Origin of the sequence: Corynebacterium sp. HMSC066C02 (assembly GCF_001814945.1) — a bacterium.
Taxonomy (GTDB): Bacteria; Actinomycetota; Actinomycetes; order Mycobacteriales; family Mycobacteriaceae; genus Corynebacterium; species Corynebacterium aurimucosum.
The window spans coordinates 53,029-108,533 of sequence record NZ_KV818450.1 but is presented as its reverse complement, the minus strand read 5'-3'; the positions used below and the strand labels follow the sequence as shown (position 1 = coordinate 108,533).

The window sequence follows — 55,505 nt, the reverse complement described above, 5'->3', positions numbered from 1 at the left end:
TCCAACGCACCGGAAACGAAAGCCTCCAAATGACGGCGCGCGGTCTCCGGAGCTCCATACTTCGCAGAAATCACCTCGCCCTGCTCAGTAATACGCACCGAACCCGAGACCGCGCCCTTCGGCTGCGCCAGAATCGCATCATACGTCGGGCCACCGCCGCGGCCCACCGCACCACCACGGCCATGCGCCAAACGCAGCTCCACGCCGTGGCGCTCACACAGCTCAACTAGGGCCAATTCGGCGTCGTACAGCGCCCAATTCGCCTGCAGATACCCGCCGTCCTTGTTGGAATCCGAATACCCCAACATAACCTCTTGCACATCCCCGCGCGAGCGCAGATGCTCGCGGTACACGGGCACCTGCCATAGCTTCTCCAGAATGCCAGCCCCCGCCTTCAAATCCTCGATGGTCTCAAACAGCGGCACCACATCTACCTGGCTCAGCCCCACCTCCTTGAGCAGCACCATCGGCTCCAAAATGTCGGAGACCGTTCCCGTCATAGAAATAATGCAGTGTGACACCGACTCCGACCCAAAGTCCCGCACAGCACGTGCCGCTGCACGGAAGATGCCCAGTTCCTTCGCGGTATCTTCGCTGAACGTCCCCTCCGATCCCGGGAAAAGCAGCGGGCGGTTGGTCTGCAACTCCCGCACGAGCAACGCAACCTTGTCTTCCTCCCCCAGCCCGCGGTAGTCCGGGGTGATGTTGGCCGCAGCGAAAACCTCGGTGAGGACGTTCTCAAAGGACTCCGAATTCTGGCGCATATCCAGCGTTGAGAGATGGAATCCAAACGTCGTCACCGCCGAACGCAGCCGTGCCAGACGGTCATCGGCGATGATGTCATCGTTGAACTGGCGCAGCGAGCGGTCGATCACATCCAGGTCCCGCTTGAGCTCCTCCGGAGACGCATAGGCGCTTGGCGACGCCTCCCCTTCCAACCTCGCCAGCACCTTCTTCCGGATGCCGAAGATGGCCCGGCGATAGGGCTCGTCGACGCGAGATTTTTCGTCGTTGTGGGCGGCGTCGGCAAGCGCGCCCAGCTCCTTGGAGCTGGAGGAATAGCGGTCTGATAGAGAGAGTTCGCGCTCCAGCTCGCCGAGCTCGTCGGCGTAGTACTGGAGCACCGTCGCCGCGGCTTTGCGGGTGGCATAGGTCAGGGTGTGCTCATTGACAAAGGGGTTGCCGTCATGGTCGCCGCCAATCCAAGAGCCAGGGCGGACGACGGGGGAATCGGGAAGCTGCTGGCCAAAGGTCTCACGCATGGCGTGACGGATAGCGCGGTTGAGGGCGGGGACCTGGTCGAGCAACGAAAGCTTGTAATAGCGCAGGCCGACGTCAATCTCGTCCTCAAGGGTGGGACGGGCGATGCGAATCAGCGCGGTCTGCCACAGTAGCGTCATGCGCAGGTACATTTCCTTCTCAATCGCCGCCATGTCGCCGCCGCGGTGTGCTTCCTTGAGGAGGTTCTTGATGCGGGTCTGGGTGTCGAAAACCGTGCGGCGGCGGGTTTCGGTGGGGTGTGCGGTGAGAACGGGGGCAACGTGCGCACCGCGGATGACGGAGGCGGCGTCGGCAGGTGCGACGCCTTCTTCTTTGAGCTTGGCGAATGTCTTGCGCAGGGAAACCGGCGCCTCGACGGACTCGTCATCCAAGTCCTCCGCTAGGTTCGCGATGAGCGCGAAATAGCTGAACGCTCGCGCCACGAGGTTGACTTTGGTGATGTCGAGGTCGCGGAAAATAGCGACGAGATCTTCCGGCTTGGCATCGCCGTGCGCGATGTCGAAGGCCATGCGGCGGGTGGATTCGACGAGCTCAAAGACGTCCTCGCCCTCCTGCTGCGCGATAACTCGGCCGAGCACCCGGCCGAGGAAGCGGATGTCTTCGCGGACTTGTTCTGGGGCGGGTGTGCTCACAGCGGACCTTTCTGGACGTGATCTGTTCAGCGTTTAGCCTTCAATGTAGCCCAGACCACTATCGAGCGATAGTTAAACGGCTAAATTAGCTGCCTCCGCCTAGAGCGACGCCAACCATGCGGCATGGAGACGGGAGTCTCCGTTCTCCTCTGGGTGGAAGCTCAGTGCAGTGACGGTGCCCTGTCGCACGCCCACCACCGCTTCGCCATCTTCCCGCGGCACGGTAGCGATAGCCTCCACACCTTCGCCCACACGGGTGACGATGGGCGCGCGGATGAAGCTCGCTTCAATGTTGAGAGTCTCGCTTCCCAGCGTGACGGGCACGGTACGTTCCTCGGAGAAGCGTTGGTTCCCGAAGGCGTTGCGGCGCACGGTGACGTCGATAAGCCCCAGCGTCTGCTGGCCCGACGCGGGGTTCTCCAGGTCGCGAGCGCTGTAGATGAGCCCCGCGCAGGTGGCAAGAACCGGCAGCCCGCCCTCGACGGCTCGGCGCAACGGCTCCGCGACGCCGAAGGAGCGCGCCAGCTTATCGATGGTGCTCGACTCTCTACCGGGCAGAATGATTCCGCCCAGCCCGTCGAGATCCTGCGGCAGGCGCACCCGGCGTGTTTCAGCGCCGAGGCTCTCCAACACGGAGAGATGTTCCTCCACACCACCCTGCAGGGCAAGCACGCCGACGAGCGGTCGCGCCGTGTCCGCCGCAGTCATTCCCTTTGCACGCTCTGTGTTCATTACGCGGTTCATTGCGCGGTTCATTACGCGCACCGCGTTTACCAGCCGCGCTCGGCCAGGCGGTGCGGGGCGGGGATGTCGTTGACGTTGATGCCCACCATGGCTTCGCCCAGGCCGCGGCTGATCTTGGCCAGCTCGGCCGGCTGGTCGTAGAGGGTGGCAGCCTTAACGATGGCTTCCGCGCGCTTCGCAGGCTCACCAGACTTGAAGATGCCGGAGCCGACGAAGACGCCTTCGGCGCCCATCTGGCGGACGAGCGCGGCGTCGGCAGGCGTGGCCACACCACCAGCGACAAACAGCACGACCGGCAGCTTGCCGGTCTCCGCAACCTCAGCAACAAGGTCATACGGTGCCTGCAGTTCCTTGGCTGCGACGTAGAGCTCGTCGCGATCCAGGTTCTGGAGGCGCGCGATTTCACCCTTGATGGTGCGCAGGTGCTTGACGGCCTCGGAGACGTCGCCAGTGCCAGCCTCGCCCTTGGAGCGAATCATGGCCGCACCTTCGGTGATGCGGCGCAGGGCCTCGCCCAGGTTCGTCGCGCCACACACGAAAGGAACGTCGAAATCCCACTTGTTGATGTGGTTAACGTAGTCGGCCGGGCTGAGCACCTCGGACTCATCGATGAAATCGACGCCCAGCTCACCGAGAATCTGCGCCTCGACGAAGTGACCGATGCGGGCCTTCGCCATCACCGGGATGTCCACGGCATTGACGATTCCCTCGATGAGGTCCGGGTCAGACATGCGAGCCACGCCGCCCTGAGCGCGGATATCGGCCGGTACGCGCTCGAGCGCCATGACGGCGGACGCACCCGCATCTTCAGCAATTCGAGCCTGCTCCGGGGTCACGACATCCATGATGACGCCGCCCTTGAGCATGTCAGCCAGTCCACGCTTGACGCGCGTCGTGGCGCGTCCCTGTTCAATCTTCTGTTCAGTCATGGCTCACATAGTGGACCAGGAAATTGGTCCAAGACAAGAGCCATTTTTAGAGTGTTGAATTAGACCACTTATGATGGGGTCGTGTCTTTCCGCCTCGATCCATCTGATACGCGCGCTCTGCCGGTGCAGATTGCCGAAGCCCTCCGCACCCAAGTCGCGGCGGGCATTCTGCTGCCCGGAGAGCAGGTTCCGTCAACCCGTTCGCTGGCGCGCGATTTGGGCATTTCCCGAGGCAGCGTGGTTACTGCCTACGAACAGCTCACCGCCGAGGGCTACCTCACTGCGTCGGTGGGCTCGGGCACCATCATCAACCCTCACCTACCCCACGGACGCACCCCACAGCCCGCCCCGGCACCGCGGCCCTCCCCTACCCCACCGCGCGTAGAGTTGACGCCGGGTTTGCCCGATACCGAAGGAATCATCACCCCCGAATGGAGGGCGGCGTGGCGCAAGGCCGCGGTGAATCCTTCCGGCGATCTCCCCCGCGAAGCGGCCGCGCACCTGCGCCACATGCGCGGGCTCACCGTCGACCCGGCCTACGTCGTCATCACCGCCGGCGCCCGCGACGGGCTGTCGGTGCTGCTGCGCGCGCTGGGCAGCCAGTTGCGCGTGGGCGTGGAGTCCCCCGGGTACCCCAGCCTGCGCCGCGTCCCCCAGGCTTTGGGCCACACGCTTGTCGACGTCCCCACCGACGCCCACGGCGTCACCGTCCCCACCGTTGACCTCGACGTTCTCATCGTCACCCCCTCCCACCAGCACCCTTATGGCGGTTCCCTGCCGGCGGCCCGGCGCGCGGAGCTCGTCGAATGGGCACGCAGCAACGACGTGCTCATCATCGAGGATGACTTCGATTCCGAGCTGCGCTACGTCGGCCAACCTCTTCCTGCCCTGGCCGCGCTCGCCCCAGAGCACACCGTCTTGCTGGGAACGTTTTCTTCGGTGATTTCGCCGTCGATTGCCTGCGGCTATCTGGTCGTGCCACCGAGCTTACGCTCGGCGGTGGATCGCGTGCGGGAGGTCTTCGGCCAGCCCGTCGGCGCAATTCCCCAGGCGGCGCTGGCGAACTATCTGGCCAGCGGTGCGCTGCGGCGGCATACCGGCCGGATGCGCCGCGCCTACAAGCGCCGCCGCGACCTCGTCCAAGCCGCGCTGGAAGACGCTCCCGCTACCCTTCTGCCCATCCACGGCGGACTCCATGCGGTGTTGCTATGCGACAACGCTGTGGTCGACCGCGCGGCTTCCCTAGGGCTGACGCTCACCCCGCTCAGCGATTACTGGGGCGGCGTGGCCGCCGAGGAAGGCGTGGTCTTGGGCTTCGGGCATTTGAGCGATGTTGAGCTCGCCGCCGCGCTGGAGCTGGTTAAGCAGGCCCTAGCGTAATAATCCGTGGCGCAGCCACTCTGCGCCACGCTAGCGTTGGCGGCATGAAGATTTCGTTACATGGACAATCCGCCGTGGCCGTCGAAGCGCCCCAGGGCCGCATCATCATCGATCCCGGTCCTCTTTCAGACCTCAGTTGCCTGGATAATGCCGGCGCGGTGCTGCTCACTCACGCACATGGCGACCACCTCGACGTCGACGCCGTGCGCGCGAGCGGCCTACCGGTGTGGGGGACGCAGGAAGCCGTAGACGCCATCGGTTCCGGGACCGCAGTCCAGACAGGCGAGGAGTTCGAAGTCCTGGGCCTGAGAATCCGCGCGGTGGGCGGGCTCCACGAGGAAATCCACCCCAACATCCCACGTCCGGAGAACCTGGGCTATTTCTTCAATGGAGTGCTGCACCCCGGCGACCAGTGGGTTACCTCGGAAGGACGCACGGTAGACGTCCTCCTGCTCCCCATCGCCGGGCCGTGGGTGCGCGGGGCGGATGCCGCGGATTACGCCATGCGCATCGGTGCGCGCGTGACAGTACCCATCCATGACGCCGTGCTGTCCGACGCCGGCAAGCAGATCACCGACGGCATGCTCCAACGCGCCGGCGTAACCGGCTACCAGCGCCTGCTCGTTGGGGAAAGCATCGACATCCAACAGCGGCCTTGAGCCTTCGCACTGCATGGAGATCTACAGCACACACAGGCCTCCAAACCAACCGCTCGGTCTATTTTTATTCTCGGGCTTGCCTGCGGTTTCTAGAAAGCCACTAACAGCACTGAACCGCTTGGTCTAGCCTTTTGTGACATGAGCACCAAATACGATAATTCCGCAGTCAACGAGTGGTCCTTTGCCACCCGCGCCCTCCACGCCGGCCAGAACCTGGACGGCTCCACCAACGCACGCAACGTGCCGATTTACCAGACCACGTCCTACGTCTTCAACGACGCCGAGCACGCCGCCAACCGCTTTAACCTCTCGGATGCCGGCCCGATTTATACCCGCCTGACCAACCCCACGCAGGATGCGCTCGAGGAGCGCCTCGCTTCCCTCGAGGGCGGCGTCGCCGCCGTAGCTTTTGCTTCCGGCCAAGCCGCCGAAACCGCCGCCATTTTGAACCTGGCCTCCGCCGGCGACCACATTGTTACTTCCCCGCGCCTTTACGGCGGCACCTCCACCCTCTTTACCGTTACCTTGAAGCGCCTCGGCATCGACGTCACCCTCGTCGAGAACCCGGATGACCCAGCCTCCTGGCAGGACGCCGTCCAACCGAACACCAAGGCCTTCTACGGCGAGACCTTCGGCAACCCAGTCGCCGATGTCCTCGACATCCCCGCCATCGCCGAGGTTGCGCACAAGAACCAGGTCCCGCTCATCGTGGACAACACCATCGCCACCGGCGCACTCGCCCGCCCGCTGGAGCTGGGCGCGGATATCGTCGTCGTCTCCACCACCAAGTTCTACAGCGGCAACGGCTCCGCCATCGGCGGTGCCATCATCGATGGCGGCTCCTTCGATTGGACCGTCGAGCGCGACGGCGAGCCGGTCTTCCCCTACTTCGTTACCCCAGACGAGGCTTACCACGGCCTCAAGTACGCCGACCTGGGCGCACCAGCCTTCGCTGTCAAGGCGCGCGCGGGCCTGTTGCGCGATACGGGTGCCGCCATCTCCCCCTTCAACGCCTGGCTGACGCTGAATGGTATTGAGACGTTGCAGTTGCGCGTCGAGAAGCACAATGCCAACGCTCAGGCCGTGGCCGAGTACTTGGAGTCCCACGCCAAGGTCACCACCGTCAACTACGCCGGCCTGGACTCCTCCCCATACAAGCAAGTCAAGGAGAAGTTGGGCTACGACTACACCGGCTCCGTGCTCTCCTTCGACATCGACGGCGGCCGCGAAGAGGCCTGGGCGTTCATCGATGCGCTGAAGCTGCACTCCAACCTGGCCAACATCGGCGATACCCGCTCGCTGGTGGTGCACCCGGCTACCACCACGCACTCCCAGTCCGACGAGACCGCTCTCAAGGCCGCGGGCATTACCCAGGCCACGGTGCGCCTGTCGGTGGGCATCGAGGATGTCAACGACATCATCGCCGACCTCGAGCGTGGGTTCTCGGCCATTGGTTAGCCCGATTCCGGAACTCGCGCCCGAAGGCGAGCTCGCCGTCGTCCCCATCGGTGACTTCACCACGGAAGCAGGCGCCGTGCTTGCCGACGCCCACGTGGCCTACCAACGCTGGGGTGCTTTCGCCGGCGACCCCGACGGCGTCAACAACGTCTTGGTGGTTGAGCACGCGCTGACCGGTGATTCCAACGTGGTGGATTGGTGGTCCGACCTGGTCGGCCCCGGCAAGGCCCTAGATACGACGCGCTGGTGCGTTATAGCCACCAATGCGCTCGGCGGCTGCAACGGATCGACGGGGCCGAAATCGTTGCACCCGGATGGCAAGCCGTGGGGCGGGCGCTTCCCGGCGCTGTCGATTCGGGACTTGGTGGAGGCTGAGCACGACTGCCTGAAGCAGTTGGGTATTTCGCGTGTGCACGCGGTACTCGGCGGCTCGATGGGCGGTGCGCGCACGCTGGAGTGGAGCTTGTTGCACCCAGAAAGCGTGTCGGCGGTGTGCGTGATTGCGGTATCGGCTCGGGCTTCGGGGTGGCAGATTGGTATCCAATCGGCGCAGATTTCCGCCATTGAGCGCGACCCGTTCTGGCACGGCGGAAATTACTACCTCACCGATAAGTCGCCGCGGGATGGTCTGGCGGCGGCGCGCCGCATTGCGCACCTGACGTATCGCGGCGAGCAGGAGATCGATGAACGCTTTGGTGCCCAGCCACAGCAGGGCGAAAACCCTTTGGGCCCGCACCGAGAGCTCAACCAGCGTTTCGCGGTGAACTCCTACCTGGATTACCAGGGGGCGAAACTCACCGAGCGCTTCGATGCAGGTTCCTATGTGGTGCTCACGGAGGCGTTGAACCGGCACGACGTCGGCCGCGGACGCGGTGGGCTCATCAAAGCACTGGCGGCATCGCAAGTGCCGACGATGGTCGTGGGCGTGGACACCGATATCCTCTACCCCTATCACCAACAGGAGCACATCTCCCGCAACGTTAACCACCTGCTGGCGATGGCCAAGATTGTCTCGCCCGTAGGGCACGACGCCTTCTTAACGGAGACTCGGCAGATGAATCGCATCCTGCGCAACTTCTTGTTGCTCTCCGCGCCGAATGGCCTTGATGTGGGCCCTGCCTACGTCGGCGACGAATACTATATCTAAAGAGCCGTGTGGCTCTTTTCAGGAGCCACACGCATCACGATCCCAGCGCGTCACGATCCCAGCGCGTCAATGGAAAAAGCCAAGAACGCCATCGCCGCGCCCAAGATGCCGGTAAACCAGGCATCGAAGCGCCGGGAGCGTACCGCAAGCACGCCGACTCGCGAGGAATCACACGTCAGGCGCACCACCGTAAGCCACACCAGCGCCCCGCCCAACAGCAGCGTGGCGCGGCGCCAGTGCTCAAACACGGCATAAAAACCCGAGACCGCGACCGCCACCACGAACAGTCCAATGGCCACCCACTGCACCGCCGGCGGCAGCGCCGAAGGTTTCAGGTGCGCGTCGTGGGGATTGGACAGGGATACCGGCGGCACAGCTTTCCCGCGGGCCTGGTTGGCTCCACGGTTGCGCACGCGGCTGGGGGCTTGGCCCTGAGCCGAGGGCCGGGGAACTCGTCGCGCTTGGCGCTGCGGGGTCGCCTGTGACTGTGCAGGTTGATCCGTCATTCTTGCTACTCACATGCTCAAGTTAGACGTGTGTTTACAGTGCACGTTCTTATAGTGAACGTTATTCAGCGGCGAGCTTTTCGGCGCGCTCGACGATATTGCTGACCAGGAACGCACGGGTCAGCGGACCCACGCCACCCGGGTTCGGGGAGACGTAGCCAGCCTTCTCCCAGACGTCCTCAGCCACATCGCCGGCGAGTTTGCCGTCGACGCGGGATACGCCGACGTCGAGAACCGCAGCGCCTTCCTTGACCATATCGGCGGTGAGCATGTGCGCCTTGCCTGCGGCCGCGATAATGACATCGGCCTCACGGGTTTCTGCGGCGAGGTCCTTGGTGCCGGTATGACACAGCGTCACCGTGGAGTTCTCGGTGCGGCGGGTGAGCATCAGGCCGATCGGGCGGCCCACGGTCACACCGCGGCCAATGACCACGACCTTCGCGCCATCGAGCTCTACCCCAAAGCGGCGCAGCAGGTGGATGCAGCCATTCGGCGTGCACGGCAGCGGCGCTTCCTCGTTGAGCACCAGCTTGCCCAGGTTGATCGGGTGCAGACCATCGGCATCCTTGGCTGGGTCGATGAGCTCCAGCACGCGGTTTTCATCCAGGTGCTTCGGCAAGGGCAGCTGCACGATGTAGCCGGTGCAGGCGTCATCATTGTTGAGCTCTGAGATGACGCGCTCCAGCTCCTCCTGGGAGACGTCGCCAGGCAGATCCTTGCGAATCGAGTTGATCCCGAGCTTCTCGCAGTCGCGGTGCTTCATCTTCACGTAGGAATGCGAACCCGGATCATCGCCCACCAGGACTGTGGCTAGGCCCGGGGTAATCCCCTTCTCCTTGAGGGCGGCCACGCGCTGGGCTAGGTCCTCGAAAATCTCGTCGCGGTACAGGTTGCCATCTAGTTTGGTAGCGCTCATGCACACCATCCTAGACTGATGCCTATGAGCAGCTTGCACATTGTCTTCGACAACCCCGTGATCCCCACCAACACCGGCAACGCTATCCGCACCGCCGCCGTCACGGGCGCGAGCCTGCACCTCATCGAGCCGCTCGGCTTCAACTTCGAGGACAAGCACCTCAAGCGCGCAGGCTTGGACTACCACGACCTGGCAGACCTCAAGATCCACAAAGATTTCGATGCCTGCATGGAGGCCCTGCCCGGCGCGCGCGTTTTCGCGTTCACCACCCACACTGATAAGTGGTTTACCGACGTGGAGTACCAAGAAGGCGATGTCCTCCTCTTCGGCACCGAGCCGACCGGCCTGCCGGAGGAGCATGCCTTCCACCCCCGGGTAACGGAGCGCGTGCGGATCCCAATGATGCCGGCACGACGTTCGATGAATCTCTCCAACGCGGCCTCAACTGCCGTGTATGAGGCTTGGCGCCAGCTCGGCTTCCGTGGCGCGGTCTAACAAGTCGCGGCACAATATGGGTGGACTTTCACATCGAAGGAGACACCGTGCCTAGCCTGCGCCCACTGCTTGATTCCCTCATTACCCGCGTCGAAGCTTCGTCTGCCGCCCACGCCGCGCAGATAGCGCGCGTGGATCCCGTCCACCGCCCCGGCGCGGTCAACCTCGTGCGTTATATGGAATTGCGTTCCCAGGACGCCGTCGAACTGCAGGAAGGCCTCACGGCCTTGGGTGCTACGAGCCTGAGCCACCCGGAGCCCGCGGTGCTAGAGCGCCTCCACGCCGCGCGCAATGTGCTCGACGCCTTCGACGGCCAGGCGCCGATCTACCCCGTGCAGCCCATCGCCTCGGCGTATGCAGACGCCGACGATATCCTCGACGCCAACACCGAGGCCCTCCTCGGCCCCACCCAGGAGGACACGCACGCGCGCATCATGGTGACCCTGCCCACCGAGGCTGCGGAGGATTATGAGCTGGTCCTCGGTTTCGCCCGCGCGGGCATGGAATTAGCCCGCATCAACTGCGCCCACGATGACCAAGCAGCCTGGGCAAAGATGGTGGAGCACGTCCACCGCGCCGCTGAAGAGGTGGGGCGCGAGATTCTGATTTCCTGCGATATTGCTGGCCCCAAGGTCCGCACCGGCACCATCGAGCCGGGCCCGCAGGTCATCCGCGTGCGCGGCGAGCGCACCGCAGCAGGCGAACTGCTGAGTCCGGCAACGCTCGTGCTTCACGACGCCCCCTCCACCGCCCGCGCCCACGGGGTGGCGGGGGAGGCGTCGCCAAGCGCGGCACGCCCAGCGGTAGCGCTAGAGGTAGAAGGTAAGTGGCTAGCAGGGCTTCAGCCCGGCAGCGAGGTCCGCTTCACCGAAGCGCGCGGGCGCTCGCGTGTGTTCACCGTGGAGAGCGTAGAGGCAGGCGTGGCCGTGCTGCACGGGGAGCGCAACTGCTACCTCGCCGAAGGCACGGTGCTCAACCACGGCGGGGAGATCACCCGGGTGCATGGGGTTCCGCCCCTCGAGCAAAAGATTCGCCTGCACCGCGGCGAGGAATTGGTGCTCAGCACATCCGCAGAGCCGGCGCGCATCGCGGAGGGTGAGGTGACCACTATTGGGTGTACGCTGCCGGAGGTGGTCGGTGCGCTCGAGGTGGGCGACCGGGTGATTTTCGATGACGGCGCCATCTCCGGTCGTGTCCGCGAAGTGCGGGTGAATGGTGCGGCGCGCGAGGCCGTCATCACCGTGGAACATGCCGGGCCTACCGGCACCAACCTGGCGGCATATAAGGGAATCAATGTGCCGGATACTGACGTCCCGCTGCCCAGCCTCACCGAGGAGGACATCGAGGCGCTGCGTTTTGTGGCCACGCACTGCGATATCGCGGCGGTCTCCTTCATCCGCACGCCCTCTGATGTGTCCTTCCTCTACGACACACTCGAGGCGATTGCCGCTGAGCAGGACTCGGAAGAGATGGCACAGCGTGTGCGTGACCTGGGCATCGTGCTCAAGATTGAGACGGTTCCCGCCTATGAGCAGCTGGGAAGCGTGCTGCTGGAGGGCATGCGGCATGCCAAGTTCGGCATCATGATTGCGCGTGGTGACTTGGCTGTGGAGCTGGGATTTGAGCAGATGGTCCAGGTACCGGGGCGCATCATGAAGGTCGCGGAGGCGGCTCATATCCCAGTCATCATGGCCACCCAAGTTCTGGAGACCCTGGCCAAGACCGGGCTTCCCTCCCGCGCGGAAATCACGGACGCTGGCTATGCGCTGCGCGCGGAGTGCGTCATGCTCAACAAAGGCCCGCACATCACGGAGGCCATCCAGATTCTGGACCGCATGTCCCGCAAGCTGGGCCAATCACGACTGAAGAATCACCAGCGACTACGCCAGGTGAGCAGCTGGTCCACTCCAAACGCTTAATGCGCCGCGTGGTGAGGATCACCTAAGACAAGTCGCCGAAAACTAGACACACCTATCTTTACTAAGGGTAACCTATATCGGTAGTGCTGATCGAGAAAGAGAGCCCACCGTGACGTTGCCTGAATGTCCACGACAAACCGCCGACGCTATCCCCATGGGATGCACCATCACCTTGGGGAAAGAGTGCATTTCCTGCACCTGTGACGCCGCGCTAGCGCTGCGCCTCGGCGAGCTGGGAATCCGCCCCGGCGCCACGTTGACCATGGGCCCGCGCGTCGCCGGCGGCGCGCGGGTGGTGTCGGTGGGCAGCTGCCGCTACGCCATCGACAAGGCAACACTGCAAGCCATCGAGGTCTAAACCATGGCCACCACGAAACCCAGCTGTCACGGCAATCCGGGCGGCGCGGTCGCCCCTGCCGGAGCACCCATCATCGCACTCGTCGGCTCCCCGAATTCCGGCAAGTCCACGCTCTTTAATGCCCTGACCGGTGCGAAGGCGCAGACCGGCAATTGGCCGGGAACTACGGTTGAGGTCAGCCGCGGCGCCTGGAAGCTGGGTGAATCCACCGCCGATCTCATCGACTTCCCCGGCACCTACTCGCTCGACCCGCTCAGCCCCGATGAGGCGCTCACCCGCGCCATGCTCATCGATTGCCCCGCAGATGAGCGCCCCGACGCCGTCGTCGTGGTCGTCGATGCCAGCGCCGTCGCGCGCGGCCTCAACGTCGCCCTCCAGTTGGCGGAGCAGCCCTACCGCCTCATCATCGCGCTGACGAAGACCGACGTGGCGCTCAACCAGGGACAGGTCGTCGACGCCTCTGCTTTGGCCGAGGCCACCTCCATCCCGGTGGTGGAGGTTGATGGGCGCAGGAGGGAGGGCGTCGAGAAGCTGCGCGAGGTTGTAATGGAATCTTTGGCAACTGAGCCCGTGCAGCTGCGCGAGAATGCTGGTTTGGAGGACCGCTTCGCCGAGCTCGACGCCGCCGCAAAGGCCTCGGTGAGCGAGGTCGAGCACGCCACGCCCCTCTCCCACCGCCTCGATGCGGTAGCCCTTCACCCGGTAGCCGGGCCGTTGCTGTTCTTGGCCGTGATGTGGGTGGTCTTCCAGATCACCACCACCGTGGCCGCTCCCCTGCAGGATGGCTTGGAGGCGCTGGTCTCCGGCCCGTTGAGCGACTGGGCGCGGGCGGGGCTAGAAACCATCGGCTTAGGCCACCCCCTCGTGATGGGCCTGCTTGTCGACGGCCTCATCGGCGGCGTCGGCATGGTCCTCACCTTCGCCCCACTCATGGCGCTAATGTTCTTGTGTTTGGCGGTGTTGGAGGATTCCGGCTATATGGCGCGTGCGGCGGTGGTCACGGATCGCCTTATGCGGGCCATCGGCCTGCCGGGCAAGGCGTTCATCCCCATTGTTGTGGGCTTCGGCTGCAACGTGCCAGCGATTTCGGCCACCCGTGTGCTGGGCAGCCCGCGGCATCGCATCATGACCGCGCTGCTCATCCCGTTTACCTCGTGTTCGGCGCGTTTGGTGGTCTTCGTCATGCTCTCGGCTACGTTCTTCCCGGAGCATGCCGGCAGCGTGGTGTTCATTATGTACGTCATTTCCATCGCGCTGCTCGTGCTGGTGGGGCTAGCCCTGCGCAGGACTCTGTGGCGCGCGGTTCCGGAAGAAGCACTCGTTATTGACCTGCCGACGTATCAGCTACCCACGGTGCGCTTGGCGCTCAGCGTGATGTGGACGCGCCTGAAGGGCTTCTTGCAGACGGCTGGCGGCATCATCGTGAGTACCGTGGTTGTGGTGTGGCTGCTCATGGCCATCCCGGTTGGCGCTGCGGCGCAGGATTCTTCGTGGGGTGAACCACCAGCCCCGGAGGATTCAGCCTATGGCGCGGTCGCGCACGCTATCGCCCCGGCCTTTGCACCGGCCGGCTTCGATTCTTGGTCCCTGACCGGCCCGCTGGTGACCGGTTTCGTGGCCAAGGAGGCGCTGATTTCTACATGGGCACAGACCTACGCGGTCGAGGACGTCACCGATGCCTCCGCGGAAGAGCAGTCGCACAGCGCGCTCAGCGATCACGTGCGGGCTGACTTCGAGCAGGCTTCCGGCGGTCACCCGCTCGCCGCGGTGTGGGCCTACATGCTCTTCCTGCTGGCCTATACTCCCTGCGTGGCCACGATTGCCGCGCAGCGCCGCGAGATTGGCTGGCGCTGGACGTTCTTCGGCTTCGGCGTCCAGCTGGCCACCGCGTGGGTGCTGGCCGTGGCGGCCTTCCAGGTGTTGAAGGTGTTTATCTAATGCCTGCCTCCCCCATCCAGGCGGTGCAGGAAGCCATCGAGGCCGGCGTTCGCTCGCGCGTGGGCCTCGTGGCGAAGACAGGGCTGGAGCCCGGGACGGTCGATGTCATCCTGGATCACCTCACCGCCAGAGGGGTCCTCGATATGGAGCCGCTCGACTCCTGTCCCGCAGGCGGATGCGGGTCCTGTTCGGCCGCCTCGGCGTGTGCCGGCCCTAGCAGCACCCGCGGACCGGTGCTGCTTAAGCTTCGTCGCCGGGCGTAAGTTCCTGCGACCCACGGCTCACACCGTCGCGAGAATTGTTACGCGGATTGTTGCGTAGGTCTTGGTGGAGCCCTCTCTGCAGTTTGCCGTTCGGTTCATTGCTCTGCTCCAGCGCTGCGTCCAGGGATGGCAAGGGGCGGGAGCGCAAGCGGGTGAGGAGTTCGGAGGCGTCGGCAGGCGTGAGGTCTTGACCCGCCATCTTCACGGGGCCGGCCACGAGATCGAAGCGCACTGTGCGCACGCCTGCAAGGTGACCCAGCGGCCCCACCTTGAGAGTGAGCTCCTGGATGTGCGGAGTTCCAATCACCATGACGCGGCGGTTGATGCGGCCGCGGTGCACGATGGTCACGGGAAGCGGGGAATCCACCAGTGTCACCGACTGCTGTTTGCGGTCGATGGGGCTAATCCAGGTAGCCCGGCGCGGGGAGGTATAGGTGGGCTGGGTGTGGCCCTCGGGGCGTGCGTAACCCTCAATCTGCGCGCGGTCCAGATCGGAGATGAGCTCTAAAAGCTCCAGCGCCTGCTCGCGGGTGCCCACCGGTAGGATGCGCGTAGAACCAGATTGCTTGCCGCTGCCCTTAGCGCCGTAGCCGGCCACCGACACATTCACTTCGTACCAGCCCAAACGCCGCCACAGGAAAGGCTGGCTCACCCGCACGCCGTGGATGCGGCTGATGCGGATAGTTTGGCGGCGGCGGTCGGCAAGGCCGTAGGAGACGTTGAGGGCGTTGGTGGGGGCGTCGTGAAGCGCGGTGAATTTCCAGGAAGAATCCACCAAACCCCACACACTTCCCACGTAACCCACGATGATGGGCAACAGCGCGGTCCACATGCCCGGAATGAAGAGCAAACCGCCAATAACGAGCGCGCTAATCAGCGTGGGCAGACGCAGCGCCTCGGCAGCAATCGTGCGCAGAATGGGAATTTCCGGGATCAGGGCGGTGGCTTCCTCCGCTTCTGGTGCTGGCTCACTGGTAGGACCTTTATTCGTGCGCCGCAGCAACTCCGCGCGTAATTCTTCCGCCTTCGCCTTGGACAAGTACTCAATTTTGATGACGGAAGAGGTGCCACCCGCGGTCTCCACGCGCACTGCTGCCAGCCCCAACAGGCGCGCGATGACGGATTCCACAACGTCTACCGCTTGAATGCGCTCGTAGCGCGCAGAGCGGAAAGACGTAGAGATGACCCCATGGCGCAGAGCGATTTCATCCTCGGTGAGCTTGTAGCCCAGCTTGCGCCACCAGATTCCTGACATCAGCCAAATCACCGCGCACACGAGCACGAAGCCGCCGGCACCCAGCAGAGTGCCGCGGCCGATCTCGCCCAAGTGCCCGCTCTGCAGGTAAGACAGAACATCAGAAATCATGGAGGCGTTGATGTTCACCGCAAAAATGGCGAGCAGCGCCAGAATCAGCGACCAAAAGCGCAGCAGCGGGGTGAGGCGGTGGACGCGGGTGTAGCCGTCGACGTCGACAAGCGCGCGGTCCTTCACAGCCCACTCATCCTCTCGCGGGCCTTGACGGCGAGGCGCTCGCGCAGGGCGTCGGCGTCTGCGGCAAGGAGGCCGGGAATGGTGGCGTCGCTGCTGGGCGACGCCGTGTGCAACTGCACCTTCTTCAGCCCCATCGCGCGCTCGATAGGGCCGGCGGTGACGTCGACGAATTGGATGCGGCCATAGGGCACGACGGTGAAGGTGTGCCAGATTTTGCCGCGCGTAACCAAGAGTTCGTCGGCGGTTTCCTGCCAGCCTAAGTTCCTGACTTGCGCGGGGATGAGCCAGAGTTCGTAGAGCGCCCACACGATGAGCGCGCCGGCGACCCAATAGAGCCAATCCCACCAGAAATACGCTGCGGCGGCAGCGAGGGCGGCGAGGATAATGTCCCAGCTCAAATTCGTGATGTAGCGGGCTTTCGTGAGTGACGGGGATACGGGGTTCATGCCAACACACTAACATGAACCCTTGACAAGTTGTTGGGTTTATACAACACTGTGGTGCATGTCCCCAAAGAAAAAGCCAACCCGCCCACTATTTAACCGGGTCCGCGTGCTTCGCGTTGAACGGGACATGACGCGCGCACAGCTTGCCGACACCATCGGGGTCAACCCCCAAACCATCGGCGCACTTGAGCGCGGCGACCACTCCCCAAGCCTGGATCTCGCCTTCAATATCTGCGAGGTCTTTAACTTACCCGTGGAAGCCGTGTTCTCCCGGACCGAATTCACTCCCATGTCCTCCGAAATCTACCGAAAGGACTAACTCGCTCATGTCCGCCGTCACCATTCCCGATTCCGTTAAGACCCGCAAGCGCTACATCACCCTGGCCGATCTCTCCTCCTGCCTCATCATCCTGTCCCTCCCCCTGCAGTTCTGGGACTCCTTTACCTCACTCATGGTGGCCTGCCTCGGAACGCTGCTCACCGCGCTGCTGACCGCCCGCCTGCGCGGAGCGATAGGTGCCGCAGACCTGCCCACGACGGAGCTCGATGAGTACCAAATGCAGCAGCACGTCGAAGCCCGCGACGACGGCCTCAAGTTCTCCCTCGCAGCACTCGTCATCTTGCTGCCAGTGACTGGCCTTATCGCCTGGGGTGCCCGAACCATGCCCATCATGGACGGCGTGTTCGTGTCCCAGCTCTACCTCAAGATCATCCTGCTGCTCATGGTGTGGGTGCCGTTCTCGGTGGCCCGTTCCCTGGCGGGAAAGATGAACCGCGACGAGCTCATCTCAAAAGAATAAACCTCTTAGCGGAAATCCCGCGAGCCGCGCGAAAGGGCCTCGCCGAAGGCCAGCGGCTCCAGCTGGTCCGCGGCAACGGTGACCGCCCCGGAGGCATTCTGCACGATGCCGCGCACGATGAGCGCGGGCGCCGTCCGAGCCGTCACCTTATCCCGAGCCCACAGGCCGGGCGTAACCATCACGTTCATCAGCCCGGTCTCATCCTCTAGGCCGAAGAAGACCACACCGGCCGCGGTCTGTGGTCGCTGGCGGTGCGTGACCACCCCGGCGATGCGCACGCGGGTGCCATCCTCCACGCCCGGCAAATCCGCCGCCGATAGGATGCCGCGGGCCTGCAATTCCCCACGAACCTGCTCCATCGGCTGCTGGTTGTGGGTCACGCCGGTGCTCGCCACGTCCGCCGCCATGAGCTCAAAAGCGCTCATCCCCGGCAAGGACGGCGCCTCAATCGCAGACAGCCCCGGCAGCATCCCTGCCCGTTCCGTTGCGGCCACGCCCGCCTGCCACAGTGCTTGGCGGCGGTCCACCCCAAAGACATCCAAGGCCCCCGCCACCGCGAGGGCCTCCACGTGATCGACAGTGAGATCGGCGCGGCGGGAGAGATCGGGGACGTCGGCAAACGGCGCGGCCGCCTCAATGCGGTCAGCGGCTTTATTACCCAAGCCTTTGATGAGGTTAAGGCCCAGGCGAATGCTTACCTCACCGTCCGTGCCCACCACCACGCGCGCCTCCCGACCCGACTCGTTGACGCTGACCGGCAGCACCTCCACGCCGTGGCGGCGCGCATCCTGAATGAGGGACTGCGGCGAGTAGAAACCCATTGGCTGCGCGCGCAACAGGCCCACACAAAACTGCGCCGGATAATAGCGCTTAAACCACGCCGAAAAGTACACCAAGGAGGCAAAAGACTGCGAGTGCGACTCCGGGAAGCCATAGGCGGCGAAGGCCACGATCTTGGCCCACAGCTTGTCCGCGATTTCCCCGGTAATCCCGTTGGTTTCCTCCAAGCCCTCATAGAAGCGCTGCTTGAGCGCTGCCATCTTGGCCGGCGAGCGTTTCGAGCCCATCGCGCGCCGCAGGTCATCCGCCTCCGCACCGCTGAACCCGGCGGCATCGACTGCAATCTGCATGAGCTGTTCCTGAAAGAGCGGAATTCCCAGTGTCTTGCCCAGGGACTTCTCTAGCACCGGGTGGTCATAGGTGACCGGCTCCTTACCATCGCGGCGGCGCAGATAAGGGTGCACCGACCCACCCTGAATGGGACCCGGGCGGATGAGCGCGACCTCCACCACGAGGTCGAAGAAGACCCGCGGCTTGAGCCTCGGCAGCGTGCTCAGCTGCGCGCGCGATTCCACCTGGAACACGCCCACCGCATCCGCGCGGCAGAGCATGTCATAGACTTCCACGTCAGCCAGATCCAACTCCCACAGGTTGACCACCCGGCCAGTACTCTCCTCCACCAAGTCCATCATGTGGTGCAGAGCTTCGAGCATGCCCAGGCCCAGCAGGTCGAACTTCACCAGCCCAGCTGCGGCGCAATCATCCTTATCCCACTGCAGAACCGAGCGGTTTTCCATGCGCGCCCACTCCACGGGCACGACATCCGCAATCGGCCGGTCGCACAACACCATGCCGCCGGAGTGAATACCCAGGTGGCGCGGCTGGCCCAGGAACTGCTCAGCCAAGGTTTCAACATCCGAAGGCGCGGGCGCCACGCCCTTCGACCACGCATCGGCCGAGCCTTGCGGGTAGCCCAACGCCCGGGCGGCATCCCGCAACGCACCTTTGCGGCGGTACGTAATCACGTTGGCCACCTGCGCCGCCCTCTCACGGCCATGCTTGGCATAGACGTACTGGATAACCTCCTCGCGCCGGCCTGATTCAATATCAATGTCGATATCCGGCGGGCCATCACGGTCCGGGGAGAGGAAGCGCTCAAAAAGTAGGCCCGCGGAAATCGGCTCCGCATTCGTAATCCCCAGCGCGAAGCACACCGCCGAATTCGCCGCCGACCCGCGTCCCTGACACAGGATGTTTTCCCGTTTACAAAAGTCCACCAGATCGCACACGATGAGGAAGTAGCCGGGAAATCCCAGCTGCTTGACCACACCCAGCTCATAGCGCATCTGCTCCCACGCCCTGCGCCGAATCTCCTCAGGGCGCGTGGCATAGCGAACTGCCGCGCGCTCGAAGGTGAGGTGCTCCAGCCAGGACATCTCGGTATGCCCTTCCGGCACGTCGAAGTCAGGCAGGTTCGGGGCCAGCGCCTCCCAGGTAAAACTGCATTCTTCGAGGACGCGAACGGTTTCCGCAATCAGCTCGGGGCGCTCAGGCAGCAGGCACGCCATCTGTTCCCCGGAGCGCAGCCAGGACGAGCCCATGGGGTGGGAGTTGGGGGAGGCGTCGGCAAGCGCGAGGCGTCTGGACAGGGCTTGTTTGGCCTCGGCCAAGCGCGCGCGATCCCGCGTGGCGGCAGCCGGGTGGGCAGTAGCGATGGCGCGTGGAACCGGCAAGGAGTCCAGCAGTAGGTGGTGGTCCGCGTCCTCTGGGAGCTGGGTACATGCGTACTCCAAAACCATGCTGTCTATTTTTATTCCATCGACCAGATGATCGAAATGTTCCGACCACTCCCAGCCCACCAGGAAGAGGCACTCATCCTGCAGCAGCGCACCAATCTCCGGCAGTGAAGGATAGGACACGACCCCCTTCTCCCCCGCCCCCATGTGGGCGCGGGCAATGAGCCGGGATAGACGCCGGTACCCCTCCGGTGTGCGCGCCAGGACAGTCAGCGGGGCCGGGTCGAGGCTAAGCTCCGCACCAAAGACCGCGGGCAGACCCACCTTGGCGGCAGCCTCCGCAAACTTCATAAGGCCATAGAATCCATCCCGATCTACCAGCGCAATCCCCCGCAAGCCCAGCTCGACGGCGCGTGCCACAAGTCCCTCCGGCTCGGAGGCGCCATGCAGAAAGCTATAGGAACTTACCGCGTGCAGCTCCGCGAAAGGCACGGAAGAATGCCCTACTTTCGGCGCGTCCGTGGCCTGCGGCAGATGATCTACCGAGATCGGGACGGGGCCCGGGCGACCAGAGAGGATCCTCTCCACCCGGGACCACGGCAGCGCCTTGCCCCCATTAAACCTCATAGCCTCACACAGTAGATTCGAACACAGGTTCCCGTCAAGGTTGTCGTTGAACAATTCCCTGAATAGACAAAGCGGTTCAATCGTTGCTAGTTTTTCCTGCAGTGCAAACTCCTGCGGTGACACGACTTGCCGCACAAACCAAGAAGGGACACTAGAACCCACCATGAGCATCCGTCGCGTACTTGCCGCCACCTCGGCAGCCGTCATCGCTGCAACCGGCCTGGTTGCTTGCTCCTCCGATTCCTCGGACTCCGCTGAGTCCAAGGAATCCGGCGAGGCCATTACCAAGGACTCCACCATCACCATCGGCACCACTGACGCCAACATGGAAGAGTGGGCCGTATTCCAGGACCTGGCCAAAGAAGCCGGTTTCGACGTCAAGTTGGAGAACTTCGCCGACTACAACACCCCGAACCAGGCTCTGGACCAGGGCAAGCTGACGACGAACAAGTTCCAGCACCTGAAGTTCCTGGCTGAGTACAACAAGGGCAACGGCACCGACCTGGTCCCGCTGGCCGCCACCGAGATCTACCCGCTGGCCATCTACTGGAAGGACCACAAGGACCTCGCTGACATCGAGGGCCAGGAAGTCGCCATTCCGAACGACTCCACCAACCAGGGCCGCGCCATCGGCCTGCTGGTTCAGGAAGGCCTGGTCACTCTCAAGGAAGGTAGCCCGCTGACCCCCACCCCGCTGGACATCGATGAAAAGAAGTCCAAGGTCAAGGTCACCCCGGTGGATGCCGCCCAGACCCCGGCCGCGTATGGCGAGGGCAAGCCGGCTGTCATCAACAACTCCTTCCTCGAGCGCGCTGGCATTGACCCGCAGTCTGCCGTCGCTCAGGATGACCCGGACTCCACCGAGGCTGAGCCTTACATCAACGTCTGGGCTGTGCGCGCAGACGACGCCGATAACGAAACCCTCCACGAACTGGCTGAGCTGTGGAAGGACCAGAAGGTCACCGACGCCGTTCTGAAGTCCTCCGGCGACACCGCCGTGGCCGTCGACCGCTCCCAGGAGGAGCTCCAGGAGATCCTGGACCGCCTCGAAGAGCAGGTCTAAACAAACCCACCACCGACTAGTAAAGGACGAATCATGCGCATCCGCCGTCTCGTAGCAGCCGCCGCTAGCCTGCTTGCTGCTACCAGCTTGGTCGCCTGCTCGTCTGCAAGCTCCGATTTCGCCGCCGGCACCGCCGAAGATCCCATCATCGTCGGCACCACCGACGCCGAACTTCCGGAGTGGGGCGTGCTCAAGGAACTCGCTGCCGAGGAAGGCATCGAAATCGAGATGAAGAGCTTCACCGACTACGCCACCCCCAACCAGTCCCTGGCAGAGGGCAGCACGGATACCAACAAGTTTCAGCACTTAAAGTTCCTCGCTGAGTACAACGTGGGCAACGGCACGAACCTCGTTCCGGTGGCCTCCACGCAGGTCTACCCCATGCCGCTGTTCTGGAAGGGCCACGACAGCATCGACGGCATCGAGGGCCAGGACATCGCCATTCCCAATGACGCTACCAACCAGGGCCGCGCCATCAACCTGCTGGCCGCCAACGGTTTGCTGGTGCTCAAGGAAGAGGGCAAGCTCACCCCGGACCCCGCCGACATCGACGAGGCCGCATCCAAGGTGAGCGTCACCCCGGTCGATGCTTCCCAGACCCCGTCCGCCTTCGGCGAGGGCAAGCCCGCCATCATCACCAACTCCTTCTTCAAGCGTGCGGGTATCAACCCGGCCGACGCCGTGCTTTACGACGACCCGGAAAACCCCAACGCCGACCCGAAGATCCTGTTCGACCCCTACGTCAACGTGTGGGCTGTGCAGGAAAAGGACAAGGACAACGAGAAGGTCAAGAAGCTGGCCGAGCTCTACCTCTCCGACGAGGTGAAGGCCGCAGTGCAAGACACCACGGGTGGAACCACTATCTTTGTGGATAAACCGCAGGCAGAGCTTCAGGAGATTCTGGAGCGGCTGGAAGAAGAAGCCTCCTCTAGCTAAGCAAATCTCCCCCTCCCCCGCGCTCACGCTGGTTTGCGTGACCCGGGGGATTTTGCCCGTTACTCCCTCCTCACTCATCACACGGACACGTACAAAGGAAAACCACGTGACTGAACACCAAGGCGCCCACCGGGGCACCCGGATTGAATTCCGCAATATCACCAAAGTCTTTAAAAACAAGAAAACCACCACGAAAGCGCTTGATGATGTCTCTTTGACCGTCGAGCCCGGTGAGATCATCGGCATCATCGGCTTCTCCGGTGCCGGCAAGTCCACGCTGGTGCGCATGATCAACGGACTGGATAAGCCAACCTCGGGGCAGCTGCTTCTCGACGGCACCGATGTCGTCCCCCTGCCCGAATCCAAGTTGCGGGGCATTCGCCGCAACATCGGCATGATCTTCCAGCAGTTCAACCTCATGTCCTCGCGCACCGCGGCGGGCAATATTGAGTACCCGCTGAAGCTGCAGGGCGTCGACAAGCAGGAGCGTCAACAGCGCGTCCAGGAGCTGCTAGAATTCGTCGGCCTGGCGGACAAGGGCGATAACTACCCAGAGCAGCTCTCCGGTGGCCAGAAGCAGCGCGTCGGCATCGCCCGTGCCCTGGCTAATAACCCTTCCCTGCTGCTGGCGGATGAAGCCACCTCGGCGCTCGACCCCACCACCACCCACGAGGTGCTCGACCTGCTGCGCAAGGTCAACCGCGACCTCGGCATCACCATCGTGGTCATCACCCACGAGATGGACGTCGTGCGCTCCATCGCCGACAAGGTAGCCGTCATGGAAAACGGCCACGTCATCGAGGCCGGCAGCGTCTATGAGGTCTTTTCTAATCCGCAGACCAAGGTGGCGGAGAAGTTCGTGGCCACCTCGCTGCGCAATACCCCGGACGTCGTTGAGGCCGATGACCTGCTGGCCCACGAGGGCCGCCTGTTCACCATCAACCTGACGGAAAAGTCGGGCTTCTTCGACGCCGCCGGCAAGCTCGCGGACAAGGGCGTGTCCATTGCCGTGGTCCACGGTGGCATCACCACCTTGCAGAAGCACTCCTTTGGCAAGATCACCGTGCGCCTCAACGGGCCGGAAGCGGCCATTGAAGATTTCTACGCACACATGCAACGCACCACCGATATTGAGGAGATCCAACGATGAACGTCACCTACCTCGCGCAGGCCAATTGGGATCGACTGGGCGGCACGCTTGTCGACGCCATCAAGGACACCCTCATCATGGTCGCCACCACCCTGGTGGTCGCCGGCATCATCGGTCTCGTGCTGGGCATCCTGCTCTACACCACGCGCCCAGGCGGCATCCTGCAGAACAAGCCTATCCACTTCGTCATCAATATCCTGGTGAACTTTATTCGCCCGATTCCGTTCATTATCTTGCTGGCCTTTGTGCAGCCGCTGACGGTGGCGGTGCTGGGCAGCTCCATCGGCCGCGAACCGGCCACGTTCGTCATGGTTATCGCGGCTACCTTCGCGGTGGCGCGCATCGTCGAGCAGAACCTCGTGGCGCTGGATCCGGGCGTGATTGAAGCAGCCCGCGCGATGGGTGCTTCGCCGTGGAAGATCATCACCACGGTCATCATTCCGGAAGCACTCGGCCCGCTGGTGCTGGGCTACACCTTCCTGTTCATCGGCATCGTCGACATGTCCGCGATGGCGGGCTATGTCGGTGGCGGTGGCTTGGGTGACTTCGCCATTGTCTACGGCTACCGCGCCTTCGAGTGGGAGGTCACCGTGGTGGCCACCCTCATCATCATTGTGCTGGTCCAGGCAGCTCAGTTCTTCGGCAACTGGCTCTCGGCCAAGATTATGCGCCGCTAGCCGCGTCGCGCCTGCGCATGGCTCGGCGCGGTTTAGAGTGCCACGCCCGTACTCTAAGCGCCGCGTTCGTATCTTATGCGCCGCGTCCTTATCCTACGTGCCGCGTCGCAAGACGCGGCGCATAGCAAAGTAGGAAGAGGTCTTCGGCTCGTCTCCACAGGAAGAGACGACGCCGGAGGCCTCTTTTTCTTCGAGCTCTACGTCCCATGCGCGGCCGTCGCGGTGGCGCACAACGACGCTATTCTTCGCGGCGGGGGTTTCCGCCGCGTCGACGGTGAGGTCGCCGTAGTGGAGGGGCTCGGAGGCGTCGAGAAGCTGGCGGGCTACCGCAAGCTCCGCTACCTGGCCTTGGGGCGTGTGAAGACCGGAACCTCTGTTGGCGGGGTAAAAATACTCGCCGTGCAGTGCCTTGCCCACGAGTTCGCGGCCGGCTTCCACGTTGAGGCGGCCAAAGGAATATCCCCAGGGCATCAGCAACACCGACGGCGCGAAGCGGTGCCCTTTGGTGTGGGAGGTTTCCCACACGGTCTCCTCAAATTCGCACGCCAGGGAGGCGGCAAGCGGGCGCCCCTTGATAGCGCAGCAGGCGTCACGCTTGGCGTGGGTACATACGAGCACCAGGGGCAGGCAGGTTCCGGTGGGATGCTCAAGATCGAGTTCAAGGATGTCCTCTGGGCCGGTCAGGACGTAGTCCTGCACCAGTCCCTCTCGCGCCCACACGACGAAACAGCGGAAGTGCCCCGTGCCCCGCTCGTGCCCGGCACGCCCAGGGCGGCGAATGAGTTGCAGGCCCGCCACGCCTTTGAGCTTGGCCTTGAGCTTCGCAGTCAAGCCGGGGCCAAAGGTACGTCCGTCAAGCACGTCACGAGACCAGGCCGTGGGCCACTCAAAGAGGACGTACACAGATTCTTGTTTTGCGGTACCGGCCAGGGGCTCGACCTGGACGTCGGAGCAGAAGGTCATGGCGCCATCTTAACTGGCATCACTTTCTTCACAACAATGTGGTTACGATGCTTAGCTCGATGCATATAATTCCCCGTAGTGCCACTACGCTCGAAGTCATGCCGAAACATAACCTCTTGCGCACAGCCGCCCCAGTGGCCGCACTCGTTGTCTCGGGTGCACTCGCGCTTCAGGGATGCGCTCCGTCTTCCGCTCCGGACGGCAGCTCCGACGGCCCCACGAAGACTCTCGACGCCACCCTGTCCGGCGCCTCCACCTCCACGGCTACCGTTACTCCCACTGCCCCCTCCCCCGCCGCACCGGCTGGGCTGACCCCGCTGGGCGACGCCAACATGGAGATGAAAACCCTCCGTCCACCAGCTCCCTCGGAACTGGTGGTGACCGATGTCCGCGTGGGCAAGCATGAAGGTTTTGACCGCGTGGTCTTCGAGTTTGTCGGGGACGGTTCACCGGGCTGGTTCATCGATTACACCGATTCCCCCGCCCAGCAGGGCTCCGGCAACCCGATTGCTTACAACGGTTCCACCGCGCTCGACGTCAGCATCGACGGCACCGCCTACCCTTTCCAACTTGATATGGAAGACCCGAATATCGGTACCGTGAAGGGCGCCGGCGGGCTGGTGACCCAGGTGGTCAGCAGCGGCACCTTCGAGGCCCGCTCGCAGTTTGTCATCGGGCTTGATGGGCGCCACCCATACTCGGTTCAGGTGCTCAAGGCACCGACGCGCCTGGTTATCGACATTCTGAACTAAACAGTTCAGGCATAGGTTGCCTCCACCGACCAGCGTCCGCCTGCCCACACGAGGAGCCAGGCGCGCTGGCCTTTCTCGTTTTCCCCGACGACTTGCAGGCGCGCGCAGCGCTGCGCCGCACCTGCTTCCCACCACTCAGAGTCCACGGGCCACGGGCCAGCCCAACCGGTCACCCGGTAGCGGTGGCGCCCCCACCCCAGGCCCGCCGGCTCCCCGGAGAGGAGGGCCTCGGCGGTGACGATGATGTCTTTCGATGAGGCGTCGATAAGCCGGATCCGCGCGGCCGGGTGCGCCAGGCTTGCCGGGAGCGGCGCGGGGATGCGCCCGGGCCAGGTGCCCTCCGGCTGCGGGTCACGCTGTTCGCCGTAGGGGACGTACTCGATGCGCTCGGCCACCCCACGCCCGCCCGCCGGGCGGGGCTGCAGCACGCGATCTACCCCCAGCTGGGATTGCACCCGCGCGATGACGCGCTTGGCCTGCTCCGCGGATTCGCCCGCGCCCCACAGGAGCCCATCCCCCGGCGGGGTAACCTCCACCGGCTCCAACGCCAGCTTGACGATGCCCCCTCCCTCACCCGGCGCACTACCCGCCCGCGCAGCACTCAACCAACCATCGAGCTGCCAGCGCACGCGGTCCGCTGTAGCGGCCTCGCTGAGCGCTTCCTGGATACGCCAGATCCGCTCCAGGCGCTCGCCCCCCTCGAACTCCGCGGCAACGCACAGCCGCAGGCACACCACGCCGGCCTCATCGAGTAGCACGTGCAGGCGCGCCGCGAGCTGACGCGCGGCAAAGGCCGCAGCATCCACGCGCTCCAAGGGTTCTTCGAAGCCCTGCTCCACGCCTAAGTCGGGGCGCACAAGCTCCGGCGCCACGCGCCGATCCGGTGCCGCCGCAGCCACCGCGTGGCATCGCCGTCCAGCCTCGCCGAAACGGGTGGTGACTTGGCGCAGCGACAAGCTCGCCAACTCCCCTAACGTGCGCACGCCCAGCTGCTCTAAGGCATGCACCACGTCCGCCGTGCATCCCAGCGCCACCTCCGCGGCCAATACCCCCACCGGCTGCTGAGCCAGAAAGCTACGCGAGCCGCCTGCCGGGACTACCGCGCCCAGGTTGTGGTGGCGCGCGGCAATCAGCGCGGTGGCGATCTCATCAGCGACGCCGACGGTGGCGTCGAGGTGGGATCTGGCGGTGGCGTCGACAAGCATCTCCACTGCTTTCTCCTCGCTGCCGTGGAAACGCCCGGCCGCGCCCGCATCCACGATGACCAGGCCCGGACGCAGCACCTCCACCGAGGAGGCCACCGCGTCCAGCCCCGCGGCAATCTCCGCGAAGACCACGCCGTCTCGGTCCGGGTTGGCCTCCTCCACGCGCAGCTCCGGTAGGAGAGCTTGGGCCTGGCGCACGCGCATCCCGCGGCGCACCCCCGCCCGGCGCGCCGCCGCGTTGCACACCGCCACGCGGTGCTGGGCAGCGATAGCGCATGCTGCCCTGTCTGCGTCCTGCAGCGCCTGGATAGGCCAATCCGGGAACCACAGCGCCGCGACCCTCACACGACCTCCAAGTGCGGGCGCGCGTCCGGACGCTGCCCACATGTGAGCACTCCACGGCGCGGGCGCATGCTTGCCGACGCCACCCGCACCCCTATATCAACCCCCCGAATCCGCCCGCTGCCCCGGCCCACGCCATGCACAGCGATAACTTCCGCGCCTATCTCCACGGCTGTGCCCGGCAGCCGGGTTCCCACGGTAAGCAGGGCCGCCTGCCCAGCCCGCACTTTTGCCAGCACGGGGCGCGCCCGCGTGGGGCTCAGCACGCCTGTGCCTTTGTGCACGACTAGATCCAGCCCCTCGCACAGCACGCCGGTCACCGCCCAGGGCTCTACGCCTGGATCGGGCACCGTGATAACCCGGGAGACATCACCCTCCTCGGCCACTTGTGCGAGTAGGAGATCGGGCCAACCCACCACCCCGACGTGTCCGCCTGCCGCGCTAACATGGGATATCAGCTCCACCACGAGCGCAGCACATTCCGCACAGGCGGTTGCCTGCTTGCGGGGCAGACCACCACCCGGGAGCAGCTCAGATAGCTTTTCAGGGACTCCGAGGAGCTCCGCCTCCGGCTGCACCTGCGCAGAATCATCCGGGGTTTCCAGGCGTTGAATCTGGGTGCGCAGAACCGCAATCTGGTCAGCCCGGGAGCCACCCGCTACACGAACACCTGTTTGATTCATGGCTCCTATTATGAACCTCTCTCCGGACGCGCGCAATTGCGCTGGTAGCGTTAGGCGCCATGAATCCCCTCCGCGCGCACACCACCCCTATCCCCACTCCGCCGTGGGTACGCCTCGGTGCCTCGCTGCTAGCTGGCGCTGCCGTGGCGGCAGGTAGCAGCCGCATCCACTTCGGCCTCGCGCTAGGACTCAGCCTGCTCTTCCTCATCGCCGCCTGCGCGCTCGTATTCCTGCACCCCTACCGTGCTGATCTGCGCGATTATGCCCAGCGCCACAACGTCACCATGCTGCCCAACGCCGCACAGCTCATCCCGCTTATGGCGCTGTGGCTGATGGTCATGTTCTCCCCGCTCCTCGCGCTTCCTGCCTGGGGCAGCGCGCTGGTGTGGGTGCTCGTTTCAGGCGCGGCCTTCTTGCTCTTCCCCCACGTTGACGGCTCCCGCAAGCTCGCCTACGCGCCCCCTGCCTAACCCCGCCGGACTAACTGCGTGAGCGGCGACCACCTCCACCGGCCCCCGATCCTGGTTTGTGCGGGGCTGTCTGCGCCAGCGCCTTTGCCAACCCGCCTCGGCCGGGCGTCTAAGCCAGGTCGCGCGAGGTGGCCCAGCGCGTGAGCTGATGGCGGTTGGACTGCTGCGTCTTGCGCAAAATATTGGAGGCGTGCGTTTCCACCGTCTTCACCGAAATGAACAGCTGCTTGCCAATCTCGCGGTACGTATAGCCGCGCGCAAGCAGCCGCAAGACCTCCAGCTCGCGCCGCGTGAGCGCATCCACCGCTGGGTCGTGCCCCTCCTCCGACTCCGGGGCGGGCGAACCGGAGGCAAAAGCATCAAGGACAAAACCCGCCAGGCGCGGCGAGAAATACGCATCCCCGCTGTGCACCTGCACCACCGCCTCGGCCAGGTCCGGGCCGGAAATATTCTTCGTCACATACCCGCGCGCGCCCGCCCGAATCAGCGCAATCACATCCTCCGCCGCATCCGACACGCTCAGCGCCAAAAACACCGGCCGCGCCGGCTGATGTGCCGTCCCATTAATAACGGCGAGGCCGCCGCCGTCGGGCATGTGGACATCAAGAAGCACCACGTCCGGGGAGGTCCGCGCAATGCCCTCCAGCGCCTCCGCGACAGTGCCAGCATCACCCACAATCTCAATCTCCGGGGCCGCCGCCAGCTCCGCGCGAACGCCTGCGCGAAAGACGGAGTGATCATCAACCAAAAAGACCTTCACCATGCTCATAACGCTACCGCCAGCTCCACCTCGGTGCCTTCCCCCGGGGTCGAAGAAATCCGCACGCACCCACCTGATCCCTCTACGCGCGCGCGAATACTGTCACGAATCCCGTGCCTATCAGCGGGAATATCCTCCACATCGAAACCCACCCCGCGATCGCGCACAAAGATACTCAGCTCGCCCGCCAACAACTCCGCGTAGACATCCACCACGTCCACGCTTGCGTGCTTGCCGGCATTCACCATGGCCTCGCGCGCTGCCTGGATAAGCAGCTTCGCGGATTCCGTTAGCTCCGCGTCTTCGCCCACCGTCACCGCGGATACCCGCATATCAAAGAGATCCTCCACTTCCCCGCACGCCGCTTCGAGAGCACCAAAGCAGGTGGTGGGGGTGGCAGAGGGGGCGTCGAAAAGCCAGGCGCGCAGCTCCCTTTCCTGGGCGCGCGCCAAACGCGTCACCTCACGCGAATCCCCCGCCCTCTTCTGAATCAGCGCCAGCGTCTGCAGCACCGAATCGTGCAGGCGGGCGGCAATCTCGGCGCGCTCCTCCGAAACCGCCTTCGCCGCCTGCTCCTGCGACAGCGAACGCCAGAGCTTCAGCACCAGCGGCACCACCAGCGCCCCAAAGCCCACCAGCGTCAGCGCCGTGGCCAGGATCGCCGAGCCCGATCCGCTTTCCCACGTCACCGCCGCCACCACGACGCCACCGATGACCAGGACGGCACCCGCCGCCACGGCAACCAGACCCACCGGCGTGTTCAAGCCGCGGTCATAGGCCAACCACGCCAACACCGCGCCGATGGCCACCACCGCCAACGGCACCGCCGCGCTTAACGACGCCCCCGAAACCCCCAACACGCCCACCGCGCTACCCGCCAGCGCCAAGAGCACCAGCACGAGGGAGAGGGGGCTGCGGCGGGTGGAGGGGGCGTCGTCAAGCGCGGGCGTGAAAATCCACAGACCGGCATAGGCCATCGCCCCCACCCCGCCCAGCAAGGTCAACGCGGTCAAAACGATGCGCACGGAGAGCGCCGAGACCCCAAGATTCTGCGCCAATCCCGCCGCCACGCCGGCGACCACGCGGCCAGACTGGGGGCGCGACATCATGGGATAAGGCGCCGCGTTTTCTGCGGGCACATAGGGCGAAGTCATACTAGCTATGGTCCCACGCCCCATCCTCGGGCACATCAGGGACAACCCTGAGGCCGAAAAACCAGGGCGATTACCGATACCGCCACGCGGCCCCACGCGGCACCATAAAAGTATGACGAAGAACAGCACGCTCAACCAGATGTGGACGACCCGCCCCGTCCGCCTTCCCAAGAAACAGGGCGGCGACGCGCAGATCGCTGGTGTCTGCGAAGGCATCGCGGTGCGCTACCTGCTCGACCCCACGATCGTGCGCGTGGCCTTCGTGGTCGCGTCACTCGCCTTCGGCGGTGGCATCGCCGCCTACCTCGCCGCGTGGGCGCTCATGCCGCGCTTTGGCTCGCCCTACTGCCCGCTCGATGCGGCCTTGGGCAAGGATGGTGTCAAGGAGGAACAAGAGCTCGGCTGGATTCTGATTGTCGGTGTTCTTCTTACTTTTAGCTCCGGCCCACTGTTCCTCAGCGGACAATTCCTCGCCGGACTTCCGCCCGCTGTGTTGACCTTCGGACTGTTGGCGCTGGCGTGGTACGCCCTTCACCAACGCGAACCGCTACCGCCCAGCGGGCTATTGGCCGCCGAGCAGCCGGTGCGCGAGGAACCTGTCAACCTCAACCCTTATACCCCGGCAGACGGCCACCCCTTCCCGCCAGGGCGTAGGACTCCGCCGTCTTGGGATCCACTCGGCGTGGTGCCCGATGCCTGGGACCTGCCGGAGCCGGGCCCGCGGGAGGAACCGACAAAGAAGCGCGGTTCGCAGTGGGTCGAGGGCGCGATTGCCCTCGGCGCTGTGGGAGCGGCCCTGACGATTGCCTTCCTTGGAGTCACCTTCGTCGCCGAGGCCGACGAGGAGTCCGGTTTCAGCTTCCGCTTTAACGCCGGTGAACAGCACTTTGCCCCCACCCATGAAGAGGAGCTTAAGGAATACTACGACCTGGGCATCGGCGAATCGACGGTAGACTTCAGCCAGCTCCACGGCCTGAAAGACGAGCACGATGTCACCGTCGACGCCGGCATCGGTGCCGTCGAGGTCATCCTCCCGAAGGACATCCCTGTCTCGCTGACCTGCGATGACGGCCTGGGTGAGAGTAACTGCACCGAACGTCAGGACCCTGATGCACTGTTGAAGATTCACATCGACGCAGGTATCGGCGAGCTTACCGTCACCGGCTAAACTGGCCCACCATGATTCACTTCGGCAACGACTACCACCGCTCCGCTCACCCCCGCGTCCTTGATGCCATCGCGGGGGCAGGCGGGGCTTATGCCGGCTACGGCACCGACGAGCTTTGCAACACGGCCGCTGCGCGCATCCGCGCTGCCTGCCAGGCACCGAACGCCGAGGTGCATTTCATGGTCGGTGGCACGCAGGCCAACGCCACCATCATCGCCCACCGGCTGCGCCCCTGGGAAGGTGTTATTGCGGCGGATAGCGGGCACATCGCCACCCATGAGACGGGTGCTATCGAGCACACCGGGCACAAGGTCATCACGCTGCCAAACCAGCTGGGAAAGATCACCGCCGCACAGGTCCGCGCGTGCATGGATGAGTACCGCGCCTCCGGGGTGGAAGAGCACATGCCGGAGCCGGCGCTGGTCTATATCACCCAACCCACTGAGTTTGGCACCGCCTACTCCCGCGCCGAACTCGTGGCCCTGCGCGCGGTCTGCGATGAGTACGGGTTGGGCCTGTTTGTCGACGGCGCCCGCCTCGGCTACGGTCTGTCCGCTTCAGATATCACCCTGCCGGACCTGGCCGCGCTTGTCGACGTCTTCACCATCGGCGGCACCAAATGCGGCGCCCTCTTCGGCGAAGCCATCGTCTTCCCCGCGGGTGCGCCGCGCTTTCGCAATGCCATGAAACAAAACGGTGGCCTGCTGGCTAAGGGCTGGTTGCTCGGCGCGCAATTCGCTGCCCTCTTCAGCGCCCCACCTAATGCCCCCACCGACGCGTTAACTGGAGCAAACGCAACCTGCACTCGCGCTCAAGCAGCCACCCCGGGCAATGAGGTAAACAGCGCGGCAGCAACCACCCTCTACGAACAGATCTGCGCCCGCGCCAACGCCCAGGCCCAGCGCATCGCCGAGGCATTCCGCGCCGCAGGCATCGACATGCTCTTTGACTCTCCCACCAATCAGCAGTTCGCTCTGCTAACCCGCGAGCAGGAAGACAAACTCTCGCAGGACTTCGTGTGCCAATTCTTCGAAGAACACGAAGGCCTGCGGGTGGTGCGTTTTTGTACGGCGTGGTCGACGGAAGAGGGGGACGTCGATAAGCTCTGCGCTGCGATTTCTGCGCTCAAGTAGCGTGGTTCCCCGGCCTGGTTTAGGCTGTGGGCTATGCAACTGGGGGGTTACATTCAAGCACTAGCGCGCGGGCTGGACGTCGTCGAGCAATGCGCCGGTGTTACGCGCGCGCAGCTGGTTCAGATGGGTGCGCGACCAGATTTCGCGGAGAAGCTGCTGAATCTGCACGCGGTGTATTTCGGGGACACGATGTTCCGCTCCCGGCAGCGCAAGGCACGCCGTACGGGCCACGACGTGTTCACGCTCCTTGAGATTGAGCGCTACTGTTCCAAGCTTAAAGCCCGCAGGGCCTGGGAGCTGCGCCAACTACTGGCTGCTACCCCGCGGGAGAAAATCCCCATGGTGGCGAAGGCCAAGCTCAAAGAATGGCGTCCGCCGAAGGACCCTGCACCGGGCGTGCGGGTGACGCGGCGCGCGGGCCGCAACCACACGCTGAGCATTACGGATTCCTCGCTCAATATTTCCAAGCTGTTGGCCGTGCTCAAGTCCACGGATCAAGATTTGCTCACCGCAGCGCATACCGTGTTCCGCGGCGGCGGTGGTTCCGGCCAGACGCTGCAGTCGAACGTCATCGTGCGCTTGGATGAGCTGGACCGCATCGTCGATGGTGATGGTGAAGAGATCGAACTGCAGCTGACGAATGGCGCGACGATGACGGGTGCGGAGTTCGTGCGCGAAAAGCTTGCCGACGTCGGCCTCATCACCCTCGTCCATCCCCATCACGGCCCCGTGAATCTGTACATGGCGAGCCGCTTTGCCAATTTAAAGCAGCGGCTCGCCTTGTCTGCGGAGCACCCGACGTGCGCGTGGCCGGGATGCAACGCACCCGCCGAGGACTCACAGATTCATCACCTCACCCGCTTCCAAGATGGCGGGCCGACGAATATGACCAACTTGGTGCCGTTGTGCGCCTACCACAATGCGGTCAATGACGATGACCCGGAAAAGCCCACCGGCCGCGGGCACCTCGACCGCATCGATGGCCGCGTGCACTACCTGCCGCCGTGGGCGGGGCCGCCAATTCCCATCGAAAGCCCGGCTCACCCGCCGCATGCTACTAAACGTACAGCTAATCATGCTCCAGAGAGTAGGGCTGCTCGAACATCCACGGATCCGCCGACATACGGCTCGCCCGGACCGCCTTACGGCTCCGGCCCTGGGGCGCCGCCGCGTGACTCCGGCGAGCCTCCGAACCGCCCAACGAGCTCCTCCGGCCCGTAGAGCCTCGCCCCTGGGCTCGGGGGCGATACTGCTCCGCAGGCTCACCAGTCCCCGACACGCTGCGTCACACAGCCGCTTTAACCAGCCGCTCGCTGAGAAAACCCACTCGGCGTGCGGCTACTCGCGCGCGCGTTATAGAGGTATGCGTATTAGTGCTGTGCGACGTACAGGCTGGAGCTTGTAGCGGTCAACCTGGAGGGTACGCAGGAGCCTAGCACCCCCATCTGCGCCAATCCGCAGCGTTGAATGCTAGGGCCGAAACGGGGAACGCGGCCGCGCCCCGTTGGTTAGAGGCACGGCCGCGCTACGCAGCGTCGGGGAGTTTGCTTCCCTTCGCGCTTTGAGCACTACGCTATCTCGCTGAGAACGCCGCTGCACTGATGCAGTGCTTGTTCCAGTATCTTTCGGCAGTGTTTATTCCCACTCGATGGTTCCCGGCGGCTTCGAGGTTACGTCGAGCACCACGCGGTTGACTTCCTTGACCTCGTTGGTGATGCGGGTGGAGATCTTCTCCAGCACGTCGTACGGCAGGCGGGTCCAGTCCGCGGTCATGGCGTCCTCGGAGGACACTGGGCGCAGGACGATCGGGTGGCCATAGGTGCGGCCGTCGCCTTGGACGCCGACGGAGCGGACGTCGGCAAGCAGCACCACCGGGCACTGCCAGATCTCGCCGTCCAGGCCAGCGTTGGTCAGCTCGGTACGCGCGATGAGGTCCGCCTGGCGCAGCGTCTCCAGACGCTCCTCGGTGACCTCGCCGATGATGCGGATGCCCAGGCCCGGGCCCGGGAAAGGCTGGCGCGCCACAATTTCCTCCGGCAGGCCCAGCTCACGGCCAACCGCACGGACCTCATCCTTGAAGAGCAGGCGCAGCGGCTCGACGAGCTCGAACTCGACATCATCAGGCAAGCCGCCCACATTGTGGTGGGACTTAATATTCGCAGTACCGTCACCGCCACCGGACTCCACGACGTCCGGGTACAGCGTGCCCTGCACCAAGAACGCGGCATCCTGGCCGTCCAGAGCCTGGTCGACGGCGCGCTCGAAGGAACGGATGAACTCCGCACCGATGGCCTTACGCTTGGCCTCCGGCTCGGTCACACCGGCCAGCTTGTTGAGGAAGGCCTCGCGCTCATCCACGGTGATGAGCTTGGCGCCAGTCGACGCCACGAAGTCCTTCTCCACCTGCTCACGCTCACCCGCGCGCAGCAGGCCGTGGTCAACGAAGACACAGGTCAAACGGTCACCGATAGCGCGCTGCACGAGGGCTGCGGCTACGGCGGAATCCACGCCACCAGACAGGCCGCAGATTGCACGGCCTTCCTCACCGATCTGCTCGCGCACATCGTTAATGAGCTGCTCCGCAATGTTCTCTGCGGTCCAGTTCTGCTCCAAGCCTGCTACCTCAGTCAAAAATCGCGTGAGCACCTCCTGGCCGTGCGGCGAGTGAAGAACTTCCGGGTGGTACTGCACACCGGCCATCTGCTTGGACAGGCACTCGAAGGCTGCCACGGGAGCGCCTTCCGACGACGCGGTCACCTCAAAGCCCTCCGGGGCTTCAGTGACCGAATCGCCGTGAGACATCCACACCTTGTGGGTGTCCTCCAGGCCCTTGTGCAGCACGCCGCCGGACACGGTCATGTCCGTGCGGCCGTACTCGCGGGCACCAGTGGAGGCCACGGTGCCGCCCAAGGCTTGGGTCATGGACTGGAAGCCGTAGCAGATACCAAAGACCGGGATGCCGAGCTCGAGCAGCTCCGGCTTCAGAGCAGGGGCGCCGTCCGCGTATACGGAGGACGGGCCACCGGAGAGGATCAGCGCGGCCGGGTTCTTGGCCTTGATGTCCTCCACGGAGGCAGAGTTGGGGACAACCTCGGAGTAGATGTTGGCCTCACGCACGCGCCGGGCGATGAGCTGCGCGTACTGGGCGCCAAAGTCCACCACGAGGACAGGACGCGGGGTTGCATTTGGGTTAGTCACGGTCATCAGTTTAACGCAAGAACCCGCGCCCTAGACCGCAGGGAGAGGTCCAAAATCTTTAGCGGTGGCAGCCGCCTTGCCCAATGCCGCCCGAAACGCCCGCAGAGCGGGGTGCCCCTCGCGTCCAGCACGCACCGCTGTGTAGAGCGTGCGGGTGGGATTACCAGGCAAAGCAACCACACGTACGCCTTCGATCTCCTCAAGAAAAAGGTCCGAAATCACCGCCACCGCGTGGCCCGTGCGCACCAAGTGCGCGTGCAAGAAGGGATCCGGGGTTTCATAGAGCACGCTGGGGTTAAAACCATGCCGGCGGCACAGACGGTGGACGAAGCGCCCCAATAAAAACTCCTCCGGGTCCATGGCAAAAGGGATTTCGCCATCGAACGCTGCAAAATCCTCTAAGCGCAGTGTGTTCCAGGGGCCGGTGAGTGGGGTGATGAGGCGTAGGGGGTCGTCGAGAAGCAGCTCCCGGTGGGTGTGCTCATCCGTGGCGGGCATGTCCGACTCATACTCTTCACCCAGGATGAGGTCCACCTCCCGGCGCGCCAGCAGCTCCATCGCGCCATCGGCTTCGCGCTGGATGATCTGCACGCGCAGGTCCGGGTACTCCCTGGCTAGCTCCGTCAGCGCCCGCGGGACCAGCGAGGACATGATGGTCTGAAACGTCGTGACCTTGATCGTGCCACGCACCGCGTTGGTGGATGCAATGACCTGTGACTCGGCCTCATCCGCCAAGGCGAGCATCCGCTCAGCATAAGACGCGAGGATTTTCCCCTGCTCCGTCAAACGCACTCGCCGGCCGACTTTCTCATAGAGCGCCACGCCGACGTCTTTTTCACACTGTGCCAGTTGTTGGGAGATGGCCGAGTGCGTATAGCGCAGCGATTCCGCCACGGCAGTGACGGTGCCGAGGCGTTGCAGCTCGGAGAGAATGCGCAGGCGATGAAGATCCAACATGACAGAATGCCTAACAGGTACGTGTTAAAAACTGTAGATAGACTAACAGTTCTTCCCACCCCACAATGGACTGCATGACCAATCCCCTTGCCGTTCTGTGCGTCATCGGCTCGTGCATTTCAATCCAGCTCGGAGCGAGCCTCGCCATCCAGCTTTTCCCCATCGGCGGGCCCTGGGGCACCGCTTCGCTGCGTTTGCTCTTCGCCGCCGTGATCCTGCTCGCCATTGCGCGACCGCGCGTGCGCACGTGGAGCCGTGAGAAGTGGATCTCCGCGAGCATTTTCGGCCTCACGCTGGGTCTGATGAATGGATTCTTCTATGCCGGCATCGAGCTTGTTGCGCTAGGTCCTGCCGTGACCATCGAGTTCCTCGGCCCGCTACTGCTGGCGGCGTGCCTCTCACGCTCGCCTCGCGACGCCACCTGCGTCGCCCTCGCTCTTCTCGGTATGGGTTTGATGGGCCTGGACTCTTTCAACGGAGATCCCCTCGACCTGCGAGGTGTGTTCTTCTTGCTGTGCGCCGGCGCGATGTGGGCTGCTTACATCCTGGCCAGCAAGAAGGCCGGCGCGCTCTTTAGCGGCCAAGACGGTTTGGCCGTGGCTTTCCTCATCGGTGGCTTGGTGCTCCTGCCAGTGGGTGGGCGCGGGGCGATGGCTCTAGCGAGCGATCCTTCGCTACTGCTGCTTGCTCTGGGCACGGGCGTGCTGGCTTCTCTCATCCCCTACTCGTTGGAATTCCTTGCGCTGCGCAGGCTTGCCCCCAACGTCTTTTCCATCCTGATCGCTTTGGAGCCCGTCTTCGCCGCACTCTTTGGCTGGCTCCTGCTCTCCCAGAACGTGTCCCAGCTCAAGCTGGCGGCCATCGGGCTGGTCGTGGTGGCCTCGGTGCTGCAAACCATGGCACCGGTGCGCGGGCGCGTGGTTTTCCGCAAAGTGGCACTGCGCCCACGCCGCCTGAAAAAGCCCCGCCTGCTGTTGTTTCAGAAGCCGCGCAACTGCAGCTGCAACTCCAACGTGGAAGCACCATCGGTGCTCAACCCCGCAGAGCGCTAAGCCAGGACACGAGCCGCCAAGACAGCGAAGTAGATCGAAGCTTTGTCGATCACCGCAGTGTTCCTCCGGCAGTCGGCTGCCCCGACGGGTAGCCGCACCTACAGGCAGCCGCTCCCGCCGGTGGCCGCGCGTACGGGCAGCCGCGCCTGCGCACAGCTGCGTCCGCAGCACTAACGGACGGCCAGACCAACCTTCTGGAAGGACTTCAAATCCGTGTAGCCGCACTTTGCCATGGCGCGCTTGAGTCCACCGACCAAGTTGAGCTCACCCAGCGGCTCGTTGGACGGGCCATGGAGCACGACCTCCAAGGAAGGCGCACCCGCTGAGGCATCCTCGGCGGCGCCAGAAGTTGCGTTGCCAGAAACGTCGGTGCCCGAAACATCGGCGCCAAAAGTGCCGGTGCCCAGGAGGGAATTGGCCACGCCAATCGGCTCAATGAGGCCGCGCGGGAAACGCGGGTGGCCGGCCGTGGACGGCCAGTACCAGCCCTTGCCACCAGCCTCCGCCGCGCGAGCCAGGACTGGCCCGAGCACGACCCCATCAGCGCCACAGGCAATGGCCTTGGCGATGTCTGCGGAGGTGAAGATGTCGCCGTCGGCAAGCACGTGCACGTAGCGGCCCTCGGTCTCATCCAGGTAGTCGCGGCGTGCGGCCGCAACATCCGCGATGGTCGTCGCCATGGGGATATCAATACCTACGGTCTCCGGGTTGGTGTTCACACCGGCGCCGACGATGATGCCCGCAGCGCCCGCGCGCATGAGGTGCAGCGCCGTGGTGTAATCCGCCACGCCACCGGCCACCACCGGGGTATCCAGCGAGCCGATGAACTCCTTCAAGTTGAGCGGCTCGCCGCCAGTCTGCACGTGCTCGGCGGAAATCAAAGTGCCGTGGATGAACAGCAACTCCGCGCCGGCCTTAATAACCACGGGCGCCAGCTCGCGGGCGTGCTGCGGGGAGACGCGCACGGCCACGGTCACGCCGGAATCGCGCACCTGCGCGATGCGCTCTGCCAGCAACTCCTCATTCAGGGGTGCTGCGTGCAGCTCCTGCAGCGTGGACAGGTCGCCGAAGTTCTCCGTCACGCGGGCAATCGCGCCTTCCAAATCCTCGTGACGGCCCCACAGGCCTTCGGCATTGATGACGCCTAGACCGCCCTGTTTGCCCATCTCGATAACAAATTCGGGTGTGGCCAGCGCATCAGTCGGCGCCGAAACGAACGGAACGTCGAAGGTGTAGGCATCGATGTGCCATGAGGTGTCCACGTCCTTGGAGGAACGGGTGCGGCGAGTCGGCACCAGGGAAATCTGGTTCAAGTCATAGGTGCGGCGGGCCTCGCGGCCCACGCCGATTTCTACGTAATCGCGCATTCTTAGTCCTTAGCGGTAGTTCGGAGCTTCGACGATCTGCTGAAGGTGGTGCGGGTGAGACTCCTTAAGGCCCGCAGCGGTGATCTGGACAAACTGCTTGGTCTTGAGCTCAGCCAGGTTAGCGGAGCCGGTGTAGCCCATGGAAGCGCGCAGGCCGCCCACGATCTGGTGAACGATGGCATCAATATCACCGCGGAAAGGCACGCGTCCCTCCACGCCTTCTGGCACCAGCTTGTCCTCACTCTTGACGTCGGCCTGGAAGTAGCGGTCCTTGGAGTAGGAGCGCTTCTCGCCCGTCAGGCCGCGGCCCTGCATGGCACCCATGGAACCCATTCCGCGGTAACGCTTGTACTGCTTGCCCTGGACCACAACGATGTCACCCGGTGCCTCCGTGGTACCGGCCAGCATGGAGCCCAGCATGACGGCATCGGCGCCGGCCGCCAGGGCCTTGGCGACGTCACCGGAGTACTGCATGCCGCCGTCACCAATAACCGGCACACCCGCCGGACCTGCCACGGCGGCGGCCTCCATGATGGCGGTGATCTGCGGGGCACCTACACCCGCCACAACGCGCGTGGTGCAAATGGAACCCGGTCCGATGCCGACCTTGATGGCGTCGGCGCCGGCCTCAATCATGTCGCGTGCAGCAGCACGGGTGGCCAGGTTGCCACCGATGACGTCAATGCGGTCACCAAAATCCTTCTGCACGCGGGAGACCATCTCCAGCACGCGGTTGTTGTGGGCGTGGGCGGAGTCGACGACGAGGACGTCTACGCCGGCGTCGACAAGCTGGCCTGCGCGCTGGTAGGACTCCTCACCGGTACCGATGCCCGCCGCCACGAGAAGGCGCCCGGAAGCATCCTTGGAGGCGTTGGGGAATTGCTCGGTCTTGACAAAGTCCTTGACGGTAATGAGGCCGACGAGCTTGTTCTCATCATCAACGATGGGCAGCTTCTCCACCTTGTTGGCGGACAGCAGCTCCAGCGCCTCTTCCTTGCTGACGCCTTCCTTGGCCACGACTAGCGGCATCGGGGTCATGATCTCGGAAACCTTGCGGGAGAAATCCGGCTCGAAGCGCATGTCACGGTTAGTGCAGATGCCCACGAGGGTGCCTTGCTTATCGACGACCGGCAGGCCCGAAATCCGGTACCGCGCGCACAGCGTGTCTACCTCGTCGATAGTCATGTCCGGGGTGGCCGTGACCGGGTCGGTGACCATGCCGGACTCGGAGCGCTTCACAATCTCTACTTGCTGAGCCTGCTCCTCTGCGGAAAGGTTGCGGTGCAGGACGCCGATGCCGCCCTGACGCGCCATGCCGATGGCCATGCGGGCCTCGGTCACCGTATCCATCGCGGCGGAAGCCAGAGGCACGCCGAGGCGAATGTTGCGGGTGAACTGCGCCGAGGTATCCACCTCGGAGGGAACGACGTTGGATTCTGCGGGAAGCAGCAGAACATCATCAAAAGTAAGGCCGTAGAGTGCAATCTTGTCGGGGTTGTCTCCGCCGGTGTGGACGTGGCTCATGAGGGTGGGGCTCTCCTAAACTGACCAGATAGTTGTATGCGGTAGCCCTCACTGTAGTGCGTGGACGCCCCGTAGTGGTAGCCGTGGGTATAGAAAAAGTCTCTATAGGGAATTGCCTTGCGCGCACGGAGTCAATAGGCTCGCAGACGTGAACTTTTTCGCCAACATGCCCCGCGATCCCTTCGCGGACGACCCGAACGACCCAGCTTCCTTCCTCGAGGAGGATGAGCACGTCGAGCCGCTGTCTGAGGAGGACCGTCTCGCCGTCATTCATGATCTGGCCATGGTCCAAGAGTTTGCGCGTGTTTTGAGCCCGCGCGGCATCGACGGCATCTTCTTTTTCTGCGAGGACTGCGAAGAAAACCACTTCTACGAGTGGGACATTATGGCCTCCAACATGCAGGCTACGCTGGCAGGCCAGCTCGCCCCCGTGCACGAGCCGGGTGCCGAGCCGGATCCGATGCGCTATGTTCCGTGGGATTATGCGGTGGGTTACCTCGACGGTATGGATTCGCGCTACTAGCGCGGCTGAAGTACCGCGCAGCTCAACGACAAGAACCTCTTTCCTCCTGGTGTGGGAGGAAAGAGGTTCTTTGTGGTTTTATTGCTGGAACTGCGGCGGCGGGAGCTGACCGTTATCCCCAGCGCCATCCGAGTTGTCATTCTGCGGTGGCGTCGCCTGCTCTCCACCACTCGGCTGACTTGGCTCCGGCTGGTTCTGCGTCGGCGGCTCCAGTGGGTTACCTGCCGATACCGTACGTGTCACCACGACGGTAGAGACCGCAGTCTCGGTCTGCGTGACGGTCTCCGGCTCCGGTGGCTTCTGCTCCTCTACAGGGGCGGGCTTCTCCACCGTCTGCGTCTGCGTCACCGTGGTGCGGGGCTGTTGTTTCGTCGTACTCGGGGACTCCGCCTCGCGTTCCCGCTTGGCCTGATCCACCATCTTCCGGGCTTCTTCAAGCAGCTGACGGGTGCCGTCCATATCGCCCTCAGCGGAACGCCTCTCCATTTCATCGAGTGTTCCGGCGAGCTCGACCACAGACACATCGTGCTCGTCTGCGCCGAAGAGCGACTGGTTCACGCCATACAGCGGGGAACCCGGTCCGGCGTTGACCACCACAGCTCCGGTACCTGCAATGAGCAGCGTAGCTGCGGCCGCTCCAATGAGGCCGTGCATGAATGGCTTGCTCCGACGGCGACGTGCCGCGCCGAGGGAAATAACCTCCGGCTCCTCCTCCGCGCCTTCGATGAGGGGGGCCGGGGGCATCTGCTTTTCGACGTCCCCGCGCAGCTCCAGCAGAAGACCCGCCAACTCATCACCGCCATCGGAGGGATCCGTTCCTTCGGAGAGAGTGGTGAGGAATGCATCATCATCGACCAAAGGCTGCAGCTGCTCAGCGACACCCTGCTGAGGCTGGTCCTTTTTTGCCATGATGTCCTCCCTTCCTTATTAGTAAAATTTTAATTTGTCGGTGCCAAGTACCGATGGCTCACTGCTAGCTCTGGGCTAGCCCAACTACTGGTTCACACTGCTGGTTCACGACGTCTCGTGCGAATCGAGGGATTTGCGCAATTGCGCAAGTGCACGATGTTGCGCCACGCGGACTGCGCCAGGGGTAGACTCCACAATTTCCGCAGTCTCCTCTGCCGACAGCCCCACGAACACACGCAAGATGATAATGTCCCGGGCCTTGTCACTTAACGTATCGAGCATTGCCCGCACTCTGTTACTACCGTCTACTTCAAGGGCGGATTCTTCGGGGGTAGCGTCCTGAGCGGCGTCTTCCGGAAGGTCTTCCGTCGGGTGGGTGTGGTCGCGGCTGAGGGCCCGGTGAGCGTCGGTCACCTTGTGGGCAGCGATGCCATACACATAGGCCATAAACGGGCGGCCCTTGTCCTTGTACGTGCCAATCGACGTCGCCACCGCCAAGCAGATCTCTTGTGCCACATCCTCCGCCGTGGGCTGGCGGTGACCGCCAATGCGTGCGCGGCAATAGCGCAGGACCTGCGGGTGAATGATGCGCATGATGCGCTGCAGGGCACGGCGGCTACCGTCGACGGCTAGCGGAACGAGGTCCGCTAGTTCCTTATCGCTGTCGCGCTTCGCCGCTGTGGAGGAGCCGCCTGCGCCTGTAGCATGTGTAGCCACTGCCATCCTTGCTCTTCTGCTTTGTGCTCTTCTGCCTAAAGTCTTTTCTGAATGAATTCGTTTAATTCATTACTACATATTCTGCATGAACATCATGTCATAACCATTTGGCGAAACCCGAAACGACGGGTCCATTCCCCGGCTTTTGAGCTGTGATAAAAAGTTCATTCATCGTTCATCTTAACCTTAAATGCAGGTCATACTGGGTAAACGTGAGGAATTTCGGCTCGTTACACCTGCATGTCAGCAATGCTTAACGCGCCGTTTACCAAGGGAAGACACACTTCTATCTCGTCTTACTTCGCCCTAGCGCTCACGGGACCATCTCCCGTGTTGAGTCGCGCTTACAGCACGCCTCGCGCTTGGAAACTCTATCTTTGACGAATAAGGAGAATCGAACGTGTCTCAGCCTTTCCTGCTCCCCGGGCCCAATACGGACTTCTGGGATTGGCAGCTACACGGCGCTTGCCGTGGGGAAAACTCTGACGTGTTCTACCACCCAGACGGCGAGCGCGGTCGCGCCCGCGCCCAGCGCGAAAACCGCGCCAAGGCTATTTGCCACACCTGCCCAGTCATCGAATTGTGCCGCGAACACGCCCTCGCATCCGGCGAGCCCTATGGCGTGTGGGGCGGCATGAGCGAATCCGAGCGCGTCGTTGCCTTGCGCTCGCGCCGCACCCACGCGACCGTCGGCGCCTAGTCCGCCCTCCCCCAGCCATGGCGTTAAGCAGGCTGCGCTGATATTCAGCAGCCGGCAATTGGAGGCCGGTAGAAGCCGCCAGTTCTACAGCACCTGCGCTAGGTAGCGGGCGGTCAACGTGTCCTTGTCGAGGAACTCGCACGGCGGGCAGGCCGCCACGACCTCGCCGCCGGAGAGCATCGAGAGCTACTGCCCCAACGTCAGGTAGCCCAGCCCCAAATCCAGGGCTGTCTCCAACCCGCGCAACGGGGCCACGGCAAGGGGTGCGTTGATGGTACGGAGCCATGCGGCGGCGTCGGCAAGCTCCATGTCGCAGACCTCCGCGATGGAGACGCCGTTGAGGTAGGACTCCCGCGCGTGCTGCGCCAAGCGCGTACCCTGGCTGGGCAGTCCACAAAGACCACTGCGCGCTCGACAAAGGCACGCATATGCTTCTGTAGGGACGCTCAACACGTTCCCGCGTGACCAGCCCCATGTAACTCATGTTGACGCCGCCGACCTTGGTCTCATACAGGTTGCACTTTTGTTCCTCGGTAAAGCCCTGGCCCGGCACGTCGGCCGGATACAACCCGGGCTCGGCGTAGGCGCGCCACATCCACGAGTCCACCTTCATGCCGGGGTACATGATGGCGCCGTCGTTGAGGGACAGGGACTCATCGACGAGCTGGCGCTTGTCGACGTCCCCCCCACCTCGCCCCTGCCCTCACACCACGGGCACATGCCGCCGGTGCGCTCGAAGCGGCGACCTTTCTTGACTCCATTGACCTCGATAGCGGCCTGACCGAAGGCGGAAGGAACGTTGAAGGAATAAGTTGCGGGCCCGCCCGCGCGGGGTTCTGCCAGGCGGGAGAAAAGCACGCGCAGGTGCCCGATGGTGTCGGTGGCGGTGATGAGTTCTTGTTCTACGGCTCCACAGTCTGATAACGGGGCGGAGATTCCCGCCCCCACAGCAAAGGCCCGCCTCCCCGCGATGGATGCGGGCGGCGGGCCTTCCTTATGGCCACGCGGGGAGCCACCGCTCCCTGCGGGAATTCCTTATGGCTACGCGGGAACCCTTGTGGCGACGCGGGAACCCTTGTGGCGACGCGGGAAACGTAGGTTTCCCGCGTGCACGTTTAGTGCGCGTGCGCGTGTCCAGCCTGAGCCGGCTCTTCCTCGGCGGGCTTCTCCACGACGGAAGCCTCGGTGGTGAGCACCATGCGGGCCACGGAGGCGGCGTTAACCACGGCGGAGTGGGTGACCTTTACCGGGTCGATGATGCCCTGCTCCAGCAGGTTGCCGTACTCCAGGGTGGCGGCGTTGAAGCCTTCACCGTTGGCCTGCTCGGCAACGCGGGCGACGACGACGGAACCATCCAGGCCGGCGTTCTCAGCGATCCAGTAGGCCGGGCGGGTCAGCGCACGGGCCACAGCCTGCACGCCAATCTTGGCCTCGCCCTCGAAGCCCTCGGCAAAGGCCTTGAGCTCCTGGGAGATCTGAACCAGTGCGGAGCCGCCGCCGGCGATAACGCCTTCTTCAACGGCCGCGCGGGCGGCGTTGATGGCATCCTCGACGCGCAGCTTGCGCTCATTGACCTCGGTCTCGGTAGCGGCACCAACGCGGATGACGGCAACACCGCCAGACAGCTTGGCCAGGCGCTCCTCGAGCTTCTCCTTATCCCAGGTGGAATCGGTGCGCTCGATCTCGCGCCGGATCTGCTCGCGGCGCTCCTCGACGGCCTCAGCAGTACCTGCACCATCCACAATCACGGTGTCCTCCTTAGACACGGTGACGCGACGTGCAGAACCGAGAACCTCAGGGCCAACCTCCTTGAGGTTGATGCCAACCTCCGGGTCGACGACCGTAGCACCGGTGACAACAGCCAGGTCATCCATGAAGCCCTTACGACGCTCGCCGAAGTACGGCGACTTCACGGCGGCGACCTTGAGGACCTTACGGATGGAGTTCACGACGAGCGCCTGCAGCGGCTCGCCCTCGATGTCCTCAGCGATGATCAGCGTCGGGCGCGAGGACTCCGCGATCTTCTCCAGCAGCGGCAGGAAGTCCGGCAGGGAGGAGATCTTGTTGCGGACGAGGAGAATTGCGGCGTCGTCAAGCACGGCGTTGTAGGTCTCCTCCTCCGTCGCAAAGTACGGGGAGAGGTAGCCCTTGTCGAAGGAAATGCCCTCGGTCACGTCCACGGTGGACTCGATGGTTTGGGACTCCTCGACGGTCACGACGCCGTCCTTGCCCACCTTGTCCATCGCGCCGGCAACCATCTCGCCGACCTCCGCATCGCGGGAGGACACGGTAGCAACCTGGGAGATTTCCGCGGAGGAGTTCACCGGGGTGGCGCGCTTCTTGAGCTCCTCGACGACCTTTTCAGCGGCCGCCTCGATGCCCTTGTTGAGCTCCACCGGGTTAGCACCGGCGGCAACGTTGCGCAGGCCCTCGAAGACGAGTGCCTGGGCCAGCAAGGTCGCGGTGGTGGTACCGTCACCGGCGATGTCGTTGGTCTTGACGGCCACGGACTTCACCAGCTGGGCGCCGAGGTTCTCAAAAGGATCGTCGAGATCAATGTCGCGGGCGATGGTGACGCCGTCATTCGTGACGGTCGGGCCACCAAAAGCCTTAGACAGCACGACGTTGCGGCCGCGGGGGCCGAGGGTGACCTTGACGGCGTCGGCCAGCGTGTCTACACCGCGCTGGATGCCCTCGCGGGCCTCCTGGTCAAATGCAATCAGCTTTGGCATAGGGTTAATCGCCTACTTTTACTTCTCGATGACAGCGAGCAGGTCGCGAGCGGACAGCAGGAGGTACTCCTGGCCGTCGTACTTCAGCTCGGTGCCGCCGTACTTGGAGAAGATGACGGTGTCGCCCTCGTTGACGCCGACCGGGACAACCTCGCCCTTGTCGTTGGTGCGGCCCGGGCCGACGGCTACGACGGTGGCCTCCTGCGGCTTCTCCTTCGCGGAGTCCGGGATAACCAGACCGGACGCGGTGGTGGTCTCAGCTTCAACGATCTGGACGAGGACCTTGTCCTCCAGCGGCTTGATGTTTGCCATGATGATTTCCTCCAAAGTGTTCCTAGTGCACGTCCACGTGGACGTGCGTGTGCCGGTTGTGGGTAGCCCAGCACAGCCGTCGTCGCGGGTGAACAACTGTGGGTCAAAACAACCTGCCTAGCACTCTACCCGCGCGACTGCTAGCCCTCAACGTTGTGGGCCGCTAACCCGTTCGCCCTCCGCGAACGACGCCGCTCGTGCGTGTACAAAGCCGGCCAGCGCCAGCTTGACGGCGCCCAGGGCGATAAACATTGCGCCGAATATTACGGCGAAGGACGGCCACCATAGCTCCTCCAGGATTGTCCGACCGAGTGCGTCTTGTGGGGTAAGGAGGCGGTGGAGTGGGAGGAGCGTCGCCAAGCACAGCGCACAGACCACGCCAGCCGCAGTCAAGGCGAGGCAAGCCGCCTCCCCTACTTGCACGCGCATCCAAGCCAAAGGGGCAGCACCTGCCAAGGTAAGGCCACGAATATCGGCTGCGATGCGGCCGTGCATCAGCAGCGAGGTAAGCACGGCGCCCACGATGCTAGGGGCAAAGACAGGCCCTAAAAGGGCGACGAAGACTTGCCAGGAGGACAAGGTACCGCCGGCGCCTGCGTCGTTCCCAAAGCGCAGACCCGAGCCGACGGCGACGATAAAGCCACCGACGAGCACCCACGGCACGATGTGCGGGGTGGAAAAGGACCGGCGCACGCGCACGTTGGCCCCAGCGATGCCGGCCGCGCGGGTCCATTGATCCAGGGCAGGCATAAGCCAGGGTAAGAAGAGCGCGACGAGGATGACCAAGCCCATCTCGGCCGACAGGAGGTCGCCGGGGTCATCGATGTGCAGGCACCCGTAAACCGTGCCGCCGATGGCCGCGGATGCGAGCAGGAATTTCACCATGAGCCACACCGGGTGTGCGGTGGCGCGCGGGCGAAAGACTCGGCGCAGTGGAGGGAGCGCGCCAACTAGGGCCGCGGACATGCAGACGGCTACCGCAATGACAACAACCTGGCCGGTTATGGCAATATCTGGCATGGGGATGCCGTCACTGCGCAGGGCACGCACACACGGTGCGAGCAGTGGACGGGCCGGCAGCACACCGAGTAATCCGGCGGCCGCGCTGACCACCGCGACTTGGCCCAGAATGAAAAACAGGATCATCCATCTCGGCATGCCCACCATGCGCCAAGAACGATAGACCGGTTCACGCTCGGCGATAATAAGGCGCATCTGAGACAGCGTCACCAGCACCACCACGCACAGTGACATTGCCAGCACCGTGCCGCCCAGAGGCCCAGCGGGGTTTTCTTCGGCTCCGGAGGAACCGACCAGCATGGCTAGCGCTAGGGTGCACGAGGTGGAAGACACCACCAAGGTCAACGCTACGGCCAGCCACGATAGCCAATTGGACTGTAAGTCCTTAAGCCACACCAACATGGGCCGCCTCCTCCAAGGAAATGACCCGGTCGGCCGCCTCGGCGGCAAGGTGCGAGTGAGTCACCATGATCACGCTGGCTCCATCGCGGGCGACGGCGCGAAGGTGGGATAGGACGGTGGAAGCGGTGGCGTCGTCAAGCGCGCCCGTAGGCTCGTCAGCGAAGATATAGGGCGCTTGGGCCAGCAATGCCCGGGCGACGGCCACGCGTTGCTGCTGCCCACCAGACAGCTGCGCGGGCAGGCGACTCTCCAATCCAGCGAGACCGAGCGAGTCGAAGACCTCTGCCACCCGGCCGCGTGTAGGGCGCCGTCCGGAAAAACGCGCCGTCAAGGTAGCATTGCGCTGCGCGTTGAGGGATTCCAGCAGGTTGTAGTCCTGAAATACAAATGCACGCTGCTTGCGCCCCGGCGCGTTGACTTGGCCGGACGTGGGCTTATCTAGCCCGGATAGCAGGTTCAGGAGCGTGGTTTTGCCGCTTCCGGACGACCCCATGATGGCCACGAATTCACCTGGGGCGATGGACACACTGACGCGATTGAGCACGGTGCGGCGGCCGTAGCGCTTACTAAGGTTTTCTGCTTTTAACATGCCTCTGATTCCACTCGGCCACGCAACGCAATGACATGGAGCGGGCTACCCGGAAAATGGTGGAGCTAACTCCACTGCCCTTCCACCGGCATGGCGGATAGGGTCGAAGACTATGCGAACCCTCAAAGCCTGTGCGTGGAGCCTCCTCCTCGGCGTGCTGTGTATCCCAACCTTGGTGATTTCGGTGTTGATGCTGCCGTGGATCCCGTTGGTGGGTCGCGCCACGGAGTTTGTCGGCCGGTTGGGCGCAAAGTGGATGGGCGTGGAAATTCCACCCCGGCGCGCAGATCGATGGTTTGATTGGCAGCAGTTCTATCACCTCGTGTTGCAGTTATTGATTTCAGCTGCGTGTTTTACCGCGTGGACGGCCCTGGGTTTCACAGCGGGTGTGCTAGTGATAGCGCCATTCGTGCCTAAGGCTGAGTTCTCCGTTGGCGAGTGGTCCACCTCCAACCGTCCGCTGATTTTCTTCACCTGCTGGCTGGCCGCGGCAATGCTGGCGGCTCTATTGGTAGGCCTCAACCGCCTCTTGGTCTTGGCGTCGACCACGCTAACGCGGCTGGCATTGAGTCCTTCGGCTGAGGAATTGGCAGCCTCGCGTGCCACACTCATTGATGCCTTCTCCGGCGAGCGCCGCCGCATCGAACGCGAACTGCACGATGGTCCGCAGCAGTACCTCACCGCGCTCAAGCTCAACTTGGCCGCGGCAAAACGACAAGCCCCGTCCCAAGCACAGCAGGCCTTGACTGACGCAGAACATAATGCCTCTTTGGCCCTGGCTTCATTGCGGGCGACAGTGCGTGGCATTGCGCCGCAGGTGCTTTTCGATGACGGACTTATCCCCGCCCTCGACGAGTTACTCGCCCATTCCGGGCTTGAGACCACACTTCGTGTAGAGGGCGCTGAGAGCTCGATTGACGAGACCACAGCACTGCTGGCCTACCATGCAGTCGCCGAGGCGCTCACAAACGCCTCTAAGCACGGCGCAGCCACCGAAGCCGCGGTAACGGTCGCTTTTAGGGATATGCTGCGCCTAGAAATCGTAGATAATGGCACGGGACCCACGGACAAAGAGCTGGACGGTGAGAGTGCAGCTGTGGGTTCGGGCACGGGCCTCGCCGGGCTGCGCGAGCGTGCTGCTGCACTCGGCGGCACGGTGACCTTTGATGCTGCTAGCGCCAATGCTACGGGTGAAGGCGGCGGCCAGCTGCTGGTCAAACTACCGCTGAAGGAGGCGAAATGAAGCTACTACTCGCAGAAGATTCCGCGCTCCTGCGCGCGGGGCTGGAGCAACTACTCAGTGCGTTAGGCTATAGCGTAACGGCAGTCACAGATGCCGAAGCACTGCGCGCCATCGCAGGGCAGGAAGACTTCGACCTCATTATCAGCGATGTGCGTATGCCGCCCACGATGACCGATGACGGGCTTCAAGCCGTGCATGATCTGCGGGCAGCCAACCCCGCCCAACCCGTAGTGGTGCTCAGCCAATACGTAGCGGCAAGCTATCTCGACCGCCTCCTGGAGCACGGCGGATTCGGGTACCTACTCAAGGAGCGCGTTTCTGATGTTGAAGAATTCGTGCGCACGCTTAACGATGTCGCCCGCGGCGGCACCGTGGTGGACCCAGAGGTGGTCACGGCGCTGCTTTCCGCAAGGCACACTGGTTTAGCCCGGCTCACCGCTCGCGAGCGGGAGGTACTGGGGCTTATGGCCCAAGGATTGAGCAATAAAGACATTGAGGACGCGCTCGTCCTTACCTCCGGAGCAGTAAGCAAGCACGTCTCCAATGTATTTATAAAACTCGGGTTTCGACCCGAGGACTCCAACCGACGGGTGAAGGCCGTATTGACATGGCTGCGGCACACCGAGCGCTAGAAAAGCGCTCAGGCCCTACAAACAAAGGCTGGAATTAGACCTGCCGGTGGGAGTTCAGCACAGCCGCGCGCCACAGCTGGTACTCCTCCGGGTTGTCCTCGCGGTAGTTCTTCACCGCGCGGATGCCGTGCTCCACGGCTTCCACGACTTCGTCGATGTTCTTATCGTCACCGTCGGCAGCGACAAAGATGACCGGTCCGCAGATGGAGCGGATTGGGTCCTGCAGGAAAGCGGAGTTGCCGGTAGCCGCAGCGTTGCGGGCTAAGGAGGCCACCGGGTTCGGGTCAGCGTCGTCAGCCTTCGCGTTCGGGTTAAACAACGCCGCGTAGGTCTGGCCATCATCCTGGAAGGCCACGGAAACGCGATCCTCGGTGGTACCACCGAGGAATTGATTTGCCTGTTCGAGCTCAAACTCGATGATGCGGCGGGACAGATCAGGGTTAACGAGGAATCCAGTGGTCATAACGGTGTGAGCTCCTTGTGTGTGAGCCGGACGATTATCGGTCATCACACTACCGGCACCCTGGGGGTTGCGCATCCGCTAGAGCGCACCCCCAAGTACGCCTCCGCTAGAGCGCGGCCGTGACCGGCGTCCTCAATCTCGACGACACAGAGCGCGGTACGAATCTTCTAGCGCGCAGCGGCGACGAGGGGGACTTCCACCTCAAGCTGCGTATCCGTCCCGCATGCCAGGCCGGAAGGCTCGGCGCCTTCGTGAATGAGCTGGGCGGCCACCGCCGCAATCATCACGCCGTTGTCGGTGCATAGCTTGAAGCGCGGCACACGCAACTCAATGCCCGCAGACTCGCAGCGCTTTGCCGCAAGTGCGCGCAGCCGCGAATTCGCTGCCACTCCGCCGCCGAGCAGCAGCACCTTGGCGCCTGTGTCCTGGCAGGCGCGCACAGCTTTGGCAGTCAGCACATCTGCCACCGCTTCCTGGAAGGAAGCACACAGGTCCTCAACCTGAACAGTCGAGCCTTCTCGCTCGGCCTTTTCCACGTGGCGCGCCACCGCAGTCTTGAGCCCTGAGAAAGAGAAATTGTGGCGGTTGGGCCCGCGCAGGTCCTCAGCCTTGGACAAACCCCGCGGCAGGTCGATGGTGGGCTTTCCTTGGGCAGCCAGCTTATCGATGATCGGCCCTCCCGGATACCCCAAGCCCAGCAGACGGGAGACTTTGTCGTAGGCTTCGCCGGCGGCGTCGTCAAGCGTGGTGCCCAACTCCTTCATGGGTTTGCCCACGGCTTCCACCTCGAGCAGCTGCGTATGGCCGCCGGAGACGAGCAGTGCCACCGAATGCGGCAGCTCCTCGCCCTCCAGGTTCGCCACCGCGACGTGACCGCCGAGGTGGTTGACGCCGTAGAAGGGCACGCCCCACGCGGAAGCAAAAGCCTTGGCTGCCGACGCTCCGACGAGGAGCGCGCCGGCTAGGCCCGGGCCCACGGTGGCGGCCACCGCATCTGGCTTCTCGACGCCCGCTTCCTCCAACGCCGCCTTCATCACCTGTGGCATGGCCTCGAGGTGGGCGCGGGAGGCAATCTCCGGAACCACGCCGCCGAAGCGCGCGTGCTGCTCCATGGAGGAGGCGACGACGTCGGCGCGGATCTCCATGTGGCCGTTATCAGACAGCTCGATGATGCCCACGCCGGTTTCGTCGCAGGAGGACTCGATGCCGAGGATTAACATCTTTCACTCTTTCGTGGTCGATACATGGTGTGGGCGTCCGCACCGGAGGGTTGATAGTAATTGCGGCGCAGGCCGTTGATGACAAAATCATAGGCCTCGTAGAGGCGGATGGCCGGATCGTTGCCTACGCGCACTTCGAGGAAGATGGGCGCGTCGTGGGAATCTGCACGTTCGACGATGGCGTCCATCATCAGCCGCGCGATGCCCTGCCGTTGGGCCGCGGGGTCGACGCCGATGGTGCGGATTTCGTACTCCGGCCAAGCAGCGGGGCCCATGCGGCCCACGCCGGCGTAGCCGAGAACTTCCGCGTGGTTGTCGTTGTGGCCCACGCGGTTGACGCTTGCGTCAACCGCCCAGTACGTGGTGTGGCCCGCCGCGATTTCCTGCTCGAAGGCTCGCGCCGGCCATGGGCTTTCGCCGGGGAAAAGGACCTTCTCTAACTCGGCACAGCGCGGCGCGTCCGCGGACGCTAATGGCCGCAGCCTCATGATGCCGCTGTGTCCTCGATGCCGCCGACCAAGGCAGCCGAGCGCGGCTTGGCCTGTGGTTCCACGGCATCGGGACGGCGAAGGTAGAGCGGGACAAGCGGCTCAGGTTCAGCGGACAGATCGGCGCAGGCAACCAAACCCGCTGCGCGCGGGGTAGCCCACTCACGGGGAAGGTCAGCGATGCCCTCCGGCAAACGCGGGGCAATAGACTCGGGGAACACTAGGCGCACGCTTTCCGGGCTCGCGAGTCCGGCGGCGCTCAGATCAAGGGTTTCCGGCTTCGATACGTTTGGGCCGCTGCGACGCTCCCCATCGGCAAAGGTGGCCCAGTAGACCTCTTTGCGGCGGGCGTCGATGGCCACCAACCACTCCCCCGCGCGGCCGTGCGCGATGGCGTCCAGAGTGCACACACCATGTACCGGCAGGTCAAGGGCCACTCCCAAGGCAGAAGCGGTAGCCATGCCCACACGCAGACCGGTAAACGGCCCGGGCCCCATGCCCACGACGATGGCGGAGAGATCTGGGTAGGTCAGGGAGGCGTCGGCAAGCAGCTCTTCGATAGTAGGGATGAGCTGCTCGTTGTGGGCGCGCGTACCGCTGATAACACGGTCGATGCTCTCCCCGGTGTCGGTATCAACGATGCCCGTGACCAGATCCGTGGTGGCGGTATCGAGTGCGAGAACCTTCATTAGCCTGCGAGGTGCCAGTCGGTCTCAACGTAGTCAGGGTTGTTCTTCCCCAATTTCTCCACGTATTCCGGGGTATCGCGCATAAACTGCAGCGGCTGTCCCTGCTGGAACGGCAACAGCGGCGGGATATTCTGGCTAGCAGCTTCCGGTGTCTTCAGCTGCTGCAGGAAACCATCACAGAGGTCCACCTTCGCGCGCGGCAGCTTCTCCGCCTTGAATTCGTTGTACTGCGAGACCAGCAGCATGTAGTTCACGTCATCAGGCACAGCCCCATCGACGAAGTCGATATTCAGGTTTCCCGTCTCCACTCCGCGCTCCTTGAGCTGCTCTTCGGTGATACCCGGGCAGACGGCTGCGGCCGCACTCCACTCTGGGCCGTACACATCCTGCGGGATGAACATAGCGAAGTCCAGATTCTTCGGGTAGGCGCTCAGGGACTGAGCAACGGTTGAGGGCTCCTTCGACTCCGCGTCCGCCGTCCGGACCATCGGCAGCACGATGAGCGCGGCAAGGAATACGGCGAAGCCGCCGATAACGACAGTGGTGATGAATTGACCAAGCTTGTTCATAAAGGTGGTGTTAGCTCCTCACGCGGGGATAGCGGGAATAAACAGTACGGGGATATCCTACGCGACGACTATCAAACAATAATCAAGGCCAAGACCTGGCACATGAGAATCTTGCCGATCATCGTCGTGGGATACACGGTGGCATAGCCGCGCTCTGCCAGCTGAGTACCGGTCTGGGGGTTGAGGTAGGCCATGATCGCCGGGTTCGTGGTCATACCCGCGGCGATGCCCATCGACTCATCAAACTTCAGGCGCAGCACCAGCATGGATACCGCGACGATGCCGATGGCGGAGACCAGCGACAGCACCATGCCCACACCGATGTACTTCAGGGAGGTCGGATCCGACAGCGCATCACGGAACTGGCCGCCTGCCGACGTACCCACGCCCGCCAAGAACAAGGTCAAGCCCAGCGTGGAGATTGTCTGCTTGGCGTGGAAAGGAAGCTGCCAGTTAATCGGGCCCGAGCGGCCCAGCGCGCCCAAGATGAGGCCAATGACGATCGGACCGCCACCGAAGCCGAAGGAGAGCGTCGTGCCGCCCGGCAACGGAATCGGGATAGCGCCGAAGAGCAGACCAATGAAGAGACCGAGGGCAAAGGGGAAGAGATCAACGTTGCCGAGTTTGGCTTCGGAGTCGCCGAGGAAACGGCGGACGTCGTCAAGCCTGCCCGGCGCGGTGATAACGCGCACGCGGTCCGAATAATGCAGGACGGTTTCCTCGTTCGGTACAACGTCCGAGTCACCGCGGCGCACGCGCGCGATAAGGAAGCCTTCCTTCACAGTGTCCAAGTCCTTGAGCTGATAGCCCGCAACACGTGGGCTGGACACGGTCAGGCGGCGGTAGACCAGGCCATCTTCCTCGTGGAGGTTGAGGTGGATCTCCTCACCCAATTGGGAAATCGCGCTATCCAGCGCTGGGGCCGTGCCGTTGAGCAAAAGCTCCATGCCGGCGCGCAGCGGCAGCTCCGGGTAGGCCAGGTTGTGGTTGTGGGGATTGTTGACGTGGCGGGTAGCGATGACGCGCTCGCCAGTCACCTCCTGCAGCTGACCTACCGTTGCGTCAAAGTCGCGGGTCAGGCGCACCGCCCGCCACTCCAGTGGCTCCGCAATCATGCCCTCGGCGCGGGCGTCCTCAACGTGGTTCACACGCAGGACTTTCGCACCAATGGCGGCCACCAGAATGGTGCCGATAATGCAGCCTGGGTAGGCCAGCGAATAACCCACCACCGGGGTGC

Annotated in this window: 56 protein-coding genes (2 of these 56 only partly in view); 25 read left to right on the top strand and 31 right to left on the bottom strand. The window is 63.8% G+C overall.

What is annotated here, in order from left to right; genetic code table 11:
- The 3 genes from ppc to pdxS form a co-directional block, all read right to left on the bottom strand.
- Positions 1-1,943, bottom strand: partial view of a phosphoenolpyruvate carboxylase gene (gene ppc, locus HMPREF2996_RS05915; protein WP_371441123.1) — the 5' portion only. 838 nt of this gene lie to the left of the window's left edge; the window shows 1,943 of its 2,781 coding nt (coding positions 1-1,943); its start codon is at positions 1,941-1,943; its stop codon lies off the left edge, out of view.
- 69 nt (positions 1,944-2,012) lie between these two features.
- On the bottom strand, positions 2,013-2,621 hold the full coding sequence (gene pdxT / locus HMPREF2996_RS05910) for a pyridoxal 5'-phosphate synthase glutaminase subunit PdxT (protein ID WP_070730671.1): 609 nt from the start codon (positions 2,619-2,621) through the stop codon (positions 2,013-2,015).
- 62 nt (positions 2,622-2,683) lie between these two features.
- Complete coding sequence (gene pdxS, locus HMPREF2996_RS05905) at positions 2,684-3,586, bottom strand: pyridoxal 5'-phosphate synthase lyase subunit PdxS (RefSeq protein ID WP_049157099.1); 903 nt, start codon at positions 3,584-3,586, stop codon at positions 2,684-2,686.
- Positions 3,587-3,667: 81 nt separating this feature from the next.
- On the opposite strand from pdxS, the gene HMPREF2996_RS05900 reads away from it, so the two are divergent.
- The 4 genes from HMPREF2996_RS05900 (at position 3,668) to HMPREF2996_RS05885 (ending at position 8,230) form a co-directional block, all read left to right on the top strand.
- Positions 3,668-4,966, top strand: coding sequence for a MocR-like pyridoxine biosynthesis transcription factor PdxR (locus tag HMPREF2996_RS05900; protein ID WP_070718466.1), 1,299 nt, complete (start codon positions 3,668-3,670; stop codon positions 4,964-4,966).
- A 44-nt stretch (positions 4,967-5,010) separates the two neighbouring features.
- A complete protein-coding gene (locus HMPREF2996_RS05895) occupies positions 5,011-5,625 on the top strand; it encodes an MBL fold metallo-hydrolase (RefSeq protein WP_070710867.1) in 615 nt (204 codons plus the stop codon).
- 138 nt (positions 5,626-5,763) lie between these two features.
- The gene (locus HMPREF2996_RS05890) at positions 5,764-7,083 is read left to right on the top strand and encodes an O-acetylhomoserine/O-acetylserine sulfhydrylase (RefSeq protein WP_070718472.1); all 1,320 of its coding nucleotides are present in this window, start codon (positions 5,764-5,766) and stop codon (positions 7,081-7,083) included.
- A complete protein-coding gene (locus HMPREF2996_RS05885) occupies positions 7,031-8,230 on the top strand; it encodes a homoserine O-acetyltransferase MetX (protein ID WP_236659323.1) in 1,200 nt (399 codons plus the stop codon). The genes HMPREF2996_RS05890 and HMPREF2996_RS05885 overlap by 53 nt, the downstream gene beginning before the upstream one ends.
- 50 nt (positions 8,231-8,280) lie before the next feature.
- On the opposite strand, the gene HMPREF2996_RS05880 is transcribed toward HMPREF2996_RS05885, so the two are convergent.
- Positions 8,281-8,604: a DUF3017 domain-containing protein gene (locus tag HMPREF2996_RS05880; protein WP_070710932.1), complete on the bottom strand. Its 324-nt coding sequence runs from the start codon at positions 8,602-8,604 to the stop codon at positions 8,281-8,283.
- A 193-nt stretch (positions 8,605-8,797) separates the two neighbouring features.
- Entirely contained in the window at positions 8,798-9,652 is an 855-nt protein-coding gene (locus HMPREF2996_RS05875; protein WP_070446440.1) for a bifunctional methylenetetrahydrofolate dehydrogenase/methenyltetrahydrofolate cyclohydrolase, read from the bottom strand.
- A gap of 24 nt (positions 9,653-9,676) precedes the next feature.
- On the opposite strand from HMPREF2996_RS05875, the gene HMPREF2996_RS05870 reads away from it, so the two are divergent.
- From HMPREF2996_RS05870 to HMPREF2996_RS05850, 5 genes are all read left to right on the top strand, one after another.
- A complete protein-coding gene (locus HMPREF2996_RS05870) occupies positions 9,677-10,147 on the top strand; it encodes a tRNA (cytidine(34)-2'-O)-methyltransferase (protein ID WP_070644396.1) in 471 nt (156 codons plus the stop codon).
- A gap of 47 nt (positions 10,148-10,194) precedes the next feature.
- Positions 10,195-12,066, top strand: coding sequence for a pyruvate kinase (locus HMPREF2996_RS05865; RefSeq protein WP_070730512.1), 1,872 nt, complete (start codon positions 10,195-10,197; stop codon positions 12,064-12,066).
- Positions 12,067-12,175: 109 nt separating this feature from the next.
- A complete protein-coding gene (locus HMPREF2996_RS05860) occupies positions 12,176-12,424 on the top strand; it encodes a FeoA family protein (protein WP_070730511.1) in 249 nt (82 codons plus the stop codon).
- Between the two features lie 3 nt (positions 12,425-12,427).
- A complete protein-coding gene (feoB, locus tag HMPREF2996_RS05855; RefSeq protein WP_070730509.1) occupies positions 12,428-14,362 on the top strand; it encodes a ferrous iron transport protein B in 1,935 nt (644 codons plus the stop codon).
- Positions 14,362-14,625: a hypothetical protein gene (locus tag HMPREF2996_RS05850; protein WP_070730508.1), complete on the top strand. Its 264-nt coding sequence runs from the start codon at positions 14,362-14,364 to the stop codon at positions 14,623-14,625. Before feoB ends, HMPREF2996_RS05850 begins: the two co-directional genes overlap by 1 nt.
- Here HMPREF2996_RS05850 and HMPREF2996_RS05845 read toward each other — a convergent pair.
- On the bottom strand, positions 14,603-16,117 hold the full coding sequence (locus tag HMPREF2996_RS05845) for a PH domain-containing protein (protein WP_246822990.1): 1,515 nt from the start codon (positions 16,115-16,117) through the stop codon (positions 14,603-14,605). The two genes, HMPREF2996_RS05850 and HMPREF2996_RS05845, sit on opposite strands and share 23 nt — an antisense overlap.
- Positions 16,114-16,563 carry a PH domain-containing protein gene (locus HMPREF2996_RS05840; protein ID WP_070730505.1) on the bottom strand — a complete coding sequence of 150 codons (450 nt, stop codon included), beginning with the start codon at positions 16,561-16,563 and terminating at the stop codon, positions 16,114-16,116. The genes HMPREF2996_RS05845 and HMPREF2996_RS05840 overlap by 4 nt, the downstream gene beginning before the upstream one ends.
- Positions 16,564-16,621: 58 nt before the next feature.
- Between HMPREF2996_RS05840 and HMPREF2996_RS05835 the strand changes: the two genes are divergently transcribed.
- On the top strand, positions 16,622-16,882 hold the full coding sequence (locus HMPREF2996_RS05835; RefSeq protein WP_070730503.1) for a helix-turn-helix transcriptional regulator: 261 nt from the start codon (positions 16,622-16,624) through the stop codon (positions 16,880-16,882).
- A 7-nt stretch (positions 16,883-16,889) separates the two neighbouring features.
- Entirely contained in the window at positions 16,890-17,363 is a 474-nt protein-coding gene (locus tag HMPREF2996_RS05830; RefSeq protein ID WP_070521473.1) for a hypothetical protein, read from the top strand.
- A 5-nt stretch (positions 17,364-17,368) separates the two neighbouring features.
- Here the strand turns inward: HMPREF2996_RS05830 and HMPREF2996_RS05825 are convergent, their stop codons facing one another.
- Positions 17,369-20,506, bottom strand: coding sequence for an error-prone DNA polymerase (locus HMPREF2996_RS05825; RefSeq protein ID WP_070730502.1), 3,138 nt, complete (start codon positions 20,504-20,506; stop codon positions 17,369-17,371).
- Between the two features lie 163 nt (positions 20,507-20,669).
- On the opposite strand from HMPREF2996_RS05825, the gene HMPREF2996_RS05820 reads away from it, so the two are divergent.
- From HMPREF2996_RS05820 to HMPREF2996_RS05805, 4 genes are all read left to right on the top strand, one after another.
- On the top strand, positions 20,670-21,569 hold the full coding sequence (locus HMPREF2996_RS05820; protein ID WP_070446457.1) for a MetQ/NlpA family ABC transporter substrate-binding protein: 900 nt from the start codon (positions 20,670-20,672) through the stop codon (positions 21,567-21,569).
- Positions 21,570-21,602: 33 nt separating this feature from the next.
- Positions 21,603-22,505: a MetQ/NlpA family ABC transporter substrate-binding protein gene (locus HMPREF2996_RS05815; RefSeq protein ID WP_070644406.1), complete on the top strand. Its 903-nt coding sequence runs from the start codon at positions 21,603-21,605 to the stop codon at positions 22,503-22,505.
- A 106-nt stretch (positions 22,506-22,611) separates the two neighbouring features.
- Complete coding sequence (locus HMPREF2996_RS05810) at positions 22,612-23,655, top strand: methionine ABC transporter ATP-binding protein (protein ID WP_070730500.1); 1,044 nt, start codon at positions 22,612-22,614, stop codon at positions 23,653-23,655.
- Complete coding sequence (locus HMPREF2996_RS05805) at positions 23,652-24,332, top strand: methionine ABC transporter permease (RefSeq protein WP_070446463.1); 681 nt, start codon at positions 23,652-23,654, stop codon at positions 24,330-24,332. Before HMPREF2996_RS05810 ends, HMPREF2996_RS05805 begins: the two co-directional genes overlap by 4 nt.
- A 93-nt stretch (positions 24,333-24,425) precedes the next feature.
- Here the strand turns inward: HMPREF2996_RS05805 and HMPREF2996_RS05800 are convergent, their stop codons facing one another.
- Positions 24,426-25,295 (bottom strand): sucrase ferredoxin, encoded by an 870-nt coding sequence (locus tag HMPREF2996_RS05800; protein ID WP_070730498.1) that lies wholly within the window; start codon positions 25,293-25,295, stop codon positions 24,426-24,428.
- 98 nt (positions 25,296-25,393) lie between these two features.
- Here HMPREF2996_RS05800 and HMPREF2996_RS05795 point away from each other — a divergent pair, with 98 nt between their 5' ends.
- Positions 25,394-26,047: an AMIN-like domain-containing (lipo)protein gene (locus HMPREF2996_RS05795; RefSeq protein ID WP_070446467.1), complete on the top strand. Its 654-nt coding sequence runs from the start codon at positions 25,394-25,396 to the stop codon at positions 26,045-26,047.
- 5 nt (positions 26,048-26,052) lie between these two features.
- On the opposite strand, the gene HMPREF2996_RS05790 is transcribed toward HMPREF2996_RS05795, so the two are convergent.
- Both HMPREF2996_RS05790 and HMPREF2996_RS05785 read right to left on the bottom strand, forming a co-directional pair.
- Complete coding sequence (locus HMPREF2996_RS05790; RefSeq protein WP_070710857.1) at positions 26,053-27,597, bottom strand: DNA polymerase Y family protein; 1,545 nt, start codon at positions 27,595-27,597, stop codon at positions 26,053-26,055.
- Complete coding sequence (locus HMPREF2996_RS05785) at positions 27,594-28,277, bottom strand: hypothetical protein (RefSeq protein ID WP_070730496.1); 684 nt, start codon at positions 28,275-28,277, stop codon at positions 27,594-27,596. The genes HMPREF2996_RS05790 and HMPREF2996_RS05785 overlap by 4 nt, the downstream gene beginning before the upstream one ends.
- A 59-nt stretch (positions 28,278-28,336) precedes the next feature.
- On the opposite strand from HMPREF2996_RS05785, the gene HMPREF2996_RS05780 reads away from it, so the two are divergent.
- Entirely contained in the window at positions 28,337-28,747 is a 411-nt protein-coding gene (locus HMPREF2996_RS05780) for a hypothetical protein (RefSeq protein ID WP_070730494.1), read from the top strand.
- Positions 28,748-28,856: 109 nt separating this feature from the next.
- On the opposite strand, the gene HMPREF2996_RS05775 is transcribed toward HMPREF2996_RS05780, so the two are convergent.
- Together HMPREF2996_RS05775 and HMPREF2996_RS05770 are read right to left on the bottom strand one after the other, a co-directional pair.
- Positions 28,857-29,510: a response regulator gene (locus HMPREF2996_RS05775; protein WP_070730493.1), complete on the bottom strand. Its 654-nt coding sequence runs from the start codon at positions 29,508-29,510 to the stop codon at positions 28,857-28,859.
- A 2-nt stretch (positions 29,511-29,512) separates the two neighbouring features.
- Complete coding sequence (locus HMPREF2996_RS05770) at positions 29,513-30,661, bottom strand: ATP-binding protein (RefSeq protein WP_083313788.1); 1,149 nt, start codon at positions 30,659-30,661, stop codon at positions 29,513-29,515.
- 112 nt (positions 30,662-30,773) lie between these two features.
- Between HMPREF2996_RS05770 and HMPREF2996_RS05765 the strand changes: the two genes are divergently transcribed.
- From HMPREF2996_RS05765 to HMPREF2996_RS05755, 3 genes are read left to right on the top strand one after another with little or no spacing between them, the layout of a single operon-like run.
- The gene (locus HMPREF2996_RS05765) at positions 30,774-31,829 is read left to right on the top strand and encodes a PspC domain-containing protein (protein ID WP_070730491.1); all 1,056 of its coding nucleotides are present in this window, start codon (positions 30,774-30,776) and stop codon (positions 31,827-31,829) included.
- Between the two features lie 11 nt (positions 31,830-31,840).
- Positions 31,841-32,962 carry a threonine aldolase family protein gene (locus tag HMPREF2996_RS05760; protein WP_070710852.1) on the top strand — a complete coding sequence of 374 codons (1,122 nt, stop codon included), beginning with the start codon at positions 31,841-31,843 and terminating at the stop codon, positions 32,960-32,962.
- A 33-nt stretch (positions 32,963-32,995) separates the two neighbouring features.
- Positions 32,996-34,183 carry an HNH endonuclease signature motif containing protein gene (locus tag HMPREF2996_RS05755; RefSeq protein ID WP_070730489.1) on the top strand — a complete coding sequence of 396 codons (1,188 nt, stop codon included), beginning with the start codon at positions 32,996-32,998 and terminating at the stop codon, positions 34,181-34,183.
- 414 nt (positions 34,184-34,597) lie between these two features.
- Here the strand turns inward: HMPREF2996_RS05755 and guaA are convergent, their stop codons facing one another.
- Positions 34,598-36,166 (bottom strand): glutamine-hydrolyzing GMP synthase, encoded by a 1,569-nt coding sequence (gene guaA / locus HMPREF2996_RS05750; protein WP_070730487.1) that lies wholly within the window; start codon positions 36,164-36,166, stop codon positions 34,598-34,600.
- Positions 36,167-36,190: 24 nt separating this feature from the next.
- The gene (locus HMPREF2996_RS05745; RefSeq protein ID WP_070730485.1) at positions 36,191-37,117 is read right to left on the bottom strand and encodes a LysR family transcriptional regulator; all 927 of its coding nucleotides are present in this window, start codon (positions 37,115-37,117) and stop codon (positions 36,191-36,193) included.
- Between the two features lie 74 nt (positions 37,118-37,191).
- On the opposite strand from HMPREF2996_RS05745, the gene HMPREF2996_RS05740 reads away from it, so the two are divergent.
- On the top strand, positions 37,192-38,169 hold the full coding sequence (locus HMPREF2996_RS05740) for an EamA family transporter (RefSeq protein ID WP_168166678.1): 978 nt from the start codon (positions 37,192-37,194) through the stop codon (positions 38,167-38,169).
- 170 nt (positions 38,170-38,339) lie between these two features.
- Here HMPREF2996_RS05740 and HMPREF2996_RS05735 read toward each other — a convergent pair whose 3' ends face one another.
- Together HMPREF2996_RS05735 and guaB are read right to left on the bottom strand one after the other, a co-directional pair.
- Complete coding sequence (locus HMPREF2996_RS05735; RefSeq protein WP_070446489.1) at positions 38,340-39,536, bottom strand: GuaB3 family IMP dehydrogenase-related protein; 1,197 nt, start codon at positions 39,534-39,536, stop codon at positions 38,340-38,342.
- A 9-nt stretch (positions 39,537-39,545) separates the two neighbouring features.
- Positions 39,546-41,060 carry an IMP dehydrogenase gene (gene guaB, locus HMPREF2996_RS05730; protein ID WP_070446490.1) on the bottom strand — a complete coding sequence of 505 codons (1,515 nt, stop codon included), beginning with the start codon at positions 41,058-41,060 and terminating at the stop codon, positions 39,546-39,548.
- 148 nt (positions 41,061-41,208) lie between these two features.
- Between guaB and HMPREF2996_RS05725 the strand changes: the two genes are divergently transcribed.
- Entirely contained in the window at positions 41,209-41,583 is a 375-nt protein-coding gene (locus HMPREF2996_RS05725; RefSeq protein ID WP_010189463.1) for a DUF5319 domain-containing protein, read from the top strand.
- A gap of 78 nt (positions 41,584-41,661) precedes the next feature.
- On the opposite strand, the gene HMPREF2996_RS05720 is transcribed toward HMPREF2996_RS05725, so the two are convergent.
- Positions 41,662-42,492 (bottom strand): hypothetical protein, encoded by an 831-nt coding sequence (locus tag HMPREF2996_RS05720; protein ID WP_070730481.1) that lies wholly within the window; start codon positions 42,490-42,492, stop codon positions 41,662-41,664.
- A 105-nt stretch (positions 42,493-42,597) separates the two neighbouring features.
- The gene (locus HMPREF2996_RS05715) at positions 42,598-43,215 is read right to left on the bottom strand and encodes a sigma-70 family RNA polymerase sigma factor (protein WP_070446495.1); all 618 of its coding nucleotides are present in this window, start codon (positions 43,213-43,215) and stop codon (positions 42,598-42,600) included.
- Between the two features lie 394 nt (positions 43,216-43,609).
- Here HMPREF2996_RS05715 and HMPREF2996_RS05710 point away from each other — a divergent pair, with 394 nt between their 5' ends.
- A complete protein-coding gene (locus tag HMPREF2996_RS05710; protein ID WP_070446497.1) occupies positions 43,610-43,909 on the top strand; it encodes a WhiB family transcriptional regulator in 300 nt (99 codons plus the stop codon).
- Positions 43,910-44,095: 186 nt separating this feature from the next.
- On the opposite strand, the gene HMPREF2996_RS12970 is transcribed toward HMPREF2996_RS05710, so the two are convergent.
- The 6 genes from HMPREF2996_RS12970 to HMPREF2996_RS05685 form a co-directional block, all read right to left on the bottom strand.
- Positions 44,096-44,278, bottom strand: coding sequence for a hypothetical protein (locus HMPREF2996_RS12970; protein ID WP_246822989.1), 183 nt, complete (start codon positions 44,276-44,278; stop codon positions 44,096-44,098).
- Between the two features lie 240 nt (positions 44,279-44,518).
- Complete coding sequence (locus HMPREF2996_RS12660; RefSeq protein ID WP_141757481.1) at positions 44,519-44,857, bottom strand: hypothetical protein; 339 nt, start codon at positions 44,855-44,857, stop codon at positions 44,519-44,521.
- 167 nt (positions 44,858-45,024) lie between these two features.
- The gene (gene groL / locus HMPREF2996_RS05700) at positions 45,025-46,641 is read right to left on the bottom strand and encodes a chaperonin GroEL (protein WP_070644420.1); all 1,617 of its coding nucleotides are present in this window, start codon (positions 46,639-46,641) and stop codon (positions 45,025-45,027) included.
- Positions 46,642-46,659: 18 nt separating this feature from the next.
- Entirely contained in the window at positions 46,660-46,959 is a 300-nt protein-coding gene (gene groES / locus HMPREF2996_RS05695) for a co-chaperone GroES (protein ID WP_167595557.1), read from the bottom strand.
- A 141-nt stretch (positions 46,960-47,100) separates the two neighbouring features.
- A complete protein-coding gene (locus tag HMPREF2996_RS05690) occupies positions 47,101-48,375 on the bottom strand; it encodes an FtsX-like permease family protein (RefSeq protein WP_070730479.1) in 1,275 nt (424 codons plus the stop codon).
- Positions 48,359-48,964 carry an ABC transporter ATP-binding protein gene (locus HMPREF2996_RS05685; protein WP_070446505.1) on the bottom strand — a complete coding sequence of 202 codons (606 nt, stop codon included), beginning with the start codon at positions 48,962-48,964 and terminating at the stop codon, positions 48,359-48,361. Before HMPREF2996_RS05685 ends, HMPREF2996_RS05690 begins: the two co-directional genes overlap by 17 nt.
- A gap of 112 nt (positions 48,965-49,076) precedes the next feature.
- Here HMPREF2996_RS05685 and HMPREF2996_RS05680 point away from each other — a divergent pair, with 112 nt between their 5' ends.
- Positions 49,077-50,207: a sensor histidine kinase gene (locus tag HMPREF2996_RS05680; protein WP_070446508.1), complete on the top strand. Its 1,131-nt coding sequence runs from the start codon at positions 49,077-49,079 to the stop codon at positions 50,205-50,207.
- Positions 50,204-50,839 (top strand): response regulator transcription factor, encoded by a 636-nt coding sequence (locus tag HMPREF2996_RS05675; RefSeq protein WP_070446510.1) that lies wholly within the window; start codon positions 50,204-50,206, stop codon positions 50,837-50,839. The genes HMPREF2996_RS05680 and HMPREF2996_RS05675 overlap by 4 nt, the downstream gene beginning before the upstream one ends.
- A gap of 34 nt (positions 50,840-50,873) precedes the next feature.
- On the opposite strand, the gene HMPREF2996_RS05670 is transcribed toward HMPREF2996_RS05675, so the two are convergent.
- The 6 genes from HMPREF2996_RS05670 to HMPREF2996_RS05645 all read right to left on the bottom strand — a co-directional run.
- Positions 50,874-51,302: a hypothetical protein gene (locus HMPREF2996_RS05670; RefSeq protein ID WP_070446512.1), complete on the bottom strand. Its 429-nt coding sequence runs from the start codon at positions 51,300-51,302 to the stop codon at positions 50,874-50,876.
- 167 nt (positions 51,303-51,469) lie between these two features.
- A complete protein-coding gene (tsaD, locus tag HMPREF2996_RS05665) occupies positions 51,470-52,522 on the bottom strand; it encodes a tRNA (adenosine(37)-N6)-threonylcarbamoyltransferase complex transferase subunit TsaD (protein WP_070644422.1) in 1,053 nt (350 codons plus the stop codon).
- Positions 52,516-53,010 carry a ribosomal protein S18-alanine N-acetyltransferase gene (rimI, locus tag HMPREF2996_RS05660; RefSeq protein WP_070644423.1) on the bottom strand — a complete coding sequence of 165 codons (495 nt, stop codon included), beginning with the start codon at positions 53,008-53,010 and terminating at the stop codon, positions 52,516-52,518. Before rimI ends, tsaD begins: the two co-directional genes overlap by 7 nt.
- Positions 53,007-53,699 carry a tRNA (adenosine(37)-N6)-threonylcarbamoyltransferase complex dimerization subunit type 1 TsaB gene (gene tsaB, locus HMPREF2996_RS05655; protein WP_070730477.1) on the bottom strand — a complete coding sequence of 231 codons (693 nt, stop codon included), beginning with the start codon at positions 53,697-53,699 and terminating at the stop codon, positions 53,007-53,009. Before tsaB ends, rimI begins: the two co-directional genes overlap by 4 nt.
- Positions 53,699-54,268 (bottom strand): hypothetical protein, encoded by a 570-nt coding sequence (locus HMPREF2996_RS05650; RefSeq protein ID WP_070717533.1) that lies wholly within the window; start codon positions 54,266-54,268, stop codon positions 53,699-53,701. Before HMPREF2996_RS05650 ends, tsaB begins: the two co-directional genes overlap by 1 nt.
- A gap of 71 nt (positions 54,269-54,339) precedes the next feature.
- Positions 54,340-55,505 carry the 3' portion of an aspartate:alanine exchanger family transporter gene (locus HMPREF2996_RS05645; RefSeq protein WP_070730475.1) on the bottom strand. It continues 427 nt past the right edge of the window, so 1,166 of the gene's 1,593 nt are visible here — the last part of the coding sequence; its start codon lies off the right edge, out of view — the gene reads right to left on this strand; its stop codon occupies positions 54,340-54,342.

Bases quoted from the DNA above. Each gene is read 5' to 3' on its own strand.
- pdxT (WP_070730671.1), bottom strand. From the start codon at position 2,621: ATGACTGCGGCGGACACGGCGCGACCGCTCGTCGGCGTGCTTGCCCTG.
- pdxS (WP_049157099.1), bottom strand. From the start codon at position 3,586: ATGACTGAACAGAAGATTGAACAGGGACGCGCCACGACGCGCGTCAAG.
- HMPREF2996_RS05895 (WP_070710867.1), top strand. From the start codon at position 5,011: ATGAAGATTTCGTTACATGGACAATCCGCCGTGGCCGTCGAAGCGCCC.
- HMPREF2996_RS05890 (WP_070718472.1), top strand. From the start codon at position 5,764: ATGAGCACCAAATACGATAATTCCGCAGTCAACGAGTGGTCCTTTGCC.
- HMPREF2996_RS05885 (WP_236659323.1), top strand. From the start codon at position 7,031: ATGTCAACGACATCATCGCCGACCTCGAGCGTGGGTTCTCGGCCATTG.
- HMPREF2996_RS05875 (WP_070446440.1), bottom strand. From the start codon at position 9,652: ATGAGCGCTACCAAACTAGATGGCAACCTGTACCGCGACGAGATTTTC.
- HMPREF2996_RS05870 (WP_070644396.1), top strand. From the start codon at position 9,677: ATGAGCAGCTTGCACATTGTCTTCGACAACCCCGTGATCCCCACCAAC.
- feoB (WP_070730509.1), top strand. From the start codon at position 12,428: ATGGCCACCACGAAACCCAGCTGTCACGGCAATCCGGGCGGCGCGGTC.
- HMPREF2996_RS05850 (WP_070730508.1), top strand. From the start codon at position 14,362: ATGCCTGCCTCCCCCATCCAGGCGGTGCAGGAAGCCATCGAGGCCGGC.
- HMPREF2996_RS05840 (WP_070730505.1), bottom strand. From the start codon at position 16,563: ATGAACCCCGTATCCCCGTCACTCACGAAAGCCCGCTACATCACGAAT.
- HMPREF2996_RS05835 (WP_070730503.1), top strand. From the start codon at position 16,622: ATGTCCCCAAAGAAAAAGCCAACCCGCCCACTATTTAACCGGGTCCGC.
- HMPREF2996_RS05830 (WP_070521473.1), top strand. From the start codon at position 16,890: ATGTCCGCCGTCACCATTCCCGATTCCGTTAAGACCCGCAAGCGCTAC.
- HMPREF2996_RS05825 (WP_070730502.1), bottom strand. From the start codon at position 20,506: ATGAGGTTTAATGGGGGCAAGGCGCTGCCGTGGTCCCGGGTGGAGAGG.
- HMPREF2996_RS05820 (WP_070446457.1), top strand. From the start codon at position 20,670: ATGAGCATCCGTCGCGTACTTGCCGCCACCTCGGCAGCCGTCATCGCT.
- HMPREF2996_RS05815 (WP_070644406.1), top strand. From the start codon at position 21,603: ATGCGCATCCGCCGTCTCGTAGCAGCCGCCGCTAGCCTGCTTGCTGCT.
- HMPREF2996_RS05805 (WP_070446463.1), top strand. From the start codon at position 23,652: ATGAACGTCACCTACCTCGCGCAGGCCAATTGGGATCGACTGGGCGGC.
- HMPREF2996_RS05800 (WP_070730498.1), bottom strand. From the start codon at position 25,295: ATGACCTTCTGCTCCGACGTCCAGGTCGAGCCCCTGGCCGGTACCGCA.
- HMPREF2996_RS05795 (WP_070446467.1), top strand. From the start codon at position 25,394: ATGCCGAAACATAACCTCTTGCGCACAGCCGCCCCAGTGGCCGCACTC.
- HMPREF2996_RS05785 (WP_070730496.1), bottom strand. From the start codon at position 28,277: ATGAATCAAACAGGTGTTCGTGTAGCGGGTGGCTCCCGGGCTGACCAG.
- HMPREF2996_RS05780 (WP_070730494.1), top strand. From the start codon at position 28,337: ATGAATCCCCTCCGCGCGCACACCACCCCTATCCCCACTCCGCCGTGG.
- HMPREF2996_RS05775 (WP_070730493.1), bottom strand. From the start codon at position 29,510: ATGGTGAAGGTCTTTTTGGTTGATGATCACTCCGTCTTTCGCGCAGGC.
- HMPREF2996_RS05770 (WP_083313788.1), bottom strand. From the start codon at position 30,661: ATGACTTCGCCCTATGTGCCCGCAGAAAACGCGGCGCCTTATCCCATG.
- HMPREF2996_RS05765 (WP_070730491.1), top strand. From the start codon at position 30,774: ATGACGAAGAACAGCACGCTCAACCAGATGTGGACGACCCGCCCCGTC.
- HMPREF2996_RS05760 (WP_070710852.1), top strand. From the start codon at position 31,841: ATGATTCACTTCGGCAACGACTACCACCGCTCCGCTCACCCCCGCGTC.
- HMPREF2996_RS05755 (WP_070730489.1), top strand. From the start codon at position 32,996: ATGCAACTGGGGGGTTACATTCAAGCACTAGCGCGCGGGCTGGACGTC.
- guaA (WP_070730487.1), bottom strand. From the start codon at position 36,166: ATGACCGTGACTAACCCAAATGCAACCCCGCGTCCTGTCCTCGTGGTG.
- HMPREF2996_RS05745 (WP_070730485.1), bottom strand. From the start codon at position 37,117: ATGTTGGATCTTCATCGCCTGCGCATTCTCTCCGAGCTGCAACGCCTC.
- HMPREF2996_RS05740 (WP_168166678.1), top strand. From the start codon at position 37,192: ATGACCAATCCCCTTGCCGTTCTGTGCGTCATCGGCTCGTGCATTTCA.
- HMPREF2996_RS05735 (WP_070446489.1), bottom strand. From the start codon at position 39,536: ATGCGCGATTACGTAGAAATCGGCGTGGGCCGCGAGGCCCGCCGCACC.
- guaB (WP_070446490.1), bottom strand. From the start codon at position 41,060: ATGAGCCACGTCCACACCGGCGGAGACAACCCCGACAAGATTGCACTC.
- HMPREF2996_RS05720 (WP_070730481.1), bottom strand. From the start codon at position 42,492: ATGGCAAAAAAGGACCAGCCTCAGCAGGGTGTCGCTGAGCAGCTGCAG.
- HMPREF2996_RS05715 (WP_070446495.1), bottom strand. From the start codon at position 43,215: ATGGCAGTGGCTACACATGCTACAGGCGCAGGCGGCTCCTCCACAGCG.
- groL (WP_070644420.1), bottom strand. From the start codon at position 46,641: ATGCCAAAGCTGATTGCATTTGACCAGGAGGCCCGCGAGGGCATCCAG.
- HMPREF2996_RS05690 (WP_070730479.1), bottom strand. From the start codon at position 48,375: ATGTTGGTGTGGCTTAAGGACTTACAGTCCAATTGGCTATCGTGGCTG.
- HMPREF2996_RS05685 (WP_070446505.1), bottom strand. From the start codon at position 48,964: ATGTTAAAAGCAGAAAACCTTAGTAAGCGCTACGGCCGCCGCACCGTG.
- HMPREF2996_RS05680 (WP_070446508.1), top strand. From the start codon at position 49,077: ATGCGAACCCTCAAAGCCTGTGCGTGGAGCCTCCTCCTCGGCGTGCTG.
- HMPREF2996_RS05675 (WP_070446510.1), top strand. From the start codon at position 50,204: ATGAAGCTACTACTCGCAGAAGATTCCGCGCTCCTGCGCGCGGGGCTG.
- HMPREF2996_RS05670 (WP_070446512.1), bottom strand. From the start codon at position 51,302: ATGACCACTGGATTCCTCGTTAACCCTGATCTGTCCCGCCGCATCATC.
- tsaD (WP_070644422.1), bottom strand. From the start codon at position 52,522: ATGTTAATCCTCGGCATCGAGTCCTCCTGCGACGAAACCGGCGTGGGC.
- rimI (WP_070644423.1), bottom strand. From the start codon at position 53,010: ATGAGGCTGCGGCCATTAGCGTCCGCGGACGCGCCGCGCTGTGCCGAG.
- tsaB (WP_070730477.1), bottom strand. From the start codon at position 53,699: ATGAAGGTTCTCGCACTCGATACCGCCACCACGGATCTGGTCACGGGC.
- HMPREF2996_RS05650 (WP_070717533.1), bottom strand. From the start codon at position 54,268: ATGAACAAGCTTGGTCAATTCATCACCACTGTCGTTATCGGCGGCTTC.